The sequence below is a fragment of the Bradyrhizobium sp. CCBAU 11434 genome (genome assembly GCF_028128895.1).
Lineage (GTDB): Bacteria > Pseudomonadota > Alphaproteobacteria > Rhizobiales > Xanthobacteraceae > Bradyrhizobium > Bradyrhizobium zhengyangense.
This window is the reverse complement of sequence record NZ_LBJX01000082.1, coordinates 1-57,671: the sequence shown is the minus strand read 5'-3', so window position 1 is coordinate 57,671 and position 57,671 is coordinate 1. Positions and strand designations below refer to the sequence as shown.

At 59.9% G+C, this 57,671-nt stretch carries 47 protein-coding genes and 5 pseudogenes; 23 read left to right on the top strand and 29 right to left on the bottom strand.

All coding sequences use genetic code 11. The features are described from left to right. Nucleotides 1-314 precede the first annotated feature (314 nt). From XI06_RS18260 to XI06_RS18225, 8 genes are all read right to left on the bottom strand, one after another. Nucleotides 315-548, bottom strand: a complete 234-nt coding sequence (locus tag XI06_RS18260) for a hypothetical protein (RefSeq protein ID WP_271606054.1) — start codon at nucleotides 546-548, stop codon at nucleotides 315-317. Nucleotides 549-604: 56 nt separating this feature from the next. Further along, nucleotides 605-1,483 carry a cytochrome c oxidase assembly protein gene (locus XI06_RS18255; RefSeq protein ID WP_271606053.1) on the bottom strand — a complete coding sequence of 293 codons (879 nt, stop codon included), beginning with the start codon at nucleotides 1,481-1,483 and terminating at the stop codon, nucleotides 605-607. Then, on the bottom strand, nucleotides 1,471-1,722 hold the full coding sequence (locus XI06_RS18250) for a hypothetical protein (protein WP_271606052.1): 252 nt from the start codon (nucleotides 1,720-1,722) through the stop codon (nucleotides 1,471-1,473). The genes XI06_RS18255 and XI06_RS18250 overlap by 13 nt, the downstream gene beginning before the upstream one ends. A 179-nt stretch (nucleotides 1,723-1,901) precedes the next feature. Next, complete coding sequence (locus tag XI06_RS18245) at nucleotides 1,902-2,492, bottom strand: cytochrome c oxidase subunit 3 (protein WP_271606051.1); 591 nt, start codon at nucleotides 2,490-2,492, stop codon at nucleotides 1,902-1,904. Beyond that, nucleotides 2,485-4,413, bottom strand: coding sequence for a cytochrome c oxidase subunit I (ctaD, locus tag XI06_RS18240; RefSeq protein WP_271606050.1), 1,929 nt, complete (start codon nucleotides 4,411-4,413; stop codon nucleotides 2,485-2,487). Before ctaD ends, XI06_RS18245 begins: the two co-directional genes overlap by 8 nt. Continuing rightward, the gene (coxB, locus tag XI06_RS18235; RefSeq protein WP_271606049.1) at nucleotides 4,413-5,399 is read right to left on the bottom strand and encodes a cytochrome c oxidase subunit II; all 987 of its coding nucleotides are present in this window, start codon (nucleotides 5,397-5,399) and stop codon (nucleotides 4,413-4,415) included. The genes ctaD and coxB overlap by 1 nt, the downstream gene beginning before the upstream one ends. Further along, on the bottom strand, nucleotides 5,396-5,947 hold the full coding sequence (locus XI06_RS18230) for a c-type cytochrome (protein WP_271606048.1): 552 nt from the start codon (nucleotides 5,945-5,947) through the stop codon (nucleotides 5,396-5,398). Before XI06_RS18230 ends, coxB begins: the two co-directional genes overlap by 4 nt. Before the next feature lie 15 nt (nucleotides 5,948-5,962). Then, on the bottom strand, nucleotides 5,963-7,798 hold the full coding sequence (locus tag XI06_RS18225; RefSeq protein WP_271606047.1) for a PQQ-dependent dehydrogenase, methanol/ethanol family: 1,836 nt from the start codon (nucleotides 7,796-7,798) through the stop codon (nucleotides 5,963-5,965). A gap of 737 nt (nucleotides 7,799-8,535) precedes the next feature. Between XI06_RS18225 and XI06_RS18220 the strand changes: the two genes are divergently transcribed. From XI06_RS18220 to XI06_RS18210, 4 genes and pseudogenes are all read left to right on the top strand, one after another. Beyond that, complete coding sequence (locus XI06_RS18220; protein ID WP_271606046.1) at nucleotides 8,536-8,778, top strand: hypothetical protein; 243 nt, start codon at nucleotides 8,536-8,538, stop codon at nucleotides 8,776-8,778. Nucleotides 8,779-9,056: 278 nt separating this feature from the next. After that, nucleotides 9,057-9,320 (top strand): annotated as a pseudogene (locus tag XI06_RS43890) (DUF2254 family protein); the annotation flags it as partial. Nucleotides 9,321-9,336: 16 nt separating this feature from the next. Next, nucleotides 9,337-9,972 (top strand): DUF2254 family protein, encoded by a 636-nt coding sequence (locus tag XI06_RS18215; protein WP_271606045.1) that lies wholly within the window; start codon nucleotides 9,337-9,339, stop codon nucleotides 9,970-9,972. Then, on the top strand, nucleotides 9,924-10,424 hold the full coding sequence (locus XI06_RS18210) for a hypothetical protein (protein WP_271606044.1): 501 nt from the start codon (nucleotides 9,924-9,926) through the stop codon (nucleotides 10,422-10,424). The genes XI06_RS18215 and XI06_RS18210 overlap by 49 nt, the downstream gene beginning before the upstream one ends. Before the next feature lie 4 nt (nucleotides 10,425-10,428). On the opposite strand, the gene cax is transcribed toward XI06_RS18210, so the two are convergent. Then, a complete protein-coding gene (gene cax / locus XI06_RS18205; RefSeq protein WP_271606043.1) occupies nucleotides 10,429-11,496 on the bottom strand; it encodes a calcium/proton exchanger in 1,068 nt (355 codons plus the stop codon). Nucleotides 11,497-11,893: 397 nt separating this feature from the next. On the opposite strand from cax, the pseudogene XI06_RS18200 reads away from it, so the two are divergent. Beyond that, nucleotides 11,894-14,274: pseudogene (locus XI06_RS18200) on the top strand (membrane-bound PQQ-dependent dehydrogenase, glucose/quinate/shikimate family). Nucleotides 14,275-14,330: 56 nt separating this feature from the next. Here XI06_RS18200 and XI06_RS43510 read toward each other — a convergent pair. From XI06_RS43510 to XI06_RS18175, 5 genes are all read right to left on the bottom strand, one after another. After that, on the bottom strand, nucleotides 14,331-14,495 hold the full coding sequence (locus XI06_RS43510) for a DUF488 domain-containing protein (protein ID WP_333909347.1): 165 nt from the start codon (nucleotides 14,493-14,495) through the stop codon (nucleotides 14,331-14,333). Nucleotides 14,496-15,426: 931 nt separating this feature from the next. After that, nucleotides 15,427-16,376, bottom strand: a protein-coding gene (locus XI06_RS18190) for an IS630 family transposase (protein ID WP_271606042.1) whose coding sequence is annotated in 2 segments (ribosomal slippage) — nucleotides 15,427-16,034 and nucleotides 16,034-16,376 — 951 coding nt in all. Because the reading frame shifts where the segments join, the coding sequence is not laid out codon by codon here. Nucleotides 16,377-16,698: 322 nt separating this feature from the next. Continuing rightward, nucleotides 16,699-17,043 (bottom strand): carboxymuconolactone decarboxylase family protein, encoded by a 345-nt coding sequence (locus XI06_RS18185; protein ID WP_271606041.1) that lies wholly within the window; start codon nucleotides 17,041-17,043, stop codon nucleotides 16,699-16,701. Between the two features lie 762 nt (nucleotides 17,044-17,805). Then, the gene (locus tag XI06_RS18180; RefSeq protein WP_271606040.1) at nucleotides 17,806-18,636 is read right to left on the bottom strand and encodes a slipin family protein; all 831 of its coding nucleotides are present in this window, start codon (nucleotides 18,634-18,636) and stop codon (nucleotides 17,806-17,808) included. Nucleotides 18,637-18,841: 205 nt separating this feature from the next. Then, nucleotides 18,842-23,260 (bottom strand): chemotaxis protein CheB, encoded by a 4,419-nt coding sequence (locus XI06_RS18175; RefSeq protein ID WP_271606039.1) that lies wholly within the window; start codon nucleotides 23,258-23,260, stop codon nucleotides 18,842-18,844. Between the two features lie 79 nt (nucleotides 23,261-23,339). On the opposite strand from XI06_RS18175, the gene XI06_RS18170 reads away from it, so the two are divergent. Together XI06_RS18170 and XI06_RS18165 are read left to right on the top strand one after the other, a co-directional pair. Then, on the top strand, nucleotides 23,340-23,723 hold the full coding sequence (locus XI06_RS18170) for a hypothetical protein (RefSeq protein WP_271606038.1): 384 nt from the start codon (nucleotides 23,340-23,342) through the stop codon (nucleotides 23,721-23,723). Nucleotides 23,724-23,753: 30 nt separating this feature from the next. Beyond that, the gene (locus XI06_RS18165) at nucleotides 23,754-24,119 is read left to right on the top strand and encodes a response regulator (RefSeq protein ID WP_271606037.1); all 366 of its coding nucleotides are present in this window, start codon (nucleotides 23,754-23,756) and stop codon (nucleotides 24,117-24,119) included. Between the two features lie 488 nt (nucleotides 24,120-24,607). Here the strand turns inward: XI06_RS18165 and XI06_RS18160 are convergent, their stop codons facing one another. The 4 genes from XI06_RS18160 to XI06_RS18145 are packed head-to-tail and all read right to left on the bottom strand — an operon-like array spanning nucleotide 24,608 to nucleotide 30,957. Further along, entirely contained in the window at nucleotides 24,608-25,432 is an 825-nt protein-coding gene (locus XI06_RS18160; RefSeq protein ID WP_271606036.1) for a Cof-type HAD-IIB family hydrolase, read from the bottom strand. Then, nucleotides 25,429-26,988, bottom strand: a complete 1,560-nt coding sequence (zwf, locus tag XI06_RS18155; protein WP_271606035.1) for a glucose-6-phosphate dehydrogenase — start codon at nucleotides 26,986-26,988, stop codon at nucleotides 25,429-25,431. Before zwf ends, XI06_RS18160 begins: the two co-directional genes overlap by 4 nt. A 55-nt stretch (nucleotides 26,989-27,043) precedes the next feature. Next, nucleotides 27,044-28,090: a phosphogluconate dehydrogenase (NAD(+)-dependent, decarboxylating) gene (gnd, locus tag XI06_RS18150; RefSeq protein WP_271606034.1), complete on the bottom strand. Its 1,047-nt coding sequence runs from the start codon at nucleotides 28,088-28,090 to the stop codon at nucleotides 27,044-27,046. 26 nt (nucleotides 28,091-28,116) lie between these two features. Then, nucleotides 28,117-30,957, bottom strand: a complete 2,841-nt coding sequence (locus XI06_RS18145) for a bifunctional transaldolase/phosoglucose isomerase (protein ID WP_271606033.1) — start codon at nucleotides 30,955-30,957, stop codon at nucleotides 28,117-28,119. A 313-nt stretch (nucleotides 30,958-31,270) separates the two neighbouring features. Here XI06_RS18145 and XI06_RS18140 point away from each other — a divergent pair, with 313 nt between their 5' ends. The 4 genes from XI06_RS18140 to XI06_RS18125 all read left to right on the top strand — a co-directional run bounded on the left by XI06_RS18140 (nucleotide 31,271) and on the right by XI06_RS18125 (nucleotide 36,682). Further along, nucleotides 31,271-31,648 carry a hypothetical protein gene (locus XI06_RS18140; RefSeq protein WP_271606032.1) on the top strand — a complete coding sequence of 126 codons (378 nt, stop codon included), beginning with the start codon at nucleotides 31,271-31,273 and terminating at the stop codon, nucleotides 31,646-31,648. A 259-nt stretch (nucleotides 31,649-31,907) separates the two neighbouring features. After that, complete coding sequence (locus XI06_RS18135; RefSeq protein WP_271606031.1) at nucleotides 31,908-33,110, top strand: ABC transporter substrate-binding protein; 1,203 nt, start codon at nucleotides 31,908-31,910, stop codon at nucleotides 33,108-33,110. A gap of 219 nt (nucleotides 33,111-33,329) precedes the next feature. Next, the gene (locus XI06_RS18130; RefSeq protein WP_271606070.1) at nucleotides 33,330-34,490 is read left to right on the top strand and encodes a glycosyltransferase family 4 protein; all 1,161 of its coding nucleotides are present in this window, start codon (nucleotides 33,330-33,332) and stop codon (nucleotides 34,488-34,490) included. A gap of 32 nt (nucleotides 34,491-34,522) precedes the next feature. Further along, entirely contained in the window at nucleotides 34,523-36,682 is a 2,160-nt protein-coding gene (locus XI06_RS18125) for an amylo-alpha-1,6-glucosidase (protein WP_271606030.1), read from the top strand. Between the two features lie 47 nt (nucleotides 36,683-36,729). Here XI06_RS18125 and XI06_RS18120 read toward each other — a convergent pair whose 3' ends face one another. The 9 genes and pseudogenes from XI06_RS18120 to XI06_RS18085 form a co-directional block, all read right to left on the bottom strand. Then, nucleotides 36,730-37,308 carry a uracil-DNA glycosylase family protein gene (locus XI06_RS18120; protein ID WP_271606029.1) on the bottom strand — a complete coding sequence of 193 codons (579 nt, stop codon included), beginning with the start codon at nucleotides 37,306-37,308 and terminating at the stop codon, nucleotides 36,730-36,732. A gap of 236 nt (nucleotides 37,309-37,544) precedes the next feature. Then, nucleotides 37,545-39,620, bottom strand: coding sequence for a transketolase (gene tkt / locus XI06_RS18115; protein WP_271606028.1), 2,076 nt, complete (start codon nucleotides 39,618-39,620; stop codon nucleotides 37,545-37,547). A gap of 92 nt (nucleotides 39,621-39,712) precedes the next feature. Further along, nucleotides 39,713-41,440 carry a molybdopterin-dependent oxidoreductase gene (locus XI06_RS18110; RefSeq protein ID WP_271606027.1) on the bottom strand — a complete coding sequence of 576 codons (1,728 nt, stop codon included), beginning with the start codon at nucleotides 41,438-41,440 and terminating at the stop codon, nucleotides 39,713-39,715. 35 nt (nucleotides 41,441-41,475) lie between these two features. Continuing rightward, nucleotides 41,476-41,877 carry a DUF488 domain-containing protein gene (locus XI06_RS18105; RefSeq protein WP_271606026.1) on the bottom strand — a complete coding sequence of 134 codons (402 nt, stop codon included), beginning with the start codon at nucleotides 41,875-41,877 and terminating at the stop codon, nucleotides 41,476-41,478. A gap of 21 nt (nucleotides 41,878-41,898) precedes the next feature. Next, a complete protein-coding gene (locus tag XI06_RS18100; RefSeq protein ID WP_271606069.1) occupies nucleotides 41,899-42,114 on the bottom strand; it encodes a DUF2945 domain-containing protein in 216 nt (71 codons plus the stop codon). Beyond that, on the bottom strand, nucleotides 42,114-42,482 hold the full coding sequence (locus tag XI06_RS43505; protein ID WP_333909346.1) for an oxidoreductase C-terminal domain-containing protein: 369 nt from the start codon (nucleotides 42,480-42,482) through the stop codon (nucleotides 42,114-42,116). Before XI06_RS43505 ends, XI06_RS18100 begins: the two co-directional genes overlap by 1 nt. A gap of 27 nt (nucleotides 42,483-42,509) precedes the next feature. Continuing rightward, nucleotides 42,510-43,722 (bottom strand): annotated as a pseudogene (locus XI06_RS18095) (FAD-dependent oxidoreductase); the annotation flags it as partial. A 384-nt stretch (nucleotides 43,723-44,106) separates the two neighbouring features. Beyond that, nucleotides 44,107-44,283: pseudogene (locus XI06_RS18090) on the bottom strand (LuxR C-terminal-related transcriptional regulator); the annotation flags it as partial. A 277-nt stretch (nucleotides 44,284-44,560) separates the two neighbouring features. Continuing rightward, a complete protein-coding gene (locus tag XI06_RS18085) occupies nucleotides 44,561-44,872 on the bottom strand; it encodes a PAS domain-containing protein (RefSeq protein ID WP_333909345.1) in 312 nt (103 codons plus the stop codon). A 593-nt stretch (nucleotides 44,873-45,465) separates the two neighbouring features. On the opposite strand from XI06_RS18085, the gene XI06_RS18080 reads away from it, so the two are divergent. From XI06_RS18080 to XI06_RS18045, 8 genes are all read left to right on the top strand, one after another. Next, on the top strand, nucleotides 45,466-47,277 hold the full coding sequence (locus XI06_RS18080) for a pyrroloquinoline quinone-dependent dehydrogenase (RefSeq protein ID WP_271606024.1): 1,812 nt from the start codon (nucleotides 45,466-45,468) through the stop codon (nucleotides 47,275-47,277). Nucleotides 47,278-47,337: 60 nt separating this feature from the next. Then, a complete protein-coding gene (locus tag XI06_RS18075; protein WP_271606023.1) occupies nucleotides 47,338-48,177 on the top strand; it encodes a succinate dehydrogenase iron-sulfur subunit in 840 nt (279 codons plus the stop codon). A gap of 26 nt (nucleotides 48,178-48,203) precedes the next feature. Then, nucleotides 48,204-48,605, top strand: a complete 402-nt coding sequence (gene sdhC / locus XI06_RS18070; protein WP_271606022.1) for a succinate dehydrogenase, cytochrome b556 subunit — start codon at nucleotides 48,204-48,206, stop codon at nucleotides 48,603-48,605. Between the two features lie 5 nt (nucleotides 48,606-48,610). Then, nucleotides 48,611-48,997 (top strand): succinate dehydrogenase, hydrophobic membrane anchor protein, encoded by a 387-nt coding sequence (sdhD, locus tag XI06_RS18065; RefSeq protein ID WP_271606021.1) that lies wholly within the window; start codon nucleotides 48,611-48,613, stop codon nucleotides 48,995-48,997. A gap of 116 nt (nucleotides 48,998-49,113) precedes the next feature. Continuing rightward, nucleotides 49,114-49,329 carry a CBS domain-containing protein gene (locus XI06_RS18060; protein ID WP_271606020.1) on the top strand — a complete coding sequence of 72 codons (216 nt, stop codon included), beginning with the start codon at nucleotides 49,114-49,116 and terminating at the stop codon, nucleotides 49,327-49,329. A gap of 33 nt (nucleotides 49,330-49,362) precedes the next feature. Beyond that, nucleotides 49,363-50,495, top strand: a protein-coding gene (locus XI06_RS18055; RefSeq protein ID WP_085974147.1) for an IS3 family transposase whose coding sequence is annotated in 2 segments (ribosomal slippage) — nucleotides 49,363-49,618 and nucleotides 49,618-50,495 — 1,134 coding nt in all. Because the reading frame shifts where the segments join, the coding sequence is not laid out codon by codon here. 121 nt (nucleotides 50,496-50,616) lie between these two features. Continuing rightward, nucleotides 50,617-50,835, top strand: coding sequence for a CBS domain-containing protein (locus XI06_RS18050; protein ID WP_271606019.1), 219 nt, complete (start codon nucleotides 50,617-50,619; stop codon nucleotides 50,833-50,835). Nucleotides 50,836-51,172: 337 nt separating this feature from the next. Further along, nucleotides 51,173-51,538 (top strand): hypothetical protein, encoded by a 366-nt coding sequence (locus XI06_RS18045; protein WP_271606018.1) that lies wholly within the window; start codon nucleotides 51,173-51,175, stop codon nucleotides 51,536-51,538. A gap of 85 nt (nucleotides 51,539-51,623) precedes the next feature. On the opposite strand, the gene XI06_RS18040 is transcribed toward XI06_RS18045, so the two are convergent. After that, the gene (locus tag XI06_RS18040) at nucleotides 51,624-52,187 is read right to left on the bottom strand and encodes a DUF488 domain-containing protein (protein ID WP_271606017.1); all 564 of its coding nucleotides are present in this window, start codon (nucleotides 52,185-52,187) and stop codon (nucleotides 51,624-51,626) included. A 1,060-nt stretch (nucleotides 52,188-53,247) separates the two neighbouring features. Next, on the bottom strand, nucleotides 53,248-54,147 hold the full coding sequence (gene sigJ / locus XI06_RS18035; protein ID WP_271606068.1) for an RNA polymerase sigma factor SigJ: 900 nt from the start codon (nucleotides 54,145-54,147) through the stop codon (nucleotides 53,248-53,250). Nucleotides 54,148-54,354: 207 nt separating this feature from the next. Here sigJ and XI06_RS18030 point away from each other — a divergent pair, with 207 nt between their 5' ends. The 4 genes and pseudogenes from XI06_RS18030 to XI06_RS18015 all read left to right on the top strand — a co-directional run. Then, on the top strand, nucleotides 54,355-54,810 hold the full coding sequence (locus XI06_RS18030; RefSeq protein WP_271606016.1) for a carboxymuconolactone decarboxylase family protein: 456 nt from the start codon (nucleotides 54,355-54,357) through the stop codon (nucleotides 54,808-54,810). Between the two features lie 366 nt (nucleotides 54,811-55,176). Continuing rightward, a complete protein-coding gene (locus tag XI06_RS18025; protein WP_271606015.1) occupies nucleotides 55,177-55,983 on the top strand; it encodes a COG4705 family protein in 807 nt (268 codons plus the stop codon). 233 nt (nucleotides 55,984-56,216) lie between these two features. Beyond that, a complete protein-coding gene (locus tag XI06_RS18020; protein ID WP_271606014.1) occupies nucleotides 56,217-57,035 on the top strand; it encodes a class I SAM-dependent methyltransferase in 819 nt (272 codons plus the stop codon). Nucleotides 57,036-57,174: 139 nt separating this feature from the next. Next, nucleotides 57,175-57,671: pseudogene (locus XI06_RS18015) on the top strand (hypothetical protein); the annotation flags it as partial.

The window sequence follows — 57,671 nt, the reverse complement described above, 5'->3', positions numbered from 1 at the left end:
TCTAAGAACAACCGTTTGCACAGACCGCCGTTGCATGAAAGTTTGATCAGGTTGCTAATCTCTAGTCACGCTAGTATGCCTCGCCCCTAACTTTTGAGAACGACTGATGCTCATTATCGCGGCGTCGTGTGGATCGGCTTGGCTTTTGACCTCCAATTGGAGCCAACATTTGCCGAAAGGGGTCAATGTTCGGAACCGCGACGCATGCGCCAGTGAGACTCGGCGGTTGTTAGATATGGTGTTGCGCCGATCTATGCATCCAAGCATCGAGCAAGAGCGCGGCGAGCTCGAAATTGTGCTGTCGCCTAACAATTCTAGCGAAAACGAGGCGGCTCGTCATATCCAGCACCGCTGCTGTAGAACGCCAGGGTAATCAGTCCGGTGCCGACTAGTAGGGCTGAGAGAACGCCGAAAGCTAACGCAAGATAGTCGTCAAAGACGACGGGTTTTCCTGAGGCCGCGAGACCTGCCGTCTCCAGCCAGCCGGTCGCGGTCAGCAAACCGAACAGGACTGACAAAGCCAGAAGAAAGCCAGCAGTGGCGCGCAAGAGGCCCTCCGTTTCAAAATCGTCGTCCCTGATCAAATGCCGGCGGCACACGACGCCTATCGGGCGACGGGCAGTTTGTCGCCGGTTAGCATTCTCGAGAGCGCCCAGATAGTGCTCCCAAGATAGAGAAACGAGGCCGGGATACACATTAGCACACCCCCCAGCGCCTGATCGTCGATTGAGTTGGCGGCGTAGGCAGCATAGAGCTGTCTCGGCGCAAACGTGATCAGCGCCGCAAGAAAGCTTCCCTGGATACCGACTAGTGAGACCATCAGGATCATCATTCCCGGACTGAGTCTTCGCTCGGCACTGGTCACGACGACGCGCCAGAACGCAGTACCGGTCGCAAGCAGCACGAAGTGCTCACTGGCATGCGCCCATTCGTTGGCAATCGCCCAATCGTATGTCGCCGGCGCGTGCCAGAACCAGAGCGAGGCTACGAAAGCTGCGCACGCAACCCAAGCGCCGGTCCGAGAACCTGCGGCTTTGATGCCGGGTAGTCTAGCGACGGACCGCCCGATCCAGCGACGCCCACCCAACGGAAACAGCCGAAGATAAACCAGGTGCGCATTCGAAACAGCAATCATCGGAGCCGCGACTAACACAAGCATCAGATGCTGCGCCATGTGGACGGAGAACAGTTTCTCGGCAATGGCGTCGATCGGAGACAATAACGCGCATCCGATGACCCCCAGCGCGCATGCAAAGGCTGCGACCCGACGTTTGGAGACGGGCCATCGCTCGGCAGGCCGCGACAGCATCCTTATCAATCCCCCGAGATAGAGCGCCGCCATGAGGCCGAGGGCGATGGCGACTGCGGGGTCGGCGAACCAGGAATCCCAGCTGACCGCCTCCCCGTGCGCCCCGCCGTGCGCGAACGCAGATGAAGATATTAGCATCGCCGCCAGCGCGGCCAGGCAGATCAAGATGGACATGTCTCGACCAACAACGGAATGATCAGCGAAAAGCCTACCGCGATCAGGAACGTGGAATTCGCAATGAGGGCCGCCAGCGCCAGGAACCGCGTCCGGCCGTCACCCATGGTCAGCGCGTGATGGCGACCACCGCCGGCTTCCGATCGCGAAAGTTTCCAGGTCCGCGCCGCCGCCCACAAAGCCACCAGCACGATTGCCAGCGCTGCGAGACCAATGGCCAGCAGACTGCCTACCATCACCGGCGATGCCGCATCCTCGCGAAGCCCTGCACACCTGTTCATTCCCAGCCAGACAGAGATATTGAGCTGAACGAACCACGCGGCCGGCGCTGCGAGAAGTGCAACACACAGCAGCCAGGGGGAAACCGTTCCGCGAAGCGGCGATGGATGGGGAACCGAGGTTAGCGGGTGCAGTGAACTCATGATACCCTCGGAACCAGATAGAGAGCGGTGAACACCACGATCCAGACCACGTCCACAAAGTGCCAATAAATAGCACCCAGAGCCGCGCTCTCGGGATGACGATCGAGACGGCCGGTGACCGACCAGGCCAGCAAGACAAGAAGTATTAGAAGACCGACGACGACATGGATCATGTGGAATCCGGTCACAGTAAAATAGATCGCGCTATAGGCGTTGGTCGTGAGCGTGAACGGCTTTGCCGCCCACTCGAAACCCTGCACCGCCAAAAAGATCGTTCCGAGGATGAAAGTGCCGACGAGCGCCAGTTGCAGGCGCTCCTTATTGACGCCCTTGCGGACGCCCCAGCCAAGCAGAAAGCTGCTCGACAGCAGGAACAGAGTATCCGGGAGCGAAAGACGCAGCTCCGGCGGCCCCGCCGGAGGCCACGCGCCAGGCGACTGCGACCCGAGATAGGCGTAGGCGAACAGCAGATAGACGAAAAGAATGCCCTCTGTCGCGATCAGACACATCATGCCCCACCAACGGGTCGATATCATCTCCTGACCGCCAACCGGCAATGCGAGCTGCGAAAGGTGAATGTCAGCCATAGACCGCAGCCCTCTCGGTGTCGGCGTGATCGCGTGGCGCGAGCCAAAACAGCAGCACCAGCGCGGTCCACACGGCCCCTGCCCCAATCACCCAGTAATTGATCAACAGCATCCCGCAGAAAGTCGCGGTCATGCCGAGTGCCGCTTGCAGTGGTAGCAGGCTGTCGCCGGGCATTTTCAGGATGACGTCCGGTTCGGCGTCCAGCACCGTGATTCCGACTGTTTCCTTGCCCTGGTCCAGCACCAGACCGCCATGAATGGTGGAACGCTCGGCCGTCTCGTCCAGCCGATCTTCCCAAAGCGGATGGCGGCTGGCAATCACGGGGATCACCGCAAAATTGTAGGGCGGCGGTGGCGACGAAACGGACCACTCGAGGGTCGACGCGTCCCACGGATTGGCGCCCGCGATCGCGCCTTGGGTTCGGCTGCGGACAATGTTGATCAGCAGCAGCAACATCCCGGCCGCAAAGATAAAGGCGCCTAACGAAATAACGAGATTGTAGCCGCCGACACCAAGGTCATCGGAGTAAGTGTAGACCCGGCGAGGCATACCCATGAGTCCGATCAGGTGCATGGGGAAGAACGCCAGATTGAAGCCGACGAACATGGTCCAGAACGTCCACTTACCCAATCTTTCGTCCATCATCCGGCCGGTGATCTTGGGGAACCAGTAATGAATTCCTCCGACCACGGGGAAAACATTGATGCCGAGCAACACGTAATGCAGATGCGCGACGATGAAATAGGTATCGGTCAATTGCCAATCGAGCGCCACCGAGGCGGTCATGAAGCCGGATACGCCTCCGATCACGAACAACAATACGAAGGCGGCGAAGAAGAGGAACGGCGTGGTGAACTGCGGTCTTCCGGTCCAAATCGTTGCGATCCAAGCAAAGACCGCGATCGCGCTCGGCAGCGCGATAACGAAGCTGGCCGCGCTGAAAAATGAAAGCGCGACGACGGGCAGGCCCGTTGCGAACATGTGATGCACCCAGACGCCGAAACCGAGGATCATCGTCGACACCGTTGCGATGGCCACGAGCGTGTAGCCGACGAGCGGACGACGGCAAAACACCGGCAATGCGTCGGAAACGATTCCCATGCCCGGCAGCACCAGCGCATACACCCAGGGATGACCGAATACCCAGAACAAATGCTGCCACAACAGCGGCTGTCCGCCGCCGGAGATCTCGTAGAAATGGGTGCCGTATCGCCGGTCCATCCAAAGCAGAAAACACGCGAGACTGACCGCCGGCACCGCGAGCAGATTGGCGACCGACGCGGTCAGCGTTCCCCACACCAGGATGGGAAGCCGGTTCACCGACATCCCCGGTGCGCGGCACCGCAGCAGGGTGACGACAAAATTCGCCGACCCGACCACGGTGGATATGCCCAGGAAGATCAGGCCAAGCGAATAGATGTCGATGTTGATGCCGGGATCGTACTTCAGCGCGGTGTTCGGAACGTAGTTGAACCAACCTCCGTTTGGAGCCTGTCCCAGCGGAAAACTGATGTAAAGAAAGATGCCCGCAAAAAGATAGACCCAGTAGCTGAGGGCGTTGAGGCGCGGAAACGCCATGTCGCGCGAGCCGAGCAATAGGGGCCAGAGATAATTCGAGAATCCCGACAGCATCGGCAGCGCGTAAAGAAAGATCATTGTGACGCCGTGCATCGAGAAGAGCTGGTTATAAGCCTCGGGCGACAGCACTTTCAGCCCCGGTTGCGCCAGTTGAATTCGCATCGTGAGCGCCTCGACGCCGCCGACGATAAGGAAGAAGAAGGCGGTGCAAAGATAGCGGACCCCGATCTGCTTGTGGTCGACAGTCGCGAGCCACCCGTAGAGGCCGGGCGCGGTCTCCCAAATATTGAGCAGCTTCCGACGCTCGTTCTCGGGCACGCTCTGAGCCAGATCGATCGCCATTATTTCAGACCTTCCAGAAAGCTGGTCAATGTATCGACTTCATTGGTCGTCAGCCAAAGCGTCGGCATTTTCGATCCTGGCTTCACCGCTTGCGAGTCGTTCAGCCAGCGCGCGAGATCCGTTGAACTGTTTGGCAGGACGCCGGCTGCGATCGTACGGCGCGACCCGAAATGACTGAGGTCCGGCCCCAATATCCCGCCGGCCGGCAAGCCGCGTATAGTGTGGCAGCTGCCGCAACGCTCGATGAACGTCCGCTGCGGCGACGGATCGGCATTGTTGCCGGCTGGCTCAAGTTGATGATTCCACCAAGCCTCGAAATCGACGGGCGAAAGCGCAACGACAGAGAACGCCATTTGCGCGTGCTGTACGCCGCAAAATTCCGAACACTGTCCGTGGTAGATTCCGGGCTGGTCGGCCTCGATCCGGATCGTATTGGTCTGGCCCGGGATCATATCCATCTTGCCGGCGAGTTTCGGGACCCAGAAGGAATGAACCACATCGCGCGATCTGAGATTTAGTTGAATGGGGACGCCGACAGGAATCACCAGATCGTTCGCAGTCGAGAATTCGCGCGAAGGCGTGCTGGAACGATAGCGCACCTCCCACCACCATTGCTGCCCGGTGACGTCGATCGTCACCGCTGCGGCGCGCGAGGTGTCTGAAAGGCCGCGCACCGTCAAGAGGGTCCAGACCGCCGACGCCAGCAGCAACACCGTCGTGATCGATAGTCCGACGCCGATCCAGCGCAGCGAGGACCGGTCGTCGCCCCCGCCCAAACCGTCCGCCGGCATCCGTCGTCGAAAGATCGAATAGGCGAGCAGCACGCCCGTGATGAGGCAGACCGCGATCGAAATTCCGAGCAGACCCCAGCCGAGTGACGCGATCGATCGCGCCGCGGGGCCTGCGCCCTCGAGATAGCCCAACGGCGCTCGCGCGCAGGCGGATAGAGCGAGCAGCGAGAACAGGGCGGCGACCGGGCGCTTCATTGTTGATCTGAAGCCCCCTTGTTTTGCCCCTTGTCGGCGAGATCGCCTTGCGTTGCGGCCTCGTAAGAGTTTGCCGGAAAGGAGCCCCCAAGGGATTGAAGGTAGGCAGTCAGTTGCCAGATGCTGCGTGCCGGCAGCTTCTTACCCCATGAGGGCATGCCCTGCGGGCGACCGGAGGAAATCGACTGGTAGATCTGGGCCGGTGTGCCGCCATAGCGCCAATAGGTGTCCGTCAAGTTCGGCCCCATCCCTCCCTTGGCGTCATAGCCATGGCAGCCTGCGCAGTTCATGGAAATGAAGAGCTTGTGGCCCTCGGCCACAGCATTGGGGTCCGAAGATTCCGGATTCGCCGGGGCGTCAGCGGATATTGTTGCAGCGGCGACCCCCGCGACGTCTCCCAACGGCAGCGAAGTGTTCGCCGCATTGTATCCGGCTCCGCCGCCCGACAGACGCGAGTACGCGTTATGGGAAGCAAGAATCCAGCCCATAACGCCGGCGGCGATCGCTGCCACAAGGACGCCGCCGAGAATAAGTCTGGCCAACTTCATACTGGCCTCCTAATTTCATTGCGGCGTTGAAGCAGCGGGAGCGGTCGCTCGGTCAGGCGGGTTTTCTGTGGCCTGAATGGTGTCGCCGTTCAGGGAAAAGACGTAAACGGTGTTGCCCCTCGGCGGAAAACCGGCGCGCGATTTCTGAACCATCGCCGCCCCACCCACACCGGCGGCGACCGCTACATACTGCCGCCCGTCGGGTCCGGTGTAAGTGATCGGCTGGCCGATGATTCCCGATCCGAGTTTCTGCGACCACAGTACTTTTCCGGTCCAGGCGTCCACCGCGCGAAACCAGCCATCCGTCGTGCCGTAAAAGACTAGGTCGCCGGCCGTGGCTATCGCGCCACTCATAACCATGAATTTCTCGGGGATCTCCCAGATCTTTTTGCCGTGGACCGGATCCCATGCGATGAAGCCGCCCCAGTTGCCGTCCTTGCCATCCACCGAGAAGCGCTTCATCTCCATGCCGTCGTAGGGCGTGCCCGGGATATAGGAGACCTCGTGATCGGTGAGGTCCATGCAAATGTTGAACACGCCGACATAGAGCAAACCGGTGTTGGGGCTGAAAGCCGGCGGTTCCCAGTCCTTCTGACCGAGATCGGGTGGGCAAACCCGTTCGAGCTTGACGCCGGGCTTCGGCGCCATCGCCGGGTTGACGATCGGCCGACCCGTCTTCATGTCAAATCCGGTCGACCAGTTCTGATAGGCAAAGTTCTTGGCGACCAACACTTCTCCGTTGGTGCGGTCTATCGTGTAGGCATAGGTATTACGGTCGAAGTGAACCAGCGTTTTGCGCATTTTGCCGTCGATCTGCATATCGAGCAGCACTGCTTCGTTGACGCCGTCATAGTCCCATTGATCATGCGGCGTGAACTGATAAGCCCATTTCGCCTGTCCGGTCGCAGGGTCCCGGGCGAACATTGCGCTGGTCCAGAGATTGTCGCCCGGCCGCTGCGCGGGCACGCGGGGTCCGGGATTGGAGGTTCCGTAGAACACCAATTTCTGTTCCGGATCATAGGAGATAAACCCCCAAGAGGAGCCGGCGCCGGTGTGCCACATGTCCGCCGGCCAGGTCGTGACGCCCAGATCCTTGCCTTTCATCCATGGATAAAACGGTTTGAAGTTCTCTCCGATAAGGATGTCCTTGTCGGGCCCCACGGCGTGGGCTCGCCACAATTCCTTGCCGGTCCCAATCTCAAGCGCCGCAAGCCAGCCGTTCACTCCCATCTCGCCGCCGGAATTGCCGACGAAAACTTTACCATCGGCCGTAAATGCCGACATCGTCATCGTGACGCCGCGGTCGACGTCATCCATCTTGGTGCGCCAGACTTCCTTCCCGGTCTGCGCGTCGACGGCAACCGTGTGCGCATCCAGAAGATTGTAGATCAGCTTGCCGTCAGCATAGGCCCAGCCCCGCAGCACGGCGTCGCAGCAGGCCTTGCCGATTGCGGTCGGAGACGGGTTTGGCTGGAACGACCATTTGATCGAAGGACTGGGTTTGGTGAGATCGAGAGCGTAGGCGATGTTGGGATATGGCGTAACAAGATACATGGTGTCGCCAACGACCAGCGGCGCGCCTTCATGGCCGTATTGCGAGCCATCGGCAAAGGTCCATGCGATCTTCAGGCTCGCGACGTTACCGGCATTGATCTGATTGAGAGGGCTAAACCGCGTGTTGGCGTAATCGCGTGCCTGGCTTGTCCACTCGCCGGGCTTTCCCGCGCCGTCGAAACTGGCAGTCGCCCCCGTGAAGCTCTGGCGAGCCGCAGGCCCAGGGGGCTGGGCTTGGGCAATCGCTGAAGCTGTACAGGCCAAGGCTATTCCAACCACCCCGGGCAACGCTCGCATGGGCAACCTACCCTTTTATTATTCTTATCTGATCAAACGGAACGCCGGTCTAAAGTCGATGGTTCCTGGCATCTCTAAATATATCGTAATACGATATTTTTGTGCTATTGATAGCTTGACTAACTCTTCGACGGCTTCTCACGATTGAGGGATTTACGCGGCAGTCGTGATGTTGGACTGAGGCTCTGTATCACTTTTGATGCAGTCCGGGCGGCGACTGGCGTGTCGATTGGAGCTCAGTTATCTCGGTACCATCTTATTTCTGTTACTGATCTTGGCTGGTTCATGGGAGCGGCACATTTCTCAGTCGCGCAGATCGAGCGCGCCTTTGCCCAGAATCAACAGCAATTCAACCGGGTCTATGAATAGTCACCGAATGGGCGGCGCAATGGGGCATCCCGGAATTCGGCGGCCAGGAGGGTTATGCCTGCCTGATCGACCTCGGGCAGACTCTGCTCGCCAATACGTACACGGTTTTATCTATCTCGGCTTTGTCGCCATACTGGTCATTTTTGTACTGCCCGAAGTGCCCGCGCTCCGCACAAAACTTCGTCGCGCGTTGACCGCCGGCGACCAGCAGGAATTAATCGAGACTGCCGATCAGATCGCCAAAAAGATTCGTCAGTACCTTGGGGTCACGGCACTGACCAGCCTCATCACCGGAGTCGCTTCTGCGTTGTGGGCCTTTTGCCGTCGGCCTCGAGCTTGCACTGGTCTCGGGAGTCCTGAACTTTCTGTTGAACTTCGCTCCTCTCATCGGAAACTTCATCGGCATCGTTCCCGCCAGCCTCTATGCGCTGGTTCAGTTTCAGAGCGTGGGCATGTCGCTGATCGTATTGGCAGGCTTCGCCGCGCTGCAGATCGTCATCAGCACCTTCATTTACCCGACGTTGCTCAGACCGCAGCCTTTCGCTCTCTCCTTGCGCGATTACGTAGCACTTGCGTTCTGGAGCTGGGTATGGGTATCCCCGGGGCCCTGATTGCCGTTCCCCTTACCGCAGCACTTGTCATCGTTTGCGAGCACTGCCGAAGCACCACGTGGATAGCCCGACTGCTATCGGTTCCGGAATAGCCGCCGCTATTGGATCCGAACACCCACGATATCGTCGCGGTCGGGAACTTCTCAAGCCAGCGCTACTTTGGTGGAGGTGGCCGGCGATGCTTCGTTTCGGGATGTACGCATGATGGCAGATCAGGACGAGGATAGGTCGCCCCGCACCGGCACGCTGGTCCAGGTTGTCGATTCGCTGCGCCTGGCATTCGAACCCCCCGCCGAGCGTTTGTCGAATTTCTGACAATACCGACACTGGTCATTACCGGCTTCCTGCTACTCTCGCTGCTTACATTCGTCCTTGATCGGAGCCGCATATCAGCAGGTAGCAAAGATGCGCAACCGATGTGGGGCGGACTGTTCAGCGATGCGCAGGGCGCCCGCAATTTTCTCGGGGTCATCGCATCGAGTATCATTACGGTAACATCGATCACGCTGTCGTTGTTGCTGATCGCCGTGCAGCAGGGCGCGGCTTCTCTGACCAGCCTTGTCTTCGACCAATTTCTGCGCCGACGGACCCAATCAGCTCTACTTCGGCTTCTTCATCGGCTTAGCGCTTTACGCACTGATCGTGCTGGCCAGCATCGACCCGACTCATCAGCCAATTTATGGGGTAGCCTTAGCGGGCCTGCTGACGGTCGTAGCCCTCTACATGCTGATCCTTCTGACCTACACGACCATAAATCAGATGCGTCCGGTCGTCATTATCAAGTCAATCCACGATCACACACTCCTCGCGCGCGACCGCCAGCTCGATCTGCTACGCAGCACCAGGCGCGCCTCGCAACTTCCCCGGGTCGCAGGCGAACGCCTAAATGCCCGACGCAGCGGGTTTATGACGCGAATTGACGTCACCGCAATCGACAAGGCCCTGAAAAAGGATATGGAAGTCGTCATTCTGGCTTCGATTGGCGAATACGTGACATTCGGCGACCCCATAGCGGAGATCAGAGCCGCGCGGGCGATCATCTCTCCGAAATTGAAGGCGAACATCGAGAAAGCCGTGACCCTTGAAGAGCAGCGCGATCTCGACAACGATCCCGCGTTCGGCATCGAGCAACTCGTGACGATCGGATGGACCTCGATCTCGACGGCGAAGTCAATCCCGACCCAGGACTGCTGACCATCTGGAATCTCCGTGATTTGCTGGCGCGATGGCTCGCAACGGACGCGGCCTTCGGCGCAACGATCCAGATCGATCCCGATCCGGTTGGCAGTGTGGTGTATGTGGACAACCTCCCGGCGCGGCTCATGGAGGCGTTGGAATCGCTAATTGTCGTGGCATCAGAGTCGATGCAGCATCAAAGCGCCGCGGAGATCTATCGAACCTTTGCCAGGCTGTATCCGCGCCTGCCCCCCGACCTGCAACGGCGGTCGGAGGATTGCCTCATGCGCTCGCTGTCCGGACTCGGCGATCATATCCTAACGCATGAGCTCGCAGCATCGCTGTCGATCCTCGTCGACGCCCTGAGATTATCTGGCCGACCTGAATGCGCCGGGGCGATCGCACTCGCACGGGACAAGCTCGCGGGGAGCATCAGCCAGCTAAATTCGCGGTCGAGCCGAACGCCGTGACCTGCTAAGCGGACCCCGTGAAGAAGAAGGATAGCCCGAACAGCACATAGACTCCGAGAAGTAGCAGGCCTTCAAACCACGTCGTTTCACCATCACGGGCGACCGCATTAACGATCAGAGCGGTGCCCGCGATGGCGAAGAGATGCAGTGGGTTGGAAAACACAAGGTTCATCGGACGACCCATGAACCAAGAAATCATCACCAGCAAAGGCGCGACGACTAACGCTACCTGAATCGCCGAGCCCACGCAGATGTTAAGCACGAGGCCCATTTTATTCTTATGCGCAAACCAGGCCGCGGCGAACAGATCAGCGATGGTTCCAACCAGTCCCAGCACAATAACGCCCAGAAAGAGCGGCGAGAGTCGTAGCGCGCTGGCGGTCTCGGCGAGCGCGCCCGAGACCAGTTCAGCTTCGAGCGCAATTGCGACCGTCGCGGCAATAATAACCGCGAGCGAGCTCTTCAAGCTCCAGTTCGCCTTGCCGAGGGACTCTTCCGCTGCGAAAACGTCCCGATGCGTGATCAACGTGTAAATCAAGTTCGCCACGTACAGCAAGAGTAGAACGGCCGAGACGCTGAGGCTCAATTCCTCGTCGGTGACGCGTAGCGCACGCGCGTGACCGGCGACCCGGCCCGTATAATTGAAGACGGCGGGAAGCAACATCGCTATGACGACGACCACAAGCAACGTGGAGAGCAACCCTGCCCTCCTGGGATTGAAACTCTGCCGTTCTCGCGTCGAGCCCCCGATCACGATAGCCAGTCCCAGACCGAAAAGGCTCGTGCCGATGATGGATCCGGTGATCTGCGCCTGAACCACCGCCGTCTCACCACTGGCAAGCACGAAAAGCGCCAACACGAGCTCTGCGATGCTGCCGAAGCTCACGGTCAACAAACCGCCTACCGCCGGTCCGACGCGCTCTGCGAGCTGTTCCGTGGCGCGACGGATCCATTCGGCGAGGACCGCGACCGCAACAACAGCCGCAATGAAGATCCAGACCGAAGGCGCGCCTAAAAGATACTTCAGTCCGAGGGATAACGGGACAAACACAAGCAAGAGGGACAGAACCATCGTCGTCACATCGCACCTACAATCAGCTTATGAAATTTTGATTGTCGTCCGCGCACCGAGCAACCCATACTTATCTCAAAGGCAATTGAAAGCACGCCACCGATCCCTGGCCCTGCTACCCGCCTTGCCGGATAACCAGTGGTCATCAATAGGGTTCAATGCCGGGGCGCTCTTTCACTTCGGCAATGTCTAAGGTCTCCACGTCAGCGGTTTTCCACCCTCGGGCGGAGGTCGCAGCAAACTGCGGTGGTCCGCTCGCAGACCGTTTGGGTGATGCGTCCCCCGCGACTAATGGACCCGGCCGGCACTGGAACGCGCCCTGTGGGGCGCCGTTTCGACCTCATCGCGATGACTGCTGCGCGAGATCAGTCGTGAGTCCAGCAATTTGGGAATCCGCATGTCCAGCCAATCCACACGTATCGCTCTCGCTGCCATCTTTGCCTTGGCCGGACTGTGGCTCGGCCTCGGCGGCCTCTGGCTGATTACGCTGGGTGGCTCGTATTTTTATCTCGTCCAAGGTTTGGCTCTAATCGCCATAGCTGCTCTCATCGTGGCGCACAATCCGCTGGCATTTTGGGTCTACGCCGCACTTCTATTGCTCACCATGGTTTGGGCCCTGGTCGAAGTCGGGCTGGACTGGTGGCAGCTCGCCCCCCGGGGGGATTTCACCGTCGTGTTCGGACTTATCCTGATGCTGCCCTGGGTGGCGCGCTCGGTTCGAAGCCGGCCGCGCGAATCCTTCCTCAGATCGGGGCGAGCCGCTCTCGCTGCCTCGCTCGCCATCAGCGTGGCGATCGCTCTGATCGCTGTCTTCACGCCGTCGCACGGTCTGGCAGGGAGTCTACCAGAACGAGGCGCGACTGATCATGACGCGCTGGGGCGGGCGGCCGGAAAAGACTGGACCGCCTATGGCGGAAGCTATGCCGGGCAGCATTATTCGACGCTCGATCAGATCAGACGCAGAACGTCGGGAAATTGAAGGTCGCCTGGACCTTTCACACCGGAGACGTGCGCGGCAAAAAGGATCCGATCGAGACGACATACGAAGTCACCCCCCTCAAAATCGGCAACTCGGTCTATTTCTGTACACCTCACGATCTCGTCTTCGCGCTCGACGCGGAGACCGGCGAACAGGAGTGGCGATACGATCCGAAAGTCGCTGAACCTCCGTACCAGAGCACGCAGCACCTCACCTGCCGGGGCCTGTCCTATTTCGACGGCACGGCGCCAGACGCGGCGGCGCAGGCGAATGCCACGGCTTCGACAGATTGCGTCAAGCGCCTGTTCCTCCCGACTGTGGACGGACGCCTGATTGCGCTGAGCGCCGAGACCGGCAAGGTCTGCCCCGGCTTCGGCGGCCCGGATGGCTTCGTGAATCTGTGGCAAAACATGCCCAACGTGAAGACCGGATCGTATTATTCAACGTCCCCGCCGATCATCGCCAAAAGCCTGATCATCGTCGGCGGCGCGGTCAACGACAATGTGTCGACGGCCGAACCTTCCGGCGTGATCCGCGCCTTCGACGTCAATTCAGGTAAGCTGGTCTGGAACTGGGACAGCAGGAAACCGACGGACACCGCCCCCGTCGCAGAGGATCAAACCTATTCCGCGAACTCCCCGAACAGCTGGAGCATATCCAGCTATGATCCCGCACTCGGCCTGATCTTCATTCCGATGGGAAATCAGCCGCCCGATCAGTTCGGCGGCAACCGCGACAAGAACGTCGAGACCTATTCATCCTCGGTCGTTGCGCTGATCGCAGAGACCGGAGCGGTCGCCTGGGTTTTCCAAAGCACACATCATGACCTCTGGGACATGGACGTCCCCGCCCAGCCCGCTTTGCTCGACCTGACCATCGCTGGTAGCACCGTTCCCGCTTTGGTCGAAACCACCAAGCAGGGTGAGCTTTTCGTGCTCGATCGCCGCACCGGAAAACCATTGCTGCCGGTCACGGAAGCGCCTGTGCCCCAGGGCGCCGTTGACGGCGACGTCACCGCACCAACTCAGCCTGTCTCCACGTTGTCGTTCAACCCGACGCCGCTCACGGAATCCTCGATGTGGGGGCTCTCGCCGTTCGATCAACTGGCGTGCCGGATCGACTTTCGCTCAATGCGCTATGAAGGACGCTATACTCCGCCGTCTCTCAAGGGCTCGATCGTCTATCCCGGAAATTTCGGAACTTTTAACTGGGGCGGCGTCGCGATCGATCCGGAACGGCAGGTCGTATTCGCGATGCCTGTCTACCTGGCCTTCACGTCGACCCTGAAAGCGCGCACTGACGCCACCAGCCGAATCGTCAGCAAACCGGATGAAGCGCCGTTCAACGAGAATTTCGGAGCGCCCTATGCCGCCAAAATGGGAGCATTCCTCTCTCCGATCGGGCTGCCATGCCAGGCTCCGCCTTGGGGCTACGTTGCCGGTGCCGATCTGACGACAGGCAAAACATACTATCGTCACGTCAACGGAACGGTGCGGGACTTGTCGCCCATTCCTCTGCCTTTCAAGATCGGCGTTCCGGGAATTGGCGGCCCGATGATCACCCGGGGCGGCGTGGCATTTCTGAGCGGAACGCTGGATTATTTTGCCCGAGCGTATGACGTCACCAGCGGCAAGAAACTGTGAGAAAGCCGCTTGCCGGCCGGCGGGCAAGCCACGCCTATGACCTATTGGTCGGAGAAAAGCGGGCGCCAGTTCGTGGTGGTGGTCGCCGGCGGCCACGGCTCGACGGGTACCGAAGCCGGTGATTCCATCATTGCCTACGCGCTGCCCAAATCATAATCGCGGCTCCTCGGGGTAAACCACCGTACCATCGATGCGCACGACGGCGCTGGGCGTCAGGACCGCCAAATCGACATGCGATTTCCGAGAATGTGCATCACTTGCTCGCCTGCGGCCAGAAGGTAGTCCGCGATGATCCGGCGGTGGCAACGCCACCCAACCGCTTCGGCGCACATGACGGCGCACCGTTGCTCCGCGCCGCGTTCCCGAAGCCGCGCCAGCCCGGTAGCGAATGGCGCCGTCAGAGCATACCCTGCATAGTTGAGAAAGCTGCATCTCGCCAGTAGGTATTGAGCGAATTCCGAGCCGCGACAATGCGCGTCGGTTGACTTGGCACTAGAAAAAACGGTTTTGTCGTCGGCCCATTGCGATACGAGCTAGACATTCTGAACGGTAAAGACGTTCTGCTCATCGGGCGACGGCCGTACCGGCGTTTAATGAAAGAGTCGGCTGCTAAACCGACTACCGACCGGAATTCACGGGAAGCACCGGTCGAGAAACGGTGCTGGAAGTATTCATCTCCATTTTGTCAACCTTCGTCGGTAGTTGATGGCTTGCTATCAAAAATTGAGAACCGAGCATAAAGGACATGAAGAGGACATACACCCACCACGGACGAGAATTCAGCACTGCCCAAACGTTGTGTGGCGTCTCTTGCGATCTACCGTCGAATCCAGGCCGATTCGGTAGGAGCGCAACCAAGCGAGCAGCGATCGTGCGGGGATCGGCATAAGACGGAGTCCTTTCAGGCAAAGCACCAATTAACGCGGCCAAGCTCTGAGTCGCGACTTCTCCTGGCAATTGAGCCAATTTAGCAGCCTCCTGCCAAGGATCCACATCTGATCGCGCCAATCCGGAGAGGACGCTGATCAACATGCCGTTTCGGTCCTCTCCAATCGGGGCGAATAGAAAGTCGTTGAATTCGGATCCAGGTAGAGAATTTGGTACAGGCCGCAGCACTTAAATCACCGGTTTTTGTCGTCCGTCATCGACAAACAACTCGTGATGCTTTTTCGATCCATCGAACTCAAGTTATATCGGGTTACGAACAGTTTGGTCAGGATCGGGAAATACCTAGACACGCGCGGCGTCGCCGGCGCCAACTCGAGGACTGGTCCTTCTTCGGAGTTCTCTCGCTAGAGCAGATTCTGATCAGACACGATCATAACCTGCCGCGGCGAAGAAATTCAGGCACTCTTTGGTAGTGAAGGTGACCAGGGCGAGGGCGATAGCGTTGTCCAAAGCGTCGATTGACCTGGCGGCTGCCTTTCGAAGGGCGGCTTTGAGCTTGGCGAAGGCCATTTCGATCGGATTGAGGTCGGGCGAGTAAGGCGGCAGATAGAGTAGCTGGGCGCCCGCGGCATCGATTGCGATGCCGACCTCGGCCCGCTTGTGTGCCGCAAGATTGTCCATCACCACGATGTCGCCGGGCCTGAGTGTCGGCACGAGGACTTGTGTCACGTATGCCTCGAACTCCGGACCATCCATGGGGCCATCAAGGACCATCGGCGCAGTCATGCCTGTCGCTCTGAACGCGCCGACGAAGGCGGTCGTCTTCCAGTGACCATGCGGGAGCGCTGCGACACAGCGCAGGCCGTACGGCGAGCGGCCATAGCGTCGGGCCATCTTGGTCGAGGCGCCCGTCTCGTCGATGAACACCAACCGATGAATGCCGATCTCAGGCTGAGATGCCTTCCACGCCGAGCGTTCAGCGGCTACGTCCGGCCGATCCTGCTCGCTGGCGTGCGATGTTTTTTGAACGTGATGTTGCGACGATCGAAGAATCGCCAGACCACGCTCGGCACGAAACGCTCGCCGTGGACTTTGAAGAGATGGTCAGCGATCTCGGCCAGCGTCATGTCAGGCGCAGCCTTGACCAGGGAAAGGATCTCCGCAGCATGGCCCTCGATCCGAGCTGAACGCCGGTCTCCGCCCTGCGCTCCCGCCTCACAGGTGCCGGTGCTTCGCCACTCGCTAACCAGTTCGATCGCTGTCGATGGCGTTACGCCGAACCGGCTGGCGGCGCCCCGACAGCTCATGCCTTCATCTTCCACAGCCCGAATAATACGAAGGCGAAGGTCCGGCGAGAGCGGTTTAGCCATGGGGGCTGGCCTCCATCACCAGCCCTCAGGGTGAATCACGATTTGCCTCGCAAGGGAATCCCTTACCGATTCCGATAGGTCAGAAAATGCTCTAGAGAAGTGAACATAGCCGCCGGATCTGCAGTGAATCCAGCTGCAGACTGATTACTGGTCGCCACAACGCGTGGGTTACCTACCCGCTACCGGCCCACTCAATTCGACAAATAGGGAGCCGCAGTCTCGGTGATCCCGTATGATCGGTGAGCCGCCGGGTCAGCGTTTAGGTCACGCTCCTTCGAACGTAACTCGACTCCCGGAGATCGCAAAGGGGCATTGCGTCCGCTCACACACTCGTCGTCGCAGCTTTTTGCATTTCCTCAAGTGCGAGGAGAGAGTGAGCGTAAGCCCCTCCTGCCCGCATTTCAGCAGCGACCCAGACTGCCTCCATCAGCTCTTCATGTGAGTCGCCATGCCGTAACGCCGCCTTCGTGTGTCCCTTGATGCAGTAAGGGCATTGGGTAACATGCGCCACCGCGACGGCGATAATCTGCTTAACCTTGGCAGGCAGCGCGCCCTCCGCGAAAACCTTCTGGCTAAAAGCCTGAAAGGCCGCCTCAGTATCAGGCGATAATTCCCTGCGCTTCTGTGCAAGCTCGCTCGTGCTCGACGGGTATGCGGTGTCCGACATGCATGCTTCCTCTTCTGGAGTTCGCGCCGCCTTATGAAACTGTCGATCCGCATCCTATGGTTTACGCTCTTGTAATCGGCGCCATGCGCCATGCCTTACGGCGGTTCGGACTCTCGCTCGCCATGTCATTTCGGATCGTTCGGTCGAGATAACCAATGACGTGTATTCGAAACGCCGGCGGTTACCGAGACCCAGCGATCGGATAGATCACCGATAGCTTCTTTCATCGCGGAATTGCAAATTCTGTGCAACTGGACTTGCGATAGGCGCCATCACCACGAAAACTGGAACACCTATGATTTGCCGGGCATGGCATTCGCCTCGCTAGGGCTCGCAGAAGAAATATGCACAACTTCGACGCGGTCGGCCGCTAAGCTACCCTTATCGAGCAACCGTTCTGCCTCAACTAGCGCCCCAGAGGGGCTATCAGAGGTCAAATCAAGTTGCCTCTGAAGATGCTTCGAACTGTGCCCAGTCGCATTTTGCACTGTCTTGTAGAAACTTACGCGGAATTTGGACATTTTTCGAATCTCCAGTGATAGTCTCAGCGACCAGATTGCAGGCCGCATACCATTTCGTCCCGCTCCGTCAGGCGCGTATTGAGCAATATCAAATTCAGCGCGAACCGCTCTAAGACAGCATTCGGATCTAGTTTTGTGGAGCCGTGGTTCGTTTGTCGGCGTCGCAATCACGGGCCCTATGACGGCGAGATCTATGCTCGCAACACGTTCGGGGCGCCGCTTCCCAGAATGCTTTCGTTCCTCACGCGTTCAATGGCAGTTCATTGGGCGGCACAAGCGTAGCACCGTTGGCGCCCCGCGCCTTGCCGGTTTTATCAAGAAGTTCGAGGAACGGCTTGACGATATCGATCGGCATCGGAAAGACGACCGTGGAATTCTGTTCGGCACCGATCTCAGCCAGCGTTTGCAGATAACGCAGCTGCATGGCGGCGGGTATGCTTCCGAGGATCTGCGCAGCGTTGACCAGGGTTTGCGACGCCTGAAACTCGGCTTCCGCGTGAATGATCTTCGCGCGCCGATCGCGTTCCGCCTCCGCCTGTTTGGCAATGGCGCGCACCATGTTTTCCGTGAGCTCGACGGTTCTGATCTCGACGTTGCTCACCTTGATCCCCCAGGTTTCAGTCTGAGTGTCCAGAATGCTCTGGACATCGGTGCTGAGTTTCTTTCGTTCTGAAAGCATCTCATCGAGTTCATGTTGACCCAACACGGCGCGTAACGTCGTCTGCGCGAGCATGTTCGTGGCGGGAAGATAGGATTGAACTTGAATGACGGCTCGTTCGGGATTGACGACGTTGAAGTAGAGCACCGCGTCGACTTTCATTGATACGTTGTCCCGGGAGATCACGTCCTGAGTCGGAATCTCGATGACCCGGATGCGTAAATCCACTCGCACCATTTCCTGGAAGAAGGGAATTAACAACACCAGGCCTGGACCTTTGACCTTTTGGAAACGTCCCAAGGTAAAGACAACTGCTCGCTCATATTCTCGCAAAATCCGTACACTCGCCATGATCAGAACGAGCGCCGCAATTACAAGGACCGAGATCACATAGAAAGAAGGTGAGAAAAACATAGCGCTGCTCCCTCCAAGACGAGAGTAAGAGGCTCCCAGCGGCGGGCGCGAAGTGGCCAAATGGTCGGTGCGAACTCCCGTCGGCCTCGGCGGAGATCGGGGCGCCTTAACTAGGGCTGTGTTGAAGGATATAGCGCGAGGATGCCGCCACGGTAGGCTCGGAAACTACGTAGCGGTTGTTCACCGCGCGGTCGCGAGCAACGATTCAAGTTGGACGAGGGGGTGCGTCCGTAACATTCTCGGCGGCGGCAAGCGCTAACCGCGCTAGTGCTGGAAGGGATTTCACGCCGGTCTTCTTCATGATCGAGGCGCGGTGGGTCTCGACCGTGCGCTGGCTGATGCCGAGATCGGCGGCGATATTCTTGCTGGGGTGGCCGGCGAGGACCATGTCCATGATCTGCCGTTGTCGCGGCGTGAGAGCCGCAATGTGATTCGCCGCGGCCTCCCGCCAAGCGAGCGATTTGCTCGAATCTCGGGATTGCTCGAGAGCACGATCGACACTGGCGCGCAGGTCGCTGTGATGGAACGGCTTCTCAATGAAATCCAAAGCGCCCGCTTTCATGGCCTGTACCGCCATCGACACGTCGCCGTTGCCGGTGATCATGACGGCCGGCAACCGATGGCTCGAATGGCTTAGATGCTGTAACAGTTCGAGGCCGCCCATTCCGGGTAGGTATGCGTCGACCAGCAAGCAGGCCTCGCGTCCTGGATGATAGGCTTCGAGGAAGGCCTCGCACGTCGCAAAATCCTCGACGGTGCGGCCGTCCGCCTCGAGCACCTTGCGGATTCCTTCGCGTATATGATTGTCGTCGTCGACAACAAAGATGACCTGCCCGTGATTGTTGTGCTCTTCAGCGGCGTGAAGGGTTGGTGGAAAATGCGTTGCGGATCGCGACGCTGGGAGGAGGCGTTGGACGGCACGTGTCAGCTCTTTCAACCGCACAGGCTTGTTGAGTTGGACACAGTCATGACGTGCAATATAGTGCAGAGTGCTTGTCGATATGTCACCGGTCAGGACGATGACAGGGATCCGACGATGAAGTTGCGCGCACAGCTTCTCAACAACCTGGAGCCCATTCAGTCCCTTCGGCAGATTGTAGTCCGCGACGATGAGATCAGGCCGGATCTTGCCTCGCGCGACTAGATCGAGTGCGACGATTCCGTCCGGCGCCGTCGCAGTATGGCAGCCCTGGTCCTTGAGCTGGAGATCGAGGAGCTTGCACACCTCGGGATCATCCTCGATGATCAAAACGGCGCCTGTGCGTTGCACTGCTTCGGCAATCGTCTCATCGATTTCTGGTTGGCGGTCTCTCACCTTTACGGCGGCTGAACTCGGTGGGAGCATGATGTCGATCGCGAAAAACGAGCCCTTGCCCAGCTGTGAGCGGACGCGCACCCGGTGGCCGAGAAGATCGGCCAGACGCTGTACGATAGAAAGACCGAGGCCGAGGCCGCGGCTGCGCTCGCGCGCGGCGTTGTCGAGCTGGTGGTACTCTTCGAAGATCGCCTGAAGCTGCTCGTTGGGGATGCCGATGCCGGTATCCCAAATCTCGATGCTCAGCACGTCTTTGCGGTGGCGGCAGCCGAGTAATATCTTTCCGCGCGTGGTATATTTCAACGCGTTTGAAAGCAGGTTGCGGATTATCTGCTCAAGCAGACGCGGATCGCTGTAGATCGATCGGTCGCACTGGACGACTCGCAGGGCGAGGTTTTTCGCTTGTGCGAGGTATGTGAACTCGTCCTTCAATCGGCCTAGCAGATCGGCGATCGGGAAACTGACCATCTCCGCGTGAACGGTGCCCGCTTCGAGCTGGTTTATGTCGAGCAGCGAATTCAGCATGCCCGACACGGCCGCAGCTGTCTCGTCGAGCCGCGCGACCAGCTCCAAGGCCTCTTCCTTCCTATCCTCCCTGATCCTTCTGTCGAGCGCGCCTCGCATCAAGCTCAGTGCTTGCAACGGCTGGCGGAGGTCATGGCTTGCAGCAGCAAGAAAGCGCGATTTGGCGATGTTGGCGAGTTGGGCTTCCCGCTTTGCCTTCTCCAAAACATCCGCTGTATGCCTCCGCTCAGTGATGTCAGCAAAGGTGATGACAACGCCTTCGACGCCGTTGTCCTGAGTGTGATAGGGCAATATCCGACGGATGTACCAGGCGCCACTCCGTGCTTCGATCTCCCGCTCAACGGGGCTAAGGGTCTGCAGCACTGCTCGCGCGTCCGCGAGAAGCGCGCTATCGGCCGTCAGTGAACTTAGGTCCGCGAGCGGTCGGCCGATATCGCTGGGAATGACGCTAAAAAGTGCCTTAGTGGCGGGCGTAAAGAAGCGGATGTTGAGCTTGGTGTCGAGAAAGAGCGTCGCGACATCGGTGCTGTAAAGAATATTCTGCAGATCGTTGGAGGTGGTACGCTGCCGCTCCAGCGTTTCCTGGAGCTGACTATTGAGAGCAGTCAGCTCCTCGTTGAGCGATTGTAATTCTTCCTTCGATGTCAGGAGCTCTTCATTGGTGGATTGGTATTCCTCGTTTAAGGACAAGGCTTCTTCGTTGATCGCCTTCTGTTGTTCGCTGGAGATCTCAAGGTTGCGAATAGCGCCCAATAGTTCTGTTCTCGTGGCCTCGAGTTCCTGCTCGAGCTCAGCGACTCGGGTAGTGTCTAATGGCGTGGCACGACGCCCTTTCTTTTGTTCGTGCGCCGGCTCATCGATGAAGCAGACCAGCAAGAGGTTCTCACCCGCGCTCAGAACCGGATGTACGGCTATATTGAACGCGCTCTCACCCTGCTTCGCGCGGCCACCGACGACGACAATACGCAGATTATCCTGAGTAGCCCGCTGTATCGCTGCTCGAAGCTTGATACGGATGTTGGAGCACGCCATGGCGAGCAGATCGCGAGTAGGATGGCCCGCCGGCACGTGAAGATAGCGATCGACCGGTCCCAGATAATAAAGACATTCATGCTTGCTGTTGATCAGGACTGCCGCCGGCGCATAGCTCTCCATCACCAACCGCCTGCAGAGCTCGGCGAGTGTGGATTGGCGCGAGGGCGCAGGGTCTTGTCCCGCGTGCGCGGGCAGGCGCGAGCCGTCACCGACGCTCAGCGAAAAGCCGAGTTCGCCCGGCCGGCTGTGGCCGATGTGCCGGTAGATTCGCTCGGGTTTAGAGATCGCTTCAAACCGGCCGTCGGCGTTGACCACCGTCTCCGAGCTGCCAAGCAGAAGAATCCCACCCTCGCGCAACGCAAAATGGAAGAGCGAGATAACCCTCGCCTGTGCCTCGGGGAGCAAATAAATGAGAAGATTGCGACATGAAACCAGGTCAAGACGGGAAAATGGCGGATCGCCCAGGACATCTTGTCCGGTGAAGACCACAACAGCCCGCAGCTCTGGTACAACCCTGTAGCCTTGGGCCTCCTTCGTGAAGAAGCGGGTCAGACGCTCCGGCGACACCTCCGCCTCGATCGCTTCTGGGTAGAGCCCTTCTCTGGCGCTCGCGACGGCGTCCGGATCGACATCTGAGGCGAAGACCTGGAGCTTGATATTGCGCTTCGCCGCGGTGATCTGCTCGCGGAACAGCATGGCTAGAGAATAAGTCTCCTCACCCGTGCTGCACCCGGCTATCCAGATTCGCAGCGGCTGATCAGGCGCGTGGCTAAGGACTAGGTCCGGAACGATCTTCTCCGCCAGGAGATCAAACACCTTCGGATCACGGAAGAAGCTGGTGACATTGATGAGCAAGTCCTTGGCGAGAAGGTCCAGCTCGCGAGCGTCGTCGTGCAGGATTTTGAGATAGCGATCCATATCGTCGGTCTCGACCGCCGCCATCGCCATGCGCCGCTCGATCCGACGTTGCAGCGTGCCCGACTTGTAGAGTCTGAAATCGTGCGCGGTCTTGGTACGAAGAAGATCGACAACTTCCGACAGCCAACCCTCGACGGTGTCTTGCGGACGCGAACTGTTCTGCGTGCGCGTGAGCGCCATTCGCCGGTCATATTTGACGAGCGCGTCGGGAATCTTGGCGACCGGAAGCACAACGTCAACAGTGCCGGTGAGAATCGCATTGCGCGGCATGCCGTCATGGGCGGCCTCGTCGGGATCTTGCGCGATAACGAGTCCGCCTTTTTCCTTCACGGCTTTCGACCCTAGGCTGCCATCAGCCGCCGTTCCGGACAGGACCACACCGACAGCGCGCTCTCCGTATTCCTCCGCCAACGAATTCAGCAAAAAGTCGAAAGGCAAGCGCGCACCATGACGCGCCAGCGGCTCTGAGAGATGCAGAGCGCCTCTGCCGACCGACAGATAGGTTCCGGGAGGAATGACATAGAGGTGGTTAGGCTGGAGCGGCGCTCCATCTGCGGCTTGGCGCACAGCCATCCGGGTGTGGCCGGCCAGCAGGTCCACCATCATGCTCTCATGGGTCGGATCGAGATGCTGGACGAGGATGAAAGCCATGCCGTTACTGGCGGGAAGGGCTTCGATGAGCTTTCTGCAGGCGTCGAGGCCGCCCGCCGAGGCGCCGATCCCGACGATCAGAAAGTCGTCTGGTCCCCGCGGAGGGCCGCGCGCCGGCAGCGTAAACCCGGTTGATCGGGTACGCGTCGCTTTGGCCCGGGATGGACGGCTTCTAGGCATTCTCCATTGGTTCTCCGGAAACGCCCCTGATCGAGGCTAGAAGATATTATAGGCTCTCCACCTCGGCGACGCGAGCGGCATGGACGCGCGTCGGGCGGCGCCGCGCGCCGGAGTAGGCGTCGGTCTACGTAGTTTCCGGGCCTGTCTGTGGCGATCTCACATCGGTTATCGTCTGTTTTACAAGGTCCTGAGCGGACCGCTATCGGCCAGCGTGCGCGGTATCGCGCGCAGTGATTGCGTCGTCGTGCCAGCTTTGGCGGTCGTCGACGCCCACCTTGGAGTTTCACCCATGCAACCGACCCACAACACGCTGTCCGAGAACATTCGTGCTCAGTTCGTCGAGCTTTTGAACAAGCACCTGGCAGCGGCGATCGATCTGCACGCGCAGGTGAAACAGGCGCATTGGAACGTGCGTGCGTCCCGCGACGCGCCCGAATTGCACGAGCGCATCACAATGGGGTGAATGAGAGCGATGCGGAAGCGAAGTGAATCGATGAAAGCGCTCCGCGTCCTCGTGGTGGAGGACGAGATCCTGATTGGCATGCTACTTGCTGACGCACTCGGAGCGATGGGCTACGAGGTTTGCGCAATCGAGGCAACCGAGACCGGAGCGGTGGCCGCCGCCGCTCGGTGCAACCCGGATCTGATGATAGTGGATGCGCGGTTGCGCGATGGAAGCGGCGTCTCAGCGGTCGAGGAAATACTCCGCACCGGGTGGGTCCCGCACGTGTTCGTCAGTGGCGGAACTGCGACGATACAGGCACTGAGACCAGGCGCAATTGTGATCCAAAAGCCTTTTCGTGATATAGACCTCGGTCGCGCCATTCAACGCGCACTCGACGTCGCAGCCTCATCATGAAACGGCCGACCCGCCGGTCATACGAGACTGATGTTTGCCGGGCAATTTCTGCTAATTACCTCCTGTCGCCTGCAGAGGTGAGCGGCAAGCCTCCAGGTGAGGATGAGACAACAAAAGTCGCACCGCTCCTTCGCGCGGCACATGTTTCTGCGTCCGCCAAACATAGGAAGTAGATGCCGCCAAATTGTCGGCAGCGATCTCGGCCGGCCAACTACCACATCCGTCAGCGGCATACCGTCGTACATCTTTTCCCACGTTCTCTGCTGGGTGCAAATCATTGTCCTGGAACTGGCGGCCGAGAGTGATGCTGACGCCGTGGTTTTGCCGGATCCGGAGACGCCCATCATAACGGCGGGCACCGGCTCGGTGATCGTGTGTGCCAGGGCTGGGACCACTGCGCTGAGGCTGGCTATCACGTCTCGATGCGCTCCTTCGTGGCGTCGCGGCGCGCCAAGGGGCGCCGTACACCCGGATTCCCGTCACCAGGGTCATGAGGCGGCCGGTCGCAGAACGAACTTCCGCACTGCTTTGGCGAAGCCCTCATTCTCATTGCTGTCGGTCACCGCACTCGCCTGCGCCTTCACCTCGTCGCTTGCATTGCCCATGGCAATTGAGAAGCCGCTCTTGCGGAACATGAGGACGTCATTCGGCATGTCCCCCATGGTGACAATCTGCGCGGGCGGGATGTTCAAAAGTTTCGAGAGGGTTGCGACGACCGTCCCCTTGTTGGCTTGCGGGTGAGTCACGTCGAGATAGTAAGGCTGCGAGCGCGCAGCACTCGCCTTTTCCCCCAATGCGCTCTGCGCCGCTTTCTCGCAGGCGGCGATAAGGTCGAGATTGTTGGAGATGCCAACGATCTTCACCGCGTGCGTCAAGTGGGCGTCTGTGAAGGATGCCACGACCCTGGGATTGAATTTCACCGTCCAGGTCTCGCGCGCCACATGCGGCGCATCTTTATCGCGGATCAGCCACTCCGTCTCCGTGTAGACCCAGGCGTCCAGCCCCTGATCCAGGATGAGCTCCACGGTCTGCCTGGCTGCGGCGGGGTCGAGCGTGTGGCTCTCGATGACTGAGAGATCGGGATTGACCAGCACGCCACCATTGAAGCCTGCTATGGCGGTCCGCAACCCGAGTGGCTCGATCAGCATGCTCATGCCGCGGGGCGGTCGCCCGCTTGTGATGGCGAAAGCTATGCCAGCTTGATCCAGCTCCCGCACAGCCGCCTTCGCCGCCTCGGTCAGCACCTTGTCCCTGGTGACCAGCGCACCATCCACGTCGGCCAGGAACAGACGAATATCATGCTGAGCCGTCATAGCTTTTGCTCCGAGGCAGGGATCACGGGACGCCAGGTCCTTTCTCCGTCGCGCGCCAGCAATTCGTCAGCTCCTTTCGGGCCGTCTCTGCCGGAATCGTAATCGGGAAAATCAGCCTTCTCTGCCGCCCAGGCGTCGAGCACCGGCTGTACGATGCGCCAGGACTGCTCCACCATGTCGGCACGCATGAACAGCGTCGGGTCGCCGATCATGACGTCGTAGATCAGCGTCTCGTATCCGACATTGGGCTCCTTCGGGAACCAGTCATCGTAGTGGAAGTCCATCTTCACGGCGGCAAGGTCCACTACCGGACCACGCCGCTTGACCTCGAACTGCAGGGAAATGCCCTCATCCGGCGCGATGCTCAGGACCAACCAATTGGGCCGCAAGCTATCGACGGCGGTGTCCTTGAACGCCGTGTAGGGCGCCTGCTTGAAGCGGATCGCGATCTCCGTCAGACGCTGCGACATGTGCTTGCCGGTACGGAAGTAGAAGGGGACGCCGGCCCAGCGCCAATTGTCGATCTCGAGCTGCATGGCGACATAGGTCTCGATGCTGGAATCCGCCGCCACGTTCGGCTCGTTCCGGTAGGCGTTGACCTGTTTGCCCAGGACAGTGCCAGCGCCATACTGACCGCGCACCGCTTGTGCCGGCTTGACGGCCGGCATCGCCGTGAACAGCTCAGCCTTCTTGGTGCGGATCGACGCGGCGTCGAAGCCCGTCGGCGGCTCCATGGCCACCATCGAGAGGAGCGTGAACACGTGGTTAGGCACCATGTCGCGGAGCGCACCGGTTTGCTCGTAGAATTTGCCGCGCTCCTCCACACCCACCGTCTCCGCCACGGTGATCTGCACATGATCGATCCGATCGCGATTCCAGATCGGCTCGAACAGTCCATTGGCGAAACGGAATGCCATGATGCTTTGGACCGTGTCCTTTCCCAAAAAATGATCGATCCGAAAGATCTGATCCTCGTGCAGCGTGCGCAGGATGCGGGCGTTCAGTTGGCGCGCAGAGTCCAGGCTGTGGCCGAACGGCTTCTCGATCACCACGCGGCGCCAGAACCGGGGCTTGCCATTCTTGTCCTCGCCTTGATCGGTGAGCTTCGCTTTGCCGAGCTGTTCGACTGCGGTGCCAAAGAACCGATCGGCGACCGCGAGGTAGAAGATCGCATTGCCCTGTGTGCCATGGACCGTTTCTGCATCTCCCAAAGCGCCCTGGACCTTCTCGTAGAGGTCGGGCTTGGTCAGATCGCCCTGGATATAGGACATTTTCTCCGTGAGCCGTTTCCATGCAGCCTCGTCGATCCGATCGATGTCGAACTCCGCGGTCGCATTCCCGACGAAGGATTTCAGCATGTCGTAGAGATGGTCGCGCCAGCTTTCCGCTGTGCCGGCGGCAAGGTCCACGCCGATCAACGCAAATTTCTCCGGCAGAACCTTGGTACGCGAGAGGTTGTAGAGAGCCGGTATCAGCAAGCGCTTGGCCATGTCGCCGCCGGCGCCGAAGACGACCATGGCGCAGGGATCGGCCGGAGGGACTTGTCGCCGAGGCATCGACCCCGCTGCCTGCGTGCTCGGAGATGTCCCGATCGGATGGTCCGGCACGGCGCTACTCCGCGGCATTCTGCGCCGCCGTGTGGCCCCGCGGTTCTTTCGGCTTCGGTTCGGGATCGATGGACTCGCGACCCTCGATGTGGCCGCCGAAGCCGAACCGCATCGCCGAAAGCATCTTTTCTGCGAAGTTGTGCACCTGCCGCGAGCGGAATCGGGCATAAAGCGCCGTGGACAGCACGTCCGCCGGGACCGCCTCCTCGATCGCGGCTTCGACGGTCCAGCGGCCCTCGCCAGAATCCTGGACGTAGCCGGAGAACTTATTCAATTGCGGATCCTTCACCAGCGCGGCGGCGCCGAGATCCAGCAGCCAGGATGAGATGACGCTGCCGCGCCGCCAGACCTCCGCGATATCGGGCATGTTCAGAACGAAGCGCTCGTCCTCCGGCAAATCCTTCGAGTCCTTGTTGCGCAGGATGTCGAAGCCTTCCGCGTAGGCCTGCATCAATCCGTATTCGATGCCGTTATGGACCATCTTGACAAAATGCCCGGCGCCGGATGGCCCGGCGTGAATGTAGCCGCGCTCGGCGCGGGATGCGGCCTTTTCGCGGCCGGGCGTGCGCGGAATATCCCCCAGGCCCGGAGCGAGCGCCGCGAAGATCGGGTCGAGATGATCCACGGCCTCTTTCGGGCCGCCAATCATTAGGCAGTAGCCGCGCTCGATACCCCAGACGCCACCGGACGTGCCGCAATCGACGTAGCGAATGTGCTTCTTCGCCAATTTCCTGGCGCGGCGGATGTCGTCCTTGTAGAAGGAATTGCCGCCATCGATGACGATGTCATCTGCTTCAAGCAGGCCGCCGAGACCTTCGACTGTTTCGTCGGTAATCTCGCCGGCGGGCAGCATAACCCAAAAGGCGCGCGGCTTGTCCGCGAGCGCCTTCACCATCTCGGCGAGCGAGCCAACGGCTGTGGCGCCCTCCTTCGCCAGCGCCTCGCGCGGCTTGGCGTTTGTGTCGAACACCACACAATGGTGGCCCGCCTTCATCAGGCGGCGAGAGATGTTGCCGCCCATGCGACCCAGGCCAATGATGCCGATCTGCATCTTGCGTTACTCCTTATGACGATGCGCTATTCGAGCGCTGCGTCGATTGCGTGCGACAGCTCCTCAAGGCCTGCATCGACATGCTTGAGGTGAACGCGCAACGCACGACGGTCGCGTTCCACCAGCACCGCGAGATCACCGCTGGCCTGTGCGGCCTTGACAACTCCAAAGCTGTAGGAATGGCCGGGCACATCGATGTCGGCGGGGTCATCGCAGGTGACCTGCAAGAACACGCCGGAATTCGGGCCGCCTTTGTAGGTCTGCCCGGTCGAATGCTGGAAGCGCGGTCCGAAGCCGAGGCACGTCGCGGCCCGTGTCTTGTCGCGGATACGCCTGCGCATCTCGGTTAGCGCTCGCGTGTGCGCCGCATTGCGCTCGATATAAGCGAGCAGCGCCACGTAATCGCCGGCTTTCGCGCCGGCCTGCACGCGGCCAAAATGGCTCTTCAGATAACCGGCAAGGGTGTTGTGTCGGCCGAGTTGAGCCGCGTTGCGCGGATCGGCGTAGAGAGCCACGCCATTCTCGCGAAACATCGGCGCGTCTTCGGGCAGGCGATGCGATTTCTCATAGGCGTCGGTTAGCGCGCGCGTCTTGTCCTTGCTTGCCTCGACATCCGGCTGGTTGAAGGGGTCGATGCCGATGATCGAACCGGCAACGGCGGTGGCGATCTCCCAGCGGAAGAATTCCTGACCGATATGCCAGAGATCCTTCACGCGAATCCGCGCGACCGGATGGCCGGTCCGCTCCAGCGCCTCGACGGCCTGGCACTGCGACGGATCGGCCTGCCCGGCCAACTCCAGATAGACGAAGAACCGGTCGCTGCCGTAGCCCTCGGGCACGGTGAGCGGCTCGCCGGCCAGCGGGACCAGCCCGCGTCCCTGCTTGCCTGTACTTTCCGCCAGGAGCTGCTCCAGCCACGCGCCGAAATCGGCGATCCCTGGCGAGGCAATGATCGTCACCTTGTCGCGTCCAAAGCGGGTTGCCGCGACTCCCATAGCGACGCCGAGTTGCACACCAGGGTTTTCCGACGGCGGGACGTCGGCGCCGCAGGAACGTTGCATCGTCCGCGTCGTCTCAAGCAAGCGCCTAACGTCAAGACCTGTCGCTGCCGCCGGCACCAAGCCGAACTTCGACAGCACGGAGTAACGCCCGCCGATCGACGGCACACCGTGGAAGGTTTGGCCGAAGCCGAGCCGACCGGCGCGTCGCTCCAACGAGGATCCCGGATCGGTTACGGCGACGAAGTGCTCACCGGCCTTGTCCTTGCCCCTCATTGCGCCGACGCGGTCGAAGAAATAGTCCAGGAAAATGTTGGGTTCCAGCGTGCTGCCGGACTTGGAGGAGACAATGAACAGTGTCTTGCCGAGATCAATCGCCTGTTCGATCGTCCTGATTTGCGCCGGATCGGTGCTGTCCAGCATATGGAAACACGGCCAGCCAGCCTGCCGTCCGAGAGTTTTGCCCAGCACCTCCGGTCCCAGGCTCGATCCGCCCATTCCCAAGAGGACCACGTCGGTGAACCCGCCCTGCCCCATCCGCTCGGCCAAGCCGCCCAGCCGATCCAAGTTGGCCAATTCCTGCTCGACAATGTCTAGCCAACCGACCCACTTGTCCTCGTCGATCCCTGCCCACAACGACTTGTCCCCTGCCCAAAGCCGTCGGATGCGTCCGTCCTCACGCCAGATCTCCATCTCCGCGTGGACAGCGGCGTCCATCTCCGGTGAGCCCGGCGCGATCTCCAGGCCGGCGCGCTCGCCCTCGAGCAGCGTGCGGCGTCGTTTCGCGATGGTGCCGAACAGCTTGTCGAACGCGTCCGCGAACTGTTGCACCCCCTCCTTGAGCAATTCGTCCGTGACCGCCTTCAATGAAACTCCGTGCTCCTCCAATTCGGAGCACACGGTGCGGGCGCCTGCCACATCCAGTTCTATAGCGTCAGGCTTCGCCTCCCCATGGTCGCGGAAAGCGTCCATGGTAGCCGGCGGGATGGTATCCACCGTGTCGCGGCCGATGAGCGCCTCGACATACATCGTGTCCTTGTAAGCCGGGCTTTTTGTGCTGGCAGACGCCCAGAGCAGGCGTTGCATCTGCGCGCCGGCCCCGGACAGATGCCGCCAGCGAGGGCCGGAGAACAGCGCCTTGTAGCGAGAGTAGGCGATCTTCGCGTTGGCGATGCCCGCTTTCCCACGCAACCGATCCGCCAGCTTTTTGTCACCGAGCTTGTCCAGCTGCTTGTCCGTCGCGACATCAATACGGCTGACAAAAATGCTGGCGACGCTGCCGATCTTTGACAGATCGCCGCCGGACCGATTCAAATCTTCGAGCCCCGCAATATATGCTTCGACCACCTGTTCATAGACGCTCACCGAAAAGAGCAAAGTTATATTGATGTTCAGTCCACGACCGATCAGGTGGCGAATCGCGGGGATACCCGCCGGAGTAGCCGGCACCTTCACCATCAGGTTGGGGCGTTCCACCGCGGCCCACAGCCGCGATGCCTCGGCGATCGTCGCGTCAGTATCGTTGGCCAAATAAGGCGAACATTCCAGGCTGATATAGCCATCCCGTCCCTGCGTCTGGTCGTAGACGGAACGCAGGACGTCGGCGCCAGCGCGGATATCGGCGATCGCCAAGTGCTCGTAGATCTCGGAGATGCTATGATCGGCCCGCGCCTGGAACTGCTTCAGCGCATCGGCATATTCGTCGGTCTCGCCGATCGCCTTCTCGAAGATCGAAGGGTTCGAGGTGACGCCCTTCAAGCCGTCGTGCTCGATGAGCGTGCGCAACTCACCCTTCGCGATCAGGCTGCGCTTCAGATAGTCCAGCCACGGCGACTGGCCATATGCTTCGAGCTGCTTCAGCGGATTCATGCTGATGAGTCTCCCGAGGTTCGTATCATTGTGGCCATCACCTTCGCCGGCATGAAGCACTCGTCGACAAAGACCTTGCACGAGCCGATGTGTTGAGCTCTGCCGCGTCGATACGTATCGACGTTGCCGGCTTTTGATCGACGATGGCAACCGAACTTCGGCTCCAAGGTGAGACACCCCTACGATAGACCGACGCTGGTTCGCAGCGGTAGGCTCGGAAACTACGCAGATCCGCCCGCGGAACGATTAAGTGGTTCGCTGTCTTTAATGAGTTCGTCTCAAAGACGAACTTTGAAAACACAGGAGCTATGCCATGCGTAATACCTTGTTCATGTCCACGCTCGTGTTGGCGCTTGCTGTTTCGGGAACTGCCTCCGCTCAGTCCACGACGGGCGCGACCAATCCACCTTCACCAAATGCCACGAAACAGCAAGGCGCAGGTCAGCAGTCTGTTCTGACGGTAGATAAGCTTAAGCAAGATCTGCAAAACGCCGGATTCTCCGAGGTCAAGGTCCTGCAAGACGCCTTCTTGATCCAAGCTAAAACCAAAGACGGCAATCCCATATTGATGACCATAGGCCCGAACGGCATGAGTGCATTGGAGATGTCAAATTCGGGCGGCGCCACGACGGGCCAATCTCATTCGGACAACAACCCCGTCTCAGCGCCCGCGAAGCCTGCGCAACATTAGCTGATCGATTGGAGGGAGCGGCAATTCCGCTCTCCCCTCGGTGAGCGATAATACTTGCCGGCGACCGGATTTGCGCCAGGAGGCGGTGCGTTCAAACCGTGAAGCTCGGTGATGATGCTGGCCGCCAGATAGTCTCTAGGTAGTTTCCGAGCCTATCGTCACGGCCTCGTCGCTCGCTATTCTGCAAGACGTTCTCCTCTCGGCATTAATTTAGCAGATTTCGGTTGATCTCACCTTTAGCCAAACGAAGGAGCGATAAATGCGCGAAGCAAGAACATTGTACGTCATTGTTTGGGCGTTCTGCGTGTTCGCGCCGGCCGCACATGCTGAAGCGAACAAGGTCGTGATCGGAGATATCGACGACATGTCTGGCGTTTATGCCGACATCATTGGCCCCGGCGGCGTCGAGGCCGCTAAAATGGCCATCGCAGATTTTGGCGGTTCTGTCCTTGGAAAGAAGATCGAATTTCTAGTAACCGACCACCAGAATAAGCCGGACCTTGGCGCCGAGAAATTCCGCGAATGGGCGGATCGCGATGGTCTGACCATGGTACTCGGAGGCTCCAATACCGGCGTCAGTATCGCAATGACGACGATCGCGCGGGAGAAGAAGATCCCATTTTTCGCCATCGGCGCGGCGGGGGCATCGCTCACCGGTAAGGACTGCACGCCTTACACGGTGCATTATGCCTATGACACTACGGCGCTTGGTAACGGGACCGCGACCACCATTTTGAAGCAGGGCGGAAAGTCGTGGTTCTTCCTGACCGCTGACTATGCCTTTGGCACTCAGCTACAGGAGTCTGCGGCCGGCGTGGTGACCGTTGGAGGCGGCAAGGTTCTTGGCTCCGTCCGGGTTCCCCTTGCCACATCGGATTTCTCTTCGTTTGTCCTGCAGGCGCAGAATTCAGGCGCGCAGGTTCTGGGTCTTGCCAACGCCGGTGATGACTTCACCAACTCGCTCAAGGCCGCCAATCAGTTCGGGGTCACGAAGAAGATGAAGCCTGCCGCGCTGCTCGCCTTCATAACCGACATCCATAGTCTGGGACTGGAGACCGCGCAGGGGCTCTATCTTACGACGGGCTGGTATTGGGATCTCAACGACAAGACCCGGGCTTTCGCGAAGCGTTTCTTCGAAAAAACAAAGCGTGAGCCGACGATGACCCAGGCCGCCTATTATTCCGCTACACTCACTTATCTCAATGCGGTCAAGGCCGCCAAGACGATCGATGCTGATAAGGTCATGGCTGAATTGCATAAGGCTAAGATCGACGACATGTTTACGTCCAACGGCAAAATCCGCGCTGATGGATTGATGGAACATGAAATGTACATCATGCAGGTCAAGACGCCTTCAGAATCGAAACACCCGTGGGACTATTATCGTCTTGTAGAGACAATGCCCGGAGACCAGGCTTTTGGAAAGCTCTCTGACTCGACCTGCCCCTTGCTCAAGGAGTGATTTGCAGCATCCCATAACAATAGGAAGCTAATACGTGAGGTCCTTCAGCCTCGGAAACTACGCAGCAACGTGGACCGATCGGCGGCGTTCTCGACTGGTCGGCTGGCTAAAGGAACGCGGGCTGTGGCGGGCTGCGATGAAGTCCAGCCGCTGCACAGAAGTCATTCGCTTCAGTGAAAGACTTGCGGAACAAGTTATGGAGCCCGTCTGCCGATGACCTTGAGAATTGCGCAGATCGCGCCGCTCGCGGAGTCTGTTCCACCCCGCACCTATGGTGGCACGGAGCGGGTCTGTTCCTGGCTTACCGAAGAACTCGTACGCCAGGGACACGAAGTGACCTTGTTCGCCAGCGCCGACTCGTCAACCTTGGCGACGCTCGCGCCATGCTGCCCGGCAGGATTGCGGCGAGCAGGTGTGCACAATCACGCGCCATCCTTGTTGCTCATGCTGGACCGGGTGCGCAGGCTCGCCGAAAGCTTTGACGTGATCCACTTCCATGTAGATCTCTATCAGTTCCCGCTGTTCCAGCATCTCGCCTCGAAGTCCTTGACCACACTACATGGACGGCTGGATCTGCCGGAAATGCACCCGGTGTATCGCACCTTCAACCGCATGCCATTAGTGTCGATCTCCGACGCCCAGCGCCGACCGATCCTCGACGCAAACTGGTTGGCGACAGTCCCTCACGGCATGCCTGACGGGCTCATTCCGTATTCGGCGGACCAGGGCACATACCTTGCCTTCCTGGGTCGCATCTCGCCCGAGAAGAGACCGGATCGCGCCATCGCGGTCGCCCTCCGCGCCGGCATCCCGCTCAAGCTCGCGGCCAAGGTCGACGCGGCCGATCAAGAGTATTTCGACGCTGCGGTCAAACCGTGGCTAGATCATCCGTTGATCGAATTCCTCGGCGAGATCGACGACGCCCAAAAGAGCGAACTACTGGCCGGCGCGCTCGCCCTGCTCTTTCCTATCGACTGGCCCGAGCCCTTCGGGTTGGTGATGATCGAGGCCATGTCTGCAGGCACGCCGGTGATCGCCTGGCGCAACGGCTCTGTTCCTGAGATTGTGGACCCAGGCGTCACCGGGTTCATCGTCCAGTGCCTCGATGAGGCGCTCGAAGCCTTGAACCGAGTGAGTACCCTAGACCGCCTGAACGTCCGCAAGCGTTTCAAAGATCGGTTCACGGTTGACCGTATGGCGGAAAACTATCTGGTGCTCTACAGGCGGCTCGCGGACAATGCGCGCTCCTCATCTAGGTCCCCGGCCTTTGCGGGATCGCGCGACCGCGGCCTGGGTCACGGCTTGTCGGGTCCGCAAAAGGGAGCCTTAGACCCCGTTGACTCATTGTTCGAAGACGGCGTCGCCGACGTTCGACGTTAAACGCCCCTCAACGGCTCGCGCGGAAACAATCAATGGCCATAGAAATAAATGTCGGACCGCCAAGGCTGGCCATCAACCAAGGCTACGGCGTCCTCATCACCGACCAGGACGGTCAGATCCCCTGGCCGACCGACAAGGGCTTTTATCACTCCGATACCCGGGTCATCTCCTCCTGGCAGATCTTCGCGGATGGCGAGTCGTGGAAACTCTTAAACAGCGGGAACGTCGCGTACTACGCCAACCGCATCTTCCTCACCAATCCAATCCTTCATACCGAGATCGGCGTGGTCCCGGAACATACCCTCGGGCTATCGATCAGCCGTTCCATCGGCGGCGGAATCCATGAGGATCTCGATCTCGTCAATCACGGCATGGACAAGGTGCAGTTCAATCTCGAGATCGCGGTACGCAGCGATTTTGCCGATATCTTCGAAGTGAAATCCGGCAGTATCGTCAGGCGCGGCCGCATCACATCGGCATGGTCGCAAGGCGCTCCACGTCTCACGATCGCCTATGTCAACAAGGACTTCAAGCGCCGGGTCACCGTCACCGCGCACAAGTGGGATTCAAAGCCGGTCTATGCCAATGGCCGGATCAGTTTCGAACTCGAACTCAAGCCCGGCGAGGCATGGCACTCATGCCTGCTCTATGCGGTCGGCGACGGCGAGACCATCGATCACGCACCGGATCACTGCATCGCCCAGACGGGTGGCGCTGGCGCGCATCGCAAACTGAGTCAGTGGCGGGACGCGACGCTCAAGATCGAGACGAGCAATGAGGAGTTCTACCGCTTCTACCATCAGTCGCTAGAGGATATGGCCGCCTTGCGACTCCCGATCGAGGGCACCGACCATTTGGAGTTCGTGCCGGCGGCCGGAGTTCCGTGGTTCCTGGCGCTGTTCGGTCGCGACAGCCTCACCGTCTCGCTGCAGAACGCGATGGTGCATTCCAGTTTCGCCCGCGGCGCATTGGAGGTGCTGAGCCGCCACCAGGCCACCAGGCGCGACGACTATCGCGACGCGGAGCCTGGCAAGATCATGCACGAACTGCGTCGCGGGGAGCTGGCGCACTTCAAGCTTATTCCGCACACGCCCTATTACGGGACCGCCGACGCTACCATCCTCTATCTGATCGTGCTGCATAATGCTTGGCGCTGCACCGGCGATCCCGATCTGCTGGCTCGGTTTCTGCCTGTCGCGGAGAAATGCCTGAGTTGGATCGATGAATACGGCGACCGGGACGGCGATGGCTTCCAGGAGTATCAGACCCGATCCAAGGCTGGCGCCTACAACCAAGGTTGGAAGGATTCGGGTCAGGCGCTGGTCAACACCGACGGGTCGATCGTCACAGCCCCGATCGCGCTCGTGGAGATTCAGGGCTACGTTTACGATGCTTGGCTGCGCATGGCTCAGGTCTACGACGCCCTGGGCAAATCAGCCCGGGCCCAGACACTGCGCGAAAAGGCCGAGGCCCTGTTCGTCCGCTTCAACGATACGTTCTGGGATGAAGAGTCCGGCTTCTACGCCTTCTGTCTCGATGGCGAAAAAAAGCAGGTGTTGAGCGTCGCTTCCAATCCTGGCCAATGCCTGTGGTCGGGCATAGTGCCTCCCGACCGCGCCGCCAAGGTGGTCAAGCGGCTGATGGAACCGGATATGTGGAGCGGCTGGGGCATCCGGACGCTTTCGACCGACAACCCCTCCTATAATCCCAATTCCTATCAGAACGGCGCGGTATGGCCGCACGACAACGGGATTATCGCCATGGGCTTCCGCCGCTACGGCTTCGCCAACGAAGCAGCATGCATCGCCAGAGACATCAGCGGCGCCGCCGGCTACTTCGTGCAGCATCAAATGCCGGAACTCTATTCCGGCATGCAGCGTGATCCGACCGACTTTCCGGTCCAGTACCTGGGCGCCAATGTGCCGCAGGCCTGGGCAGCGGGATCATGTTTCGCCATGCTTCAGATGATCGTCGGCTTTCAACCCGACGCGCCGGCCGGCAAGCTCTACATCGATCCGGTTCTGCCTGAGTGGCTCCCGAAACTCACCATCAGAGACCTTCGGGTCGGTGAGAACGTCTTCGACCTGCGATTCTGGCGCGACGACGACGCTACGCGGTTCGAGACTCTGAAAGGCGATCCGCTGGCAGTCGTCCAGAAGAGCTACGCCACGGCCACCACGCGATGGCTGTAGCGCGCGACCAAGTCGAGGCATCGTTTCGTCGGCGACCGATGACACCACTAGACCAGCTTTCGCACGACGTTCCTCAGCTCAGGAATTACCTCCTCCTCGAACCACGGATTTTTCTGCATCCAAATAGCACTACGCCAACTCGGATGCGGCAACGTAAAAAATTGGGGACCGTACTGTGAAAATGCCTTAACGGTCTCGGTCATGGTGGTCTTCGGCCCTGCATCCAAATAATATCGATGCGCGTATCGACCGACCAACAGTGTGAGCTGCAGGTCCGGAAGATGCTTGAGCAAACGTTCGTGCCAGCGCGGCGCACACTCGGGACGAGGTGGATTGTCACCGCCATTCTTTCCAGCCCCCGGATAACAAAGTCCCATGGGAAGAATTGCGACCTTTCTTTCATCGAAGAAGGTCGAACAATCCAGCCCCAACCAGTCGCGCAAGCGATCGCCGCTTGCATCATCCCAAGGTATACCACTCCGATGGACCTTGCTCCCCGGAGCCTGACCGACGATCAACAGCTGAGCGGTGCTCGCCAGCTGCACCACGGGACGGGGACCGAGCGGCAATTTCGCCTCGCAGATGCGACAGGCCCGCACTTCGCGCAACAGACGTTTCAGCGACATTCAAAAGCTCTCTGCAAAACAATATCGCTCGCATCCGGACCGCGCTTTTGCCAGGCAATGATGTCGTCAGGCCTACGGATATTGCCATTCCGCAGGCGCAATAAACTTATGCAACAGCGGAACTCGATTGTTTCGCTCACTTGAAAAACTCGGCCGTGTGAGACCATGTGTTAGCGGCGGCCGCTGGTCGCGAAGTATTATCCCATCTATCAAAGCACATCCAATGCGTTTACTAACTACTCCAACATGGCCAGAACCCTTCTACATACGTTCTCAGCCGTAAAGCCGTATTCACGCATCACGACGTCGCCTGGCGCCGATGCGCCAAAGCGGTCTACGCCCAGTACGTCACCGCGATCACCGATGTAACGATGCCAGCCCTGCGACGCGCCCGCTTCTACGGAAAGTCGCGCACGGATCGACGGCAATAACACCTCGTCGCGATAGCTCCGCGGCTGCGCATCGAACAGATCCCAGCTCGGCATGGAGACAACGCGCGCCATGACGTTGCGCTCTTGCAGACTCTTTCGAGCGGCCATAACGAGCTCAACCTCCGAACCGCTTGCAATCAGAATGACATCCGGCTTGCCGTTCGGAGCATCGGCAAGGACATATGCGCCCTGGCGCAAGCCATCTGCCGCGGCACATTGAGTGCGATCGAGCGTCGGCACATTCTGACGCGTTAGAATCAACGCAACCGGATGGTCTCCCGCTTCCAGCGCGACGCGCCAGGCGACGGACGTCTCATTGGCATCGCCCGGACGGATGACGGTAAGGCCTGGAACCGCGCGCAAGCCGGCGAGTTGCTCGACCGGTTGATGGGTCGATCCATCCTGCCCCAAGGCGATGCTGTCGTGGGTAAACACATAGACCACGTGCAGCTTCATCATCGCGGCAAGGCGGATCGGCGGCCGCATGTAGTCCGAGAAAATCAAAAATGTCGCGCCGAACGGCACCGTGCCGCCATGCGCCGCCAATCCGTTCAGAATCGCTCCCATGCCGTGCTCGCGTACACCGAAATAGATGTTGCGGCCGGCGTAACTCCAGACACCATCCACAGCGCCCTGCTTGTCGGGTACGGTCACTCCGGCGGGCTCGAAATCTCCGAGCCCCGAAAGCGCGGTATGGGTCGATGGATTCAAATCCGCCGAGCCTCCGATCAGCGCTTGCAATCGAGGCGCAACGGCATTCATCACCTTCCCCGCAGCGACACGAGTAGCCATGCCCTTTTCATCCGCAGGGAAAACCGGAATATCCCTATCCCATCCATCCGGCAATTCGCCGTGCATGACATGGTGAAGCGCCCTTGCGAGATCCGGAAACGCGCGGCTGTACGCCGAGAATCTGTCGTTCCACTCCGTCTCGGCCGCTTTTCCCCGCTCGACCGCCTTGCGAAAGTGTTCGCCTGCCTTCTTGGGGATGTGAAAGAGCGGCTCGGTCGGCCAGCCTAGATTCTGCTTCGCCAACCTCATTTCGTCGACGCCCAAGGGCGACCCATGCGATTCAAAACTGTCCTGTTTGTCGGGCGCGCCGTAGCCGATATGGGTGCGCGCCAGGATTAGCGAGGGACGCTGCGTTTCCGCGCGTGCCGCGTGCAGCGCTGCGTCGATCGCAACGAGATCGTTGCCGTCCGCGACCGACTGGACGTGCCAGCCATAAGCCTCAAACCGGCGCGCCCGATCCTCGGTAAATGTGATATCGGTTCCAGCCGACAGCGTCACACGGTTGTCGTCATAGACGTAGATCAGCTTGCCGAGCTTCAAATGGCCGGCGAGGGACGCTGCCTCCGAGGAAACGCCCTCCATCAGATCTCCATCGCTGACGATCCCATAGGTGAAATGATTGACGATCTCGGCGCCGGGCCGGTTGTAACGCGCCGCCAGATGCGCTTCGGCCATCGCCAGACCGACGCCGTTGCCGAACCCTTGACCCAGAGGTCCGGTGGTCGTCTCCACGCCTGGCGTAACGCCTCGCTCAGGATGTCCCGGCGTCATGCTGCCCCATTGGCGAAACCGCTTGATTTGCTCAAGGGAAAGATCGTAGCCGGTGAGGTGAAGCAAACTGTACAACAGCATCGAGCCGTGCCCGGGAGAGAGCACGAAACGATCGCGGTCGAACCAACCGGGATTAGCGGGACTGTGTTTGAGGAACCGGGTCCACAGCACATAGGCCATCGACGCCGCGCCCATCGGCATTCCCGGGTGGCCGCTATCGGCCTTTTGCACGGCGTCCACGGAAAGGAAGCGCAGAGTGTTGATGCACTCATTGTCCAACGCTGGATCGAGAAGCATTGCAGAAGGCGCTGCGTTCATTCGAGTTCTCCGTTTTATCTTTGCTTCGGCGAGCACATCTCGGCGCGATGACCGTCTCCGCGCCTCTCGATTGATGCGCCGTGCCGCGCACCTCAAATCGGCATACGGTATCCGTAGAACTCGTGATCTTCGTTATAGCCGCCTTGGCCGGCCCCCAGATCGGCGAAGTCGCGCACGAGCTCGATTGCCGCGATCCACTTGACCATCTTGAAGCCTAATTCGTTCTCGCAGCGCAGCCGCAGCGGCGCGCCGTGAAGGATGCTGACCGGCGCCCCGTTCATCTCGTAGGCGAGAATGGTCAGCCGATGCCGCATGTTATGAAGCTCATGAACGTCGTAATAGCCGCCACCCGCAGAACCTTCGGAAAACGAGTAAAAGACCGCGTAACGCGCGTCCGGTGTCGGCTTGACGATGTCGAGAATGTCGCGCATCGGAACGCCGCCCCACTTGGCAACGCCCGACCATCCTTGGATGCAAAAATGCGTAGTGATTTGTTCCTGCTTCGGTAGGGCCTTGAGATCGGCGAAGGAAAACTCGCGCGGCTCCTCCACCAGTCCACTGACGCGTAGACGATATTGAGCAAACTCATCCGCCACCAACGCCTCGAACTCCGCGGAGTTAGGCATCGTGCCGTTGGGCCAGAAATGCGGCGAGATGTCCTTCTCCGTAAGCTGGGCGTTGGGCTCCCACCATTCGGTCAGACCCTTGATCCAGCCGACCATGAATCGTCCCGTCCGCTGCACCAGACGAGCGTGCCGGATGGTGAAGGGCGAGGCGACCCACCAGGCGAGACCTACGAGCACCATGGCCAAGACGAAAGACGGAAAACCAGCCCACGCGTGGCTCTCCACCCCCGCGAACATGTGGTTCGTGTTCTCCCTAAGACCGGTAACGAACACCATGATCCCGTGCGCCAGGATGAACAGCACGAACCAGCAGAACGAGATGAAGTGGATGGAGCGGGCCGCCTGCCTGTTCAGCACGGTCCCGAGCAAGCCGAACCGATTAGAGATAGCCGGGCTCTGCATGAGCCCGGTCGCAATGGAAACCGGCGCGGCGGCGAACACCGTGATGAAATAGCTAAGCTGCTGCAGGCCGTTGTAGCGGGTCCAGCTTTCGTCGACCGGAAAATTCAGCGACGCATACTGGATTGCGGTCGAGAGCGCGGCAGGGAACACGCCCCACGTCACCGGGACTAAACGAAGCCACTGACCGGTGGTGAATATCAGCACGTAAAATGCGATGCCGTTGATCGTCCACAGCATCACGATCGAAAAATGCCACCAACGGGCAAGCCCGATGGAGTGACGAACGCCGGGGATGCCCAGCCAACTCGGCACGGTCACCGAATCGTCCTTCGACGTCCAAGTCCGGCCCTCAGGAACCGAGTGCTGGAAACGGAACCACTCCGTGCCGGGCGTGCAGTCCCGGGTCCAATAAAGCCGCGGGTGATCGGCCAGGATCTGAATCCCGGCCCGAATGATGAACATCATGAAGAGCATGTTCAGGAAGTGCTGTAATTGCAACCACCACGGAAAGCCGGAATCGACCGAGGGTGCGGACTGCGCGATACCGGGATAATCCTTGATAAAGGCCTGGACACTTGGAAATTCTCGCAAGCTCTGCGCGAGAGCAATCACGAGAACGAGCCCGACGGCTCCGATCGGTAGCGCCCACAAGATGCTGATCCAGCGCCGTCCTATGCGGATGCGGGGAACGATCCCTTCTTGCGGCGGCAGCCACTCGCTCATGACAATACGGTCGTCCGCCGCGCTCAAAGTTGACGCGATGGGATCGTGGGGCGGCAGTTCGATCTTCATCGAGTCCGTCATAGGCGTCGCTCTCCTCCAAGACGCTATCGATGATCCGTCTCGGTCTTTCCCTTTGTCTCTCGTCCCAAAAGAAACTTCCGCAGCGCAACCGCGTCGTTATGGACCTCGTCGTGAGCCGAGAACACGAGCGTGATCGGACCTCGTCTTGCCAGGGCCCGTAATTTGCTGAGCTGTTCGGGATGCCGGTGGACCTCCGCCGCGTATCGGCGGCGAAACTCCGTCCAGCGGGCCGGATCGTGACCGAACCATTTTCGCAAGGTTGTGCTGGGCGCGATGTCCTTGATCCATTGATCGATCGCGGCGTCTGCTTTCCTGATCCCGCGCGGCCACAGGCGGTCGATCAAAATCCGGGTCCCGTCATCGGCGGTTGCGGGTTCGTAGGCGCGCTTGAACTTGACGTGATCGGCCGCTATTCGCTTGGTCATCGGGCTCGCTCCAAAGATCTTTCATGCGCTCGTTCTCGTCAGAGCCTGACCTTTATGCATCGCGATGTGCTCGGTCTTGCTGCTCTTGATTTCATATTGCGGATCGTCCTCGCTCGCGTGATGGGTGTACCCCTTGTAGTCAACGTCTTTGGAATGCACTTTGATGATCTTGCCGCTGACATGGCCTGCTTCCGAATTCCAGATCACGTGATCGCCAACTTTGAACCGTTTCGTCATCATGAATCTCCGATCGCGGCTTGAGCTTGCCGCGCCGCCGCCGCACTTTGGATCGCCTGCGCGCTTGAGGTATTCCTCGAAATGATCCGTTCGAACCCAACCTCCGCACGAAGCCCTTCGAGATCCCGATGGACCACGGCGACGGCGAGCTTTCTGCCTCCGAGCCGATACGTGAGGGCGCAGTCTCGACGCTCCAGCGACCCCGCGATCTCGGCTTTGTCCCAGTGTTCGGCGTGTCCGACATAGCCGAGGCCGAAGTCGTATTGTTCGGTCCAGAAGAATGGAACGTGATCGAAGGGTTCACGCCGGTCGAGGATGTTGTGCGCCGCGGTCTGGCCCTGGCGCTCGGCGACGACCCAATGCTCCACGCGAATTCGCTCACCGGTGAGCCGGTCCGGCCAGCGTGCGATGTCGCCCGCAGCGAAGATGCCTTGAATGCTGGTCTCGAGGTACTCATTGACGATAACGCCGCGATCGATCGCAAGCCCTGCCTGTTCGGCCAACGAGATTGCTGGTCGGACGCCGATCCCCACGACAACGAGGTCGGCATCGAGCCGTTCCCCGCTTTTCAACGTCACGCTTTGCGCGTCTATCGTGGTGGCCGTCGTGCCGAGGTGGAACGTCACGCCGTGGTCCTGATGGAGCTTGCAGGAAATTTCCGACCTCCGGTCCCAGCACTTTCCCCATCAAGATCGTCTCAGTCCCGACCACGTGGACTTCGATATTCCGGGCACGAAGCGATGCCGCCACTTCCAAGCCAATGAAGCTGGCGCCGATCACAACCGCACGCTTTGCCACCAGAGCACGGGCGACCAGCGCGCGGCCGTCGGCCAGAGTCCGCAAGTAATGCACATGTGGAAGAGCAGCACCCGGGACGTCGAGACGTATTGGCTCGGCTCCGGTCGCAAGCAGGAGCGCGTCATAGACGTGATGGCTGCCATCTGCGAGCTGAACCCGCCTGCCCGCCGTGTCGATTGTCGTGACGCGCGCACTCAGGTGCAGAGCGATTTCATGGTCTTTATAGAATTTAAGCGATCGGAGCGGGTTCGACTCGTCGGGTGCGGCGCCCGAGAGAAAGCCCTTTGACAGGTTGGGCCGGTCGCACGGCAGCGAATCATCAGCGCTCAACATCGTGATGCGGCCGGAGTAGCCTTCGCGGCGGAGCATCTCAGCGGCGGCATTGCCCGCCGCACCACCTCCGACGATAACGATCGTCGCCGGTATGCCGGCCGCCCACGCCTGTGAAGGCCGGTTTACGGTCTCCAGTTTCTCCCGAACATATACGGTACCCCCGAACTTCTCTTGAACGTACACGGAGCCGACCGGCGTTTCGACAGGCGTGAACTGACGCGCCACATCGCGCACCTCTTGGCGGTGCCAATGTTCCACACGCCAGTGCGAAACCGGGTTTAACGCCGGCGCACGGAGAGCCTCGCCGGTGCGCAGGCTGAAGCAGGCATGATGCCATTGGCACCGAACCGTATCGCCATCGAGCAGCCCTTGTTCGAGCGGCGCACCGTAGTGCGTGCAGATGGCCCCAATTGCGAACACCTCATCGCCGCGCCGGACTAGCAGCACCGGTTCGCCCTGCGCATGTCCGAGCAGCATGGTTCCATCGGGGATCGTTGCGAACTCAACGCCCTGGGTTAGATCGGGCCCGCTGAGTTTCGGCTTTTCTTCGTTCATTTGAGTCTCCTTGAGGCCGATGCCACTCGGAATCAGACTTCGGATTAAATCTGCATCCCACCGTCGCTCCTCGAGCAGCGACCCACCCAATGCCGAAGAACTTCTCTTCATCGGCCCCACTTTAAGGCCGACGGCTCCGATCCGTAACAAACGGGAACGACGACGAAAGACTCGGAAACTACGCAGATCCGGTCGCAAGGGCCGGTTCGCTCGGCGCACAAGCAACATGTTGTAGGCGTAATCGTTGCACTGATATGAAAATGAGATATCGACCTTGTAAGCCACGCTCCAATCAAGCGTTGATCTTTACTGCTCGTGCGTCGAGCCGGCGATTGTCAGGTGGATCAGTTCGGAGAGCGTCCGCGCACCAAGCTTTTTCATGGCGGTTGCGCGATGGGTCTCCCCGGTACTCTTGCTGATTCCGAGGACGTAAGCGATCTGCTTGTTCGGATTGCCGTCGACGACCATTTCGACGAGCTGGCGCTCGCGAGAGGTCCGACTCTTTCCGGGAGCACGCCACCGGCCTCGAGCTGATTGATGTCGAGGAGCGTGTTCAACATGCCCAACAGAGCGCCCGCCGTCTCATTGAGCCTGGCGACCAGCATCAAAGGCCTCCTCGTCCCTGTCCTCAATCTTCTTCGCCAGGATTCCGCGCACCAGGCCGAGAGTCTGCAGCGGCTGGCTGCAGATCACGGCTTGGTGGCGGCAAGGAAGCGTGATTTGCTGAGATTGGCGCGCTCGGCGTGCCATTTGGCGCTCTTCAACGTCGTCTCGGCACGCTTGCGCTCGGTGCCATTACGATCTCGCAGGCGTCCTCTGATTCCCCGGGGATCTTCTCGGCACTCAGCAGCAACATGCGCTTGCCGGGCGCCGGCAATTCGATCTCGATTTCATAATCCTCTATGGCGTCCTCGGCCTGGAGCAGATCGAGCGAGTCACGGAGCGCCGGCACATCCAAACGGTGGTCGCCGACGTCAGCGAGGTGCTGGCCAATCGTCTGCTCCGGAATGACGTTGAAGGCACGATCGAAGGCGCGGTTGACAAAGATAGCGCGCAGTTGCTGGTCGAGCACGACCAAGGCTGACGAATGGCGTCGATAATGCGGTCCGCACCAAAATGCGCTCGCTTGGCATTGGCAGGACGCCGGGGCGGGCGTCTGAGAGCTTGTCGTCGATGACGCTCTGTCTTCATACAGGTCGTCTTTTTCCTCGCTCGCGGCGGTCCCTCAAGAATGAGCAAAGTTAGCACGCTTTGTTGTGGTTGCGACTCTCAGAATCGCGCTGCGCTGAGCGGCAGTCCCGACTGACTCTACGTAGTTTCCGACTCTGTCGGGGGGGCCCATCTAGAGGTAGAAACGATTGAGCCTTTCGACATGACATAAGCTTCCGAGATCCGGCGAGCACTGACATGTAGCGCTTTGACCCACTCATACATCGGAACGCTCCGCAGCAACAACGATTGGCCGATGCTCCGACAAGACGGGCATCGAGAAGGCGATCACGGCCTCTCCAGGCGACGGTTGCAGGCTCACGAAGTAACGCTGATCTTTCGCCGGCCTTCCGGCGTTATGCGGCAGCCACTTGATCGGCCGCAGCGCATAAAAATGGTCGTCCGGGTCGGCAATCTGCCCCTCGTTAATGCAGACAAGAAGCGTGGGAGAGCCCGATGTCGTCTATGAAGAGCAAACTCCTTATCATCGCCGGCGTGCTCGTTGCGATAGCTGCGATCGCAGGCGGGACGGTCTACGCTTACTGGGACCAGGCGGTCCCACTTGCCGGCATGGCGATCAACTATGTGCGGTCCTGGTCTGCGCCTTCAGGCACGACAACCACGGAATTGGCGGCAGCTGCACCAGAGGCGGCCGGGGCTCCTGTGCCCTCGCCTTCCTCCGCGGCACGACCGCCAGAGGCGGCCGCCGGGGACTGGCCAAGCTACAACAAAACACTCACTTCAGAGCGCTATTCGCAGCTCAGCCAGATCAATACGACGAATGTTGGCAAGCTGAAGGTTTTGTGCACCTACGACACGGGACAATACACGAGCTTCGAAACCGGCCCGATCATGGTGAACAACGCCCTGATCGGCACCACGGAACACGATATCTTCTCGCTCGACCCCGCCAACTGTCACGAGAACTGGCGCACGCATGAGGACTACAAACCTGCCAGCCTTCTGGCGGTCAATCGCGGCACCGCCTACATGGACGGCCTGCTGTTTCGCGGCACCGAGGACGGGCGGGTGCTGGCTTACGACTTCAAAACCGGCAAGCGCGTTTGGAAAACGACGATCGCGGACCCCAAACTCGGCGAGTCGACGCCTGCTGCCCCAATCGCCTGGGACGGCCTCGTCTTCATCGGCAATGCCGGCGGAGACAACAAGGGCGTGAAGGGGCGCATGTATGCGCTCGACGCGAAGACCGGGAAAATCGTCTGGGAATTCTATCTGGTGCCCAAGACCGCGGGTGATCCGATCCGCGGACCGCAAGGCGCGACGCCGCTCGACATCTCGACCTGGAAAAACGCATCGGGAACACCCATCACCGGCGGCGGAACCTGGACCTCCTACACGCTGGACCCCATTACTGGGGAATTGTTTATCCCCGGCGGCAATCCGGCACCCGACTTCGCAACCGGTCCACGTGAAGGCGCGAATCTTTATTCCGGATCCATTGTGGTACTCGATGCCAAGACCGGAGCGTACAAAAGCCATTTCAAGCTTGTGCCCAAGGACTGGCACGACTGGGACGTCTCCACCGCGCCGGCCCTGATTCAGACAAGGGGTGGAAAAAGGCTGCTATCGGTCGCGCCCAAGGATGGACACCTTTATGGCTTCGATCTCGCCACCAACACCATGCTCTATCGCACGCCAACGACGCGGATCGAGAATGCCGAGTCTCCCTTCGCCACCGCCAAGGCCGTTCACTTCTGCCCAGGCACTGTAGGTGGCGCGGAATGGAACGGTCCCGCCTACGATCCGCAAACTAACCTCATCCTTATCGGCGAAGTCGATTGGTGCGCGACCGTGACGCTGCAGAAGGACAAGGATATCCGGGCTGTCAGCCCCGGAAAGCCTTGGTCCGCTATGGCGACGATCAGCCCCTATGACACCTACGGCGTGCCCGACTCGTTCGGAGATTGGGCGGGATGGGTCTACGCCGCCGACGCCGACACCGGCGTCTGGAAGTGGAGGCTGAAGTCCAATTACCCAATCTTGAGCGGCATGACCCCGACGGCAGGAGGCATCGTCTTCTTCGGAGACATGGGCGGCAACTTCTATGCTCTGAATGCTGCCAACGGTCAGCGGTTGTGGGGTCAAAAGATCGGTGGCGCGATCGGCGGCGGTGTGATCACCTATACCGCGAACGGCGCCCAAAGAGTTGCGGTAGCGACCGGCTTTACATCGATCCTCTGGCCAACGGAAGTCGTCACCGGGAAGATCAAAGTCCTAGGCCTCGCAGACGCTTTAGCGACCCGATGACATGTGACCTCGATTGCTGCAAGCCGCAGCGCATCACGACAGCCGAGCAATGAGTCAACAATGATCATCGAATCTTCGGATCAAGTGCCTCGCGCGACCCTGCTCAAGCGATTTCCGGTGTCAAGAAATTTCGGCGTGGCTCCGGAATCACGCATTAATCGGGGGAAGGCATGGCCAGCGCCGGCGGGCGCGGTGCGGGTGAAGTCGTTCGAAATTTATCGCTACGACCCGGATTCCGGAGAGAACCCGCGCCTCGATACCTTCGAAGTCGATCTGGACGATTGCGGCCCGATGGTCCTGGACGCTCTATTCTGGATCAAGAACAAGGTGGATTCGACACTCACTTTCCGACGCTCGTGCCGGGAGGGCATCTGCGGTTCCTGCGCCATGAATATGGATGGCACCAATTGGTTGGCCTGCACGCGGTTCATTTCCGACCTAGACACACCGGCGACAATCTATCCCTTGGCGAATATGAGGGTCATCAAGGATCTGGTGCTTGATCTCACCCACGTGTTTACGCAATACGCGATGATCGAGCCGTGGCTCCAGTTCAAGGCTCCGGAGCCCGAGAAGGAACGCCTTCAGTCCCCGGAAGAACGCGGCAAGCTCGACGGCTATTACGAATGCATTCTCTGCTTCTGCTGCACCTCAGGCTGCCCCAGCCATTGGTGGAACGGCGATCGCTTCCTGGGACCCGCCGCGCTTCTCCAAGCCTGGCGCTGGCTGGCTGACAGCCGCGACGAGGCGAAGGGCGAACGGCTCGACGTTCTCGAAGATCCGTTCCGGCTTTACCGATGCCATACCATCCTCAATTGCACCCGGACCTGCCCCAAGGGACTGAACCCCGGAAAGGCAATCGCGGAAATCAAGAAGATGGTGATCGAGCGCCGAAGCTGACAACTGACGAACAGTAGAAATCAGCTATGTCAAATTTTGCGGCGAAACGGAACAGACCACTTTCTCCCAACATTCAGATCTATCGGCCGCAGCTCACGTCAGTGCTGTCGATCGTTAATCGGATTACCGGGGTGGCTTTAAGCATCTATGCCGTGGCGCTGGTCGTTTGGCTGGTGGCGGCGGCAACAGGACCCTGGGCCTACGCCATCGTGCAAGGCGCTATCGAATCACGGATCGGTCAGATCGCGCTGCTCAGCTGCACCTTCGCCTTTTTCTTGCACCTCTGCGGCGGCATCCGCCATTTGGTCTGGGACACCGTGCACGGTTTCGAGTTGCGGTCGATCTACATTTCGGGATGGGCCGTCGTAGCGGCGAGCGCGGCGCTCTCCGCGTTGGCCTGGATCGCAAGCTTCTTTGTGGCAGGATAGTGCCTATGGATCGTGAACGCATGCGCTCGCCCCTGGGTCGCGCGATGGGCCTCGGCTCGGCGAAAGAGGGAGCGGAACACTGGTGGATGGCGCGTGTATCGGCCGTCGCTCTCATTCCGCTGACCTTGTGGTTCGTCGCTTCGATCATCGCGCATACCGGCAGCGATTACGTCACTTTCATCGTCTGGCTGAGAATGCCGCTCGTCAGCATTCTGATGGTTCTGCTCTTGATAGCTCTCTTCTATCACACCACACTTGGACTACAGGTCGTGATCGAGGATTACGTCCACTCCGAAGCCAAATTTGGAGCGCTAATAGCGGTGCGCCTTGGCTGCGTCGCACTCGCCGTCGCCGGCATCCTGGCGACTATGCGTATCGCTTTTGGCGGCTGAGGGGGCCCACACAGAAACAAGAGTGTCTAATAAATCTTACCTATCGAAGGACGGTCGCGTCGGATCAAGGCCCACGGCCAGGCTATGGGGTCGAAAATAAGCTAGGAGCCAAAGCGATGCTCGTCGGAAAATTGATTGCAACGGCTCGTTCACGGCTCGTCACGATTATTGACGATGCGCCATTGATCGAGGCGGCAAAACTTCTCCGCGCAGGGACGGACCTTGTGGTCGTGTGTGGTCCTGAAGGGCTTTTGGCCGGCGTCATTACAAAGACTGATGTCAGAGCCGGCTCCACAAATTTGGACAGGACGATAAGTGGAATTTCTGCCTGACAGCGGCGATAATCGCCGTGAACAGGAGAAACCATGAGCAGACGACCGCGCCGGAACCACTCACCGGCCTTCAAGGCGAAGGTGGCGCTGGCCGCCGTCAAGGGCGATCGCACGATAGCCCAGTTGGCGGAGCATTTCGACGTTCATCCCAATCAGATTACGGCCTGGAAATCCCAGCTTGAGGGCGGCGCCTCCGATATTTTCGGACCGGGAGGCGGGACACCGGCCACGCCCGCGGTCGATGTGAAGTCGCTGCACGCCAAGATCGGAGAGCTGACGCTGGAGAACGATTTTTTAGAAGGCGCGCTCACCAAGGCGGGATGGCTGAGCGCAAAGCGATGATCGATTGTGAACACGATCTACCGATCACCAAGCAAGCAGAGATTTTGAAGGTCAGCCGCAGCAGCGTGTACTATCTGCCGCGTCCAGTCTCTTCAGCCGACCTCGAGATCATGCAGCGTCTCGATCGGCTGCATCTGGAGTATCCCTTCGCCGGTTCGCGTATGTTGCGAGGCCTGCTGGCTTTGCAGGGGTGCAAGATCGGCCGCCGGCATGTGAAGACGCTCATGCGGCGGATGGGGATAGAGGCGCTCTATCGCCGCCCGCGCACCACCAAGCCCGAGCCCAGTCACAAGATCTATCCGTATCTGCTGCGCGGCATCGAGATCACGCGGCCGAACCAGGTCTGGGCCATGGACATCACCTACATTCCAATGGCGCACGGCTTCGTTTATCTCGCCGTGGTGCTGGACTGGGCGACACGCCGTGTTCTGTCGTGGCGGCTGTCGATCACGATGGAGGCGGCCTTCTGCGTCGGGACGTTGGAGGATGCTCTCGCTCGTCATGGCAGGCCGGAAATCTTCAACACCGACCAGGGTTCGCAGTTCACGGGCGCGGCGTTCACCAGTCTGCTTGCCAGCTACGGCATCGCCATCAGCATGGATGGCAAGGGGGCATGGCGGGACAACGTGTTCGTCGAACGGCTGTGGCGCAGCGTCAAATACGAGGAGGTCTATCTGCGAGCCTATGAAAACGTCAGCGAGGCCCGTAACTCGATCGGCCGGTATCTCGACTTCTACAATCGCCGTCGCCCACATTCGAGCCTTGACGACCGCACCCCGGATCAAGCCTACTTCGATCTTCCTCCGCTCCGCGCGGCGGCCTAACCCCGGCAGACGCTCCACTTATCGACGCGGAAGTTTTGTTCAGACAACCGGGACCAGTTCAGTCGTCGACCAAATCAGCCACTGTCTTGGAGCGAGTTGCACCACCAAAGCGTCATTGGTTATGACCAGAGATGTTGTCGCTTGCCAGCCCGGTGATTGGCTAAACGAAGTTTGGGCAAAAATGAAGGAACATGGATTAAAGAACGTTCCTGTTACGGATCGGGATTGCCGACCGGTGGGAGTTCTGAATGCACGCGATGCACTCCAGATGCTCCTGACGGAGGTAGAGAACGAGGAATCGTTGCTACGCGACTACGTGATGTGCGTCGGATACCAATGATCGCGCGCACCTTAAGTAAGCTGTATCCCGCACCGATAGCGCTGTGCCAACATGACTTGACAGGTACAAGCGAGCAGACCACAAACGACCTGACCCGCCTTATGATTGCCGATATCGGAAACCCGCGCGGCTCAGACCATCAGCCAGACTCCCTGAAGCCACCGCCCCAGCGAGAGACTTCCACCCGCGCTTTGAATTTGACGCTGCCAACCAAAATTGGGGCTCAAATCACACTTGTCTCGGAGCTACTCAGGTGGCTCCCTCATTAAGTGGAAAGGCGACCCAAAACGCTTTAGAATGCGATCGTACTCCCCTCCGTGTTTCAGGAAATCTCCTTATGCCTGACAGCAAACCGGATTTCGTAGACTCTTCAGAACAACGCCAAGGGGCGCTTTCGAGGTGGGACAGCGAGGGCGGCGCGGGACCGCTTGGTCCGCAAAAGGGCGAGGTCCCAAGCGACGCGCAGCGGGAAATTCCTGAGTTGACAAACGCCGAGTTGGTGCAGCTTCGCGTTCGTGTCATTGCACTGGAAAACCTGGTGATCGCGTTGCTCGCAGAAGCACCCGATCGGCAGCTCGCCCTTGCACGTGAGATGGCGACCTACATTTCGCCAAGGGCGGGCTTCACCCAGCATCCCCTGACGATTCACGCGGCAGCTCATATGGTCGATCTTGTTGAACGAGCCGGGCAATTTCGATCATGAGACCTTGATGAGCACTCCGGTCAACATTCGGGAACCATGTTACCGCGCCTTTTAGGTTTTCGTGTTGTAATTTGGCCTGGGCGCTTCACCGGGGCTCTTCACCATTGTGAGCTTCCACTGCCGCCGGATAAATCACAGTACCGTCGGACTGCGACACAGCCCCGGGGGTAAGCCGAGCCAGCTCATCATGATCCAAACTAAAAATGTGAACGACGCTCTCTCCTGCGGCAATAAGATAGTCCGCAATGATGCGCCTGTGACAGCGCCACCACAAAACCTCCGCGCACATGATCACCGAACGCCGCTGATATCCCAGAACACGCAGTTTGCTTAGGCCAACTTGGAACTGCTCTGTAAGGGCATAGTCGGCATAATTCTGAAAACTTCGGACTCGCCAGAGATTGTTAATAGAGTGGTTCGCCCCGTGCTGCTTGCCTCGCAATCCACCGAGCTCTGGGATGTGAGTATAGGCAATCTGAAACACGCCGAGGTCGCCCGGAAGGGTCTCGCGGTTGAATTGCGGATTGGTTCGCGAGCGTGGCACGTGTCGGACATCGACGACGAGCTCGATCTTGTAGGCGCGAAGCAAATCGACAAATTCCGAGAGTGTGCGCCTGGAATGTCCGACGGTAAAAAAACTCGAGGCCATCTGGGTTCCCGTAGAGGATTGGTTCATAAAGGCCTTAGCTTGCGAATGGCGTCATCGCTTGTAGCGTCTTCAATTGAGATTGGACGAATTTTTGAAGCATGACTGAGCAAGCGACTAATCGTGGTCTGGCAGGCGGGCCTGTTTCTCCGACGATTGTCTCTCTTCAATCGCGTTGACCAGGGCTCGGTGAACGGGCTTCTCCGTCAGCAGGCGTTCACGCTTGATAGTTTTGTGGAGGCGTATTTCCACCCAACTTGGGCGAGCCTTCGTGGCTTCGGTCGGGCACCCCGGCGCGCACGCCGCAATCAAAGCACCCATCAGGATTGATCACGAGCATAATTTCGCATTCGCAGACAAACGAAAATGACAACCTGAATAGCTCGGGTTTGTCGCATTGTTGGGCAGACGTCGAGGTCCGCTTCGCGCCAACAATGTTACCGTTGAGCTTCAATCCCCGAAATACCCAACATGCCAAGCAGGCGCCCGCGCAGCCGAACGAGATCACTCAGAGTGTAGCCCTCAAGGACGTCAACGAAGGCATCGCGCGCCTTCCAGACCAGCTTCGGCGCTGTCGCCGGGGCGAATGCGTTGCCGGCGGCGGCGTGCTTGATCCGCTTTCCTTCACATGAGTTCCATGGCAGATTGGGGTCCCTTGGGGCTACACCCAGGGGCTACACTAGCAAGGCCTCGGTGTGCAGAAAAGCCTGATTTTACGGGGCTTTCTCGAAGCCGTTTTATTATGGCGGAGAGGGAGGGATTCCCGTCCGATCGCCGCCGATGTCCCAAAAACCCCCGGAAAACAAGGACTCCAAAAAAGCCGGGCGCGGTTTGCGACCACCCCTGTGTACCACCGCCTCGACCGATTCGGGCCTCGATCTCGGTCGATTTCGAGGCGTCCCGAGGTCCCTCGCGGGCCGAGTTGCCGAGCCCACACCTCGGAAGTCCCCCTCATCGGCGTCCAATTTTCGTGCGGCGGGTTTTGCTCGTAGCGCTCGTCTCGTCTGAGCTGGCCGGGATATCGAACAATTCTCCACGTTACCGCAGTCGCTCAGGCGGCTCATCAAGCTGGTGGTATCGGCGAGATGGGTTCTGGAAAGGCCACTTCTGCCGCTAAATGAGACAGCTTGTCGGGGTTTTTGACGATGTAGATCGCGGTGATCCCGTCCTCGCGGATGTCGAGCGCGGTCGTCTGCAGAACGCCGCGTCCATCGAGGCTAACGTAGCCTGGCAGGCCGTCGATGGTGACGACACGAAGCAGCGTCGGCGGCACGACATATTTGCGCCGCTGCCTCGCAAAGAGGCGCAGGGCCCGCTCGACCCCCCGAATGACATTGCGGAAAGCAAGGACGTTGCCGCCGCCATCGGTATGGATCTCGACATTCCTTGCCAGCAGCGCCGAAAGCGCGGCCACGTCCCCGTCGCGTGATGCGGCGAAGAACGCACGGGTGATCCGATCCGCATCCGCGGGTTTGACGTCAAAGCGGGGACGTGCGGCCTGCACGTGCTTGCGGGCGCGCGCCGCGAGCTGACGAACCGCGGCCGGCTCGCGGCCGAGGGTGATGGCAACCTCAGCCAGCGGCACGTCGAAGATGTCGTGGAGAAGGAAAGCGGCCCGCTCCAGGGGCGAGAGGCGCTCAAGGGCCAGCATCAACGTGACCGTGACGTCGTCGGCGACCGTCTCGTTCGGCTCCAAGGAACCCACCAGAGGATCCGGCAGCCAGGGTCCGACGTAGGTTTCGCGGCGCGCCCGCGCGGAGCGGCGTCGGTCGAGGCACAGGCGTGTGACGATGCGGGTCAGATAGGCGGGAGGCGAATCGACGCCACCCTCCACCCCGACCCACCGTAGCCATGCATCCTGAACGACGTCCTCCGCCTCGGTGAGCGAGCCCATCATCCGATAAGCCAGGCGCGTCAGGCGCCTGCGCTCCGCTTCGAACTCGGTGGTCCGCTGATCGTTCATCGCCTCCATCCGCCTTTTCCTCGCAGATGATATCCGCTTTCCGGTCGCTCGCGCATCCCGAACCCAAGGATAAGACGATTGGACGTGCCTGGATGTGACATCGACCGCTTCGCGTGGACATGCTGAGTGCCATGTCACACCCTGACCGCTTGGCCCGTCATGGCTCCGAGCGTCGAATCCCCGGCGTTCTGAACATAGAGACAGGTCATGAGCGAGAACAAACGGCTGGTCTGGAACGAAGTGGCGCCCAAAGGTGCGAAGGCCCTCTTCGGCATCCACCACTATATCACCACGGGCACCGACCTGCCCCACGAACTGATCCACCTCGTCTTCCTGCGGGTTTCGCAGATCAACGGCTGCGCGCACTGCATCGACCTGCACACCGGGGACCTCCTGGCCACAATGCCGTTCGAGAAGGTGGCCCTCGTTCCGGTCTGGGCCGAGGTGCCCCACCTGTTTCCTGACAAGTACCGCGCTGCCCTCGCGTGGGCGGAGGAAGTCACGCGCGTCAGCGAGACGCACGCTTCCGACGAGGCCTATGCGGCCGCAAGTGCGGCTTTCGGGCCAAAGGATCTTGTGGACCTCACGATCACGATTGCGGCTATGAACGCGTTCAACCGGCTGGGGGCGCCCTTCCGGCTCCCGGTCAAGGCCAAGGCCTGATCCCCTTCTTTCCATCGTCGTGAAATGGCCCGAGGGCCGTTCCGATTCGACATTCAGGATCCAACCCATGACTGCGAGCGTCGCGCTGCGAGACACCCCGGCTACACAGACGGCACCAGTTTCCGCTGCGTGGCCGCTCAGAACCGAAGCCGACAGACCGCCCTTGGCCCGCAGCGCCCAGCCGAATGCCCGTTGGGGCGTCGGCTCTCAGGCGTGTAGCGGAATCTGATCGCAGCGGTGTGGACCGCCGAATTGACCCAGACCGGCCGTAACACATCGTCGTGATTTGGTTTCCGCAATGCGCACATCCGCATGCTTGGGACGTTCTACGTCTCACGGCAACCAGATCCGAGGGCGCGACGAGCAATGTTCCGCGACGATAATGTTCCCAGTAAAGTACCTGCCGTCACGCTCGGCTTCTGGCTGATCAAAATCCTTGCCACGACGTTGGGAGAAACGGGCGGCGATGCAGTCACCATGAGCTGGCTTCATGCAGATCAGAATGCTCAGAATGGTGGCTATCTGATAGGGACGGCCATTTTTCTGGCCATTTTTGTTGCGGCAGTCATCGCTCAGATATCGAGGACAAAGTTTAACGCGTGGGTCTATTGGCTAGCCATTGTGGCTTCTACGACTGTGGGCACTGCGATGGCGGATTTTTTCGATCGCTCGCTCGGCATCGGCTATGTAGGAGGCTCATCCATCCTGCTGGCCTGCGTCCTTTGCTCCCTTGGTGTTTGGTACGTCACCTTGGGCACGGTAGATGTCGATTCGGTATCGTCGCCGAAGGCCGAGCTATTCTATTGGATTACGATCACGTTTTCCCAAACCTTAGGCACAGCGCTGGGGGACTGGATCGCGGACGACACTGGTCTGGGGTATGACGGTGGCGCTCTCCTGTTTGGTGCCGGGCTTGTCGTGCTCGCTGGGCTGTACTTCTGGACCAACGTCTCGCGGGTATTGCTTTTCTGGGCCGCATTCATCCTGACGCGCCCTCTTGGCGCGACGGTTGGCGATTTTCTAGACAAGCCGACGAGCCATGGCGGGCTTGCCCTCAGCCGCCCCCTAGCTTCCGCAGTCATCCTTGCCGCCATCGTATTGCTTATCGCTGTCTTGCCGCAGCGACCCGGGCAACACTCCGGTAGCTGGGCCTCGCAGCCTGCGGCAAAGTAGCCAGCCCTTTCCATAGAGCATGCGCTGGTTTGGGTGCTGGGCGGCGGCGGAGTGCTCGCCCTAGTCTCCATGGCACTGTAAGCCCCTGAGGAGTGGATGCCTGTGCCAACGTCGGCACTCCCCGGAAACGAGCATACTTTCAGAGACCTTGTGTTGGCCGTCCTTATCGGCCAGCATCGGAAATATTTGTTGACCTTCTCTCGGTTTCACCCGGCCATTTTCAGGAGGGTGTCATGACGGTTCACGACCATTGGCAGATGGATGCCAGCGCTCCCGAGCTGTATGAGCGCTATCTCGTCCCGGCGATCACGTCGGTCTGGGCCGAAGATCTGCTCGATCGCATCGCCCCGGCAAAGGGAGAAGGCGTCCTGGACGTGGCGTGCGGGACCGGCGTCGTGGTGCGCCGGCTGGCCGAGCGCGGCCACGTTGGAAGGCTGGTCGGCATAGACCTCAACGGGGCCATGCTGGCCGTGGCCCGGGCGAAATCCAGCGACGTGGAGTGGACCGAGGGCAGCGCGCTGGATTTGCCCTTCGCAACGCGCAGCTTCGATGTCGTGCTCTGCCAACTCGGACTGCAATTCTTTCCTGACCGACCGCAGGCGCTCCGAGAGATGGCTCGCGTCCTCAGGCCGTCCGGACGCCTCGGGCTCAGCGTCTACAGCGCAATTGAGCACACTCCGGCGGCGAACGCTTTCGTTCAGGCGCTGGATGGGTTTCTCGGGCCAGAGTCCTCGCGGACCAAACGTGCCGAGCATCTTACGTGCAACGCCGACGAGGTGGGCAATTGGGTGCGCCAGGCCGGCTTCGACCGTGTGGGTGTCGAGACCGTGACCAAGGAGATCGGCTTTCCATCGGCACTCGACTACGTTCGCTTCCAGCTCACGGCGACCCCGATGGCCGCACTGTTGACGAGAGAGGACGACGCCGGACGTGAGCGCACGATCACGACTATCGCCGACGACGTGGCGGCCCGTCTGGATCCCTCGATGCTCGCGAACGGCAGGCTGACGTTTCCACAGGAGTCCTTCGTGGTTGTCGCATCGCTGCGCTGACCGTCCATTTCGTTCGTCCGGGTCTGCTCGTGGCAGCCGAGCCCTGACAGCGTGCTGAAATTGGAAACGTCGATCGCAGGAGCTTCCGTACATGAATGAGCGTTCGAAGGAATCCGAGACACCGCTTCATGACCGAGCGTTGCTGCTGCATGGCGCGAAGCGCAACCAGCTGCTGAGCTTGGAAGAGGTCCGTCGATACGGTAGCGACAGCTTCTCCGATCCCGACTTCGTCCGGCTGTACGGCATGAAGCCGGCCGAGTGGTACGCGCGCGGGGTGCGTTTGCTCGGCCGGACCGCCGTCGAGTGCACCCGAGATGCCGTTGCCGACCGCATCGGGCAGGACGTCGCGGCCGTCGCGGCGTCGCTTCCGGCGCCAGGCCGGAGGGTCGTCGTCGATCCTTTCGCAGGCTCTTGCAATACCTTGTACTGGATATTGCGGCACGTGCCGCGATCGCGCGGAATCGCCTTCGAGTTCGACCCTCAGGTCTTTCAGCTGACCAAGCAAAACCTCGCGGCCCTCGATCGGACCATCGATCTGAAGCGGGGCGATTACGGCATCATGCTGGGTCAACTCCATACCGCGCCCGATGAGGCCATGATCGTCTTCGTGGCGCCGCCTTGGGGCACTGCGCTGAA

Coding starts and splice junctions, on each gene's coding strand:
- XI06_RS18255 (WP_271606053.1), bottom strand. CDS start 1,483: ATGTCCATCTTGATCTGCCTGGCCGCGCTGGCGGCGATGCTAATATCT.
- XI06_RS18245 (WP_271606051.1), bottom strand. CDS start 2,492: ATGGCTGACATTCACCTTTCGCAGCTCGCATTGCCGGTTGGCGGTCAG.
- ctaD (WP_271606050.1), bottom strand. CDS start 4,413: ATGGCGATCGATCTGGCTCAGAGCGTGCCCGAGAACGAGCGTCGGAAG.
- coxB (WP_271606049.1), bottom strand. CDS start 5,399: ATGAAGCGCCCGGTCGCCGCCCTGTTCTCGCTGCTCGCTCTATCCGCC.
- XI06_RS18230 (WP_271606048.1), bottom strand. CDS start 5,947: ATGAAGTTGGCCAGACTTATTCTCGGCGGCGTCCTTGTGGCAGCGATC.
- XI06_RS18225 (WP_271606047.1), bottom strand. CDS start 7,798: ATGCGAGCGTTGCCCGGGGTGGTTGGAATAGCCTTGGCCTGTACAGCT.
- XI06_RS18210 (WP_271606044.1), top strand. CDS start 9,924: ATGGACCTCGATCTCGACGGCGAAGTCAATCCCGACCCAGGACTGCTG.
- cax (WP_271606043.1), bottom strand. CDS start 11,496: ATGGTTCTGTCCCTCTTGCTTGTGTTTGTCCCGTTATCCCTCGGACTG.
- XI06_RS18185 (WP_271606041.1), bottom strand. CDS start 17,043: ATGTCGGACACCGCATACCCGTCGAGCACGAGCGAGCTTGCACAGAAG.
- XI06_RS18180 (WP_271606040.1), bottom strand. CDS start 18,636: ATGTTTTTCTCACCTTCTTTCTATGTGATCTCGGTCCTTGTAATTGCG.
- XI06_RS18175 (WP_271606039.1), bottom strand. CDS start 23,260: ATGCCTAGAAGCCGTCCATCCCGGGCCAAAGCGACGCGTACCCGATCA.
- XI06_RS18170 (WP_271606038.1), top strand. CDS start 23,340: ATGGACGCGCGTCGGGCGGCGCCGCGCGCCGGAGTAGGCGTCGGTCTA.
- XI06_RS18165 (WP_271606037.1), top strand. CDS start 23,754: ATGAAAGCGCTCCGCGTCCTCGTGGTGGAGGACGAGATCCTGATTGGC.
- XI06_RS18160 (WP_271606036.1), bottom strand. CDS start 25,432: ATGACGGCTCAGCATGATATTCGTCTGTTCCTGGCCGACGTGGATGGT.
- zwf (WP_271606035.1), bottom strand. CDS start 26,988: ATGCCTCGGCGACAAGTCCCTCCGGCCGATCCCTGCGCCATGGTCGTC.
- gnd (WP_271606034.1), bottom strand. CDS start 28,090: ATGCAGATCGGCATCATTGGCCTGGGTCGCATGGGCGGCAACATCTCT.
- XI06_RS18145 (WP_271606033.1), bottom strand. CDS start 30,957: ATGAATCCGCTGAAGCAGCTCGAAGCATATGGCCAGTCGCCGTGGCTG.
- XI06_RS18140 (WP_271606032.1), top strand. CDS start 31,271: ATGCGTAATACCTTGTTCATGTCCACGCTCGTGTTGGCGCTTGCTGTT.
- XI06_RS18135 (WP_271606031.1), top strand. CDS start 31,908: ATGCGCGAAGCAAGAACATTGTACGTCATTGTTTGGGCGTTCTGCGTG.
- XI06_RS18125 (WP_271606030.1), top strand. CDS start 34,523: ATGGCCATAGAAATAAATGTCGGACCGCCAAGGCTGGCCATCAACCAA.
- XI06_RS18120 (WP_271606029.1), bottom strand. CDS start 37,308: ATGTCGCTGAAACGTCTGTTGCGCGAAGTGCGGGCCTGTCGCATCTGC.
- tkt (WP_271606028.1), bottom strand. CDS start 39,620: ATGAACGCAGCGCCTTCTGCAATGCTTCTCGATCCAGCGTTGGACAAT.
- XI06_RS18110 (WP_271606027.1), bottom strand. CDS start 41,440: ATGAAGATCGAACTGCCGCCCCACGATCCCATCGCGTCAACTTTGAGC.
- XI06_RS18105 (WP_271606026.1), bottom strand. CDS start 41,877: ATGACCAAGCGAATAGCGGCCGATCACGTCAAGTTCAAGCGCGCCTAC.
- XI06_RS18100 (WP_271606069.1), bottom strand. CDS start 42,114: ATGACGAAACGGTTCAAAGTTGGCGATCACGTGATCTGGAATTCGGAA.
- XI06_RS18080 (WP_271606024.1), top strand. CDS start 45,466: ATGTCGTCTATGAAGAGCAAACTCCTTATCATCGCCGGCGTGCTCGTT.
- XI06_RS18075 (WP_271606023.1), top strand. CDS start 47,338: ATGATCATCGAATCTTCGGATCAAGTGCCTCGCGCGACCCTGCTCAAG.
- sdhC (WP_271606022.1), top strand. CDS start 48,204: ATGTCAAATTTTGCGGCGAAACGGAACAGACCACTTTCTCCCAACATT.
- sdhD (WP_271606021.1), top strand. CDS start 48,611: ATGGATCGTGAACGCATGCGCTCGCCCCTGGGTCGCGCGATGGGCCTC.
- XI06_RS18060 (WP_271606020.1), top strand. CDS start 49,114: ATGCTCGTCGGAAAATTGATTGCAACGGCTCGTTCACGGCTCGTCACG.
- XI06_RS18050 (WP_271606019.1), top strand. CDS start 50,617: ATGACCAGAGATGTTGTCGCTTGCCAGCCCGGTGATTGGCTAAACGAA.
- XI06_RS18045 (WP_271606018.1), top strand. CDS start 51,173: ATGCCTGACAGCAAACCGGATTTCGTAGACTCTTCAGAACAACGCCAA.
- XI06_RS18040 (WP_271606017.1), bottom strand. CDS start 52,187: ATGGCCTCGAGTTTTTTTACCGTCGGACATTCCAGGCGCACACTCTCG.
- sigJ (WP_271606068.1), bottom strand. CDS start 54,147: ATGAACGATCAGCGGACCACCGAGTTCGAAGCGGAGCGCAGGCGCCTG.
- XI06_RS18030 (WP_271606016.1), top strand. CDS start 54,355: ATGAGCGAGAACAAACGGCTGGTCTGGAACGAAGTGGCGCCCAAAGGT.
- XI06_RS18025 (WP_271606015.1), top strand. CDS start 55,177: ATGTTCCGCGACGATAATGTTCCCAGTAAAGTACCTGCCGTCACGCTC.
- XI06_RS18020 (WP_271606014.1), top strand. CDS start 56,217: ATGACGGTTCACGACCATTGGCAGATGGATGCCAGCGCTCCCGAGCTG.